48 protein-coding genes and 1 pseudogene (1 of these 49 only partly in view) are annotated in these 51235 nt (G+C 69.9%); 38 read left to right on the plus strand and 11 right to left on the minus strand.

Features of this window, described 5'->3' with window-relative positions; translation table 11 throughout:
• On the plus strand, positions 1-141 hold the 3' end of the coding sequence (locus tag P2L57_RS30110; RefSeq protein WP_275819812.1) for a menaquinone biosynthesis decarboxylase. The gene continues 1317 nt to the left of window position 1, outside the view; 141 of the gene's 1458 nt are visible here — the last part of the coding sequence; the start codon falls outside the window, past its left edge; its stop codon occupies positions 139-141.
• A gap of 76 nt (positions 142-217) precedes the next feature.
• Positions 218-1141 (plus strand): menaquinone biosynthesis prenyltransferase MqnP, encoded by a 924-nt coding sequence (mqnP, locus tag P2L57_RS30115; RefSeq protein ID WP_275819814.1) that lies wholly within the window; start codon positions 218-220, stop codon positions 1139-1141.
• A 39-nt stretch (positions 1142-1180) separates the two neighbouring features.
• Here mqnP and P2L57_RS30120 read toward each other — a convergent pair whose 3' ends face one another.
• Positions 1181-1789, minus strand: a complete 609-nt coding sequence (locus P2L57_RS30120) for a rhomboid family intramembrane serine protease (protein ID WP_275819816.1) — start codon at positions 1787-1789, stop codon at positions 1181-1183.
• Positions 1790-1980: 191 nt separating this feature from the next.
• Here P2L57_RS30120 and P2L57_RS30125 point away from each other — a divergent pair, with 191 nt between their 5' ends.
• The 5 genes from P2L57_RS30125 to P2L57_RS30145 all read left to right on the plus strand — a co-directional run bounded on the left by P2L57_RS30125 (position 1981) and on the right by P2L57_RS30145 (position 5679).
• Positions 1981-2679, plus strand: coding sequence for a UbiX family flavin prenyltransferase (locus tag P2L57_RS30125; RefSeq protein WP_504987673.1), 699 nt, complete (start codon positions 1981-1983; stop codon positions 2677-2679).
• Positions 2680-2758: 79 nt separating this feature from the next.
• Positions 2759-3214, plus strand: coding sequence for an Lrp/AsnC family transcriptional regulator (locus P2L57_RS30130; protein ID WP_275819902.1), 456 nt, complete (start codon positions 2759-2761; stop codon positions 3212-3214).
• A gap of 69 nt (positions 3215-3283) precedes the next feature.
• Positions 3284-4447, plus strand: coding sequence for an aminofutalosine synthase MqnE (mqnE, locus tag P2L57_RS30135; protein ID WP_275819820.1), 1164 nt, complete (start codon positions 3284-3286; stop codon positions 4445-4447).
• Positions 4448-4540: 93 nt separating this feature from the next.
• Positions 4541-4855 carry a DUF4229 domain-containing protein gene (locus P2L57_RS30140; protein ID WP_372515988.1) on the plus strand — a complete coding sequence of 105 codons (315 nt, stop codon included), beginning with the start codon at positions 4541-4543 and terminating at the stop codon, positions 4853-4855.
• A 224-nt stretch (positions 4856-5079) separates the two neighbouring features.
• On the plus strand, positions 5080-5679 hold the full coding sequence (locus P2L57_RS30145) for a class I SAM-dependent methyltransferase (protein WP_275819822.1): 600 nt from the start codon (positions 5080-5082) through the stop codon (positions 5677-5679).
• 60 nt (positions 5680-5739) lie between these two features.
• Here the strand turns inward: P2L57_RS30145 and P2L57_RS30150 are convergent, their stop codons facing one another.
• Positions 5740-6357, minus strand: coding sequence for an SH3 domain-containing protein (locus P2L57_RS30150; protein ID WP_275819824.1), 618 nt, complete (start codon positions 6355-6357; stop codon positions 5740-5742).
• A 247-nt stretch (positions 6358-6604) separates the two neighbouring features.
• Between P2L57_RS30150 and P2L57_RS30155 the strand changes: the two genes are divergently transcribed.
• The gene (locus P2L57_RS30155) at positions 6605-8521 is read left to right on the plus strand and encodes an AMP-dependent synthetase/ligase (RefSeq protein ID WP_275819826.1); all 1917 of its coding nucleotides are present in this window, start codon (positions 6605-6607) and stop codon (positions 8519-8521) included.
• On the opposite strand, the gene P2L57_RS30160 is transcribed toward P2L57_RS30155, so the two are convergent.
• The gene (locus P2L57_RS30160; protein WP_275819828.1) at positions 8494-9387 is read right to left on the minus strand and encodes a LysR family transcriptional regulator; all 894 of its coding nucleotides are present in this window, start codon (positions 9385-9387) and stop codon (positions 8494-8496) included. The two genes, P2L57_RS30155 and P2L57_RS30160, sit on opposite strands and share 28 nt — an antisense overlap.
• Before the next feature lie 95 nt (positions 9388-9482).
• Between P2L57_RS30160 and P2L57_RS30165 the strand changes: the two genes are divergently transcribed.
• Positions 9483-9869, plus strand: coding sequence for a nuclear transport factor 2 family protein (locus P2L57_RS30165; protein ID WP_275819830.1), 387 nt, complete (start codon positions 9483-9485; stop codon positions 9867-9869).
• Positions 9870-9879: 10 nt separating this feature from the next.
• Here the strand turns inward: P2L57_RS30165 and P2L57_RS41190 are convergent.
• A pseudogene (locus P2L57_RS41190) lies at positions 9880-10582 on the minus strand (lipase family protein); the annotation flags it as partial.
• A 117-nt stretch (positions 10583-10699) separates the two neighbouring features.
• Positions 10700-10903: a cold-shock protein gene (locus P2L57_RS30175; RefSeq protein WP_030620150.1), complete on the minus strand. Its 204-nt coding sequence runs from the start codon at positions 10901-10903 to the stop codon at positions 10700-10702.
• 283 nt (positions 10904-11186) lie between these two features.
• On the opposite strand from P2L57_RS30175, the gene P2L57_RS30180 reads away from it, so the two are divergent.
• The 8 genes from P2L57_RS30180 (at position 11187) to P2L57_RS30215 (ending at position 19896) form a co-directional block, all read left to right on the plus strand.
• On the plus strand, positions 11187-12113 hold the full coding sequence (locus P2L57_RS30180) for a menaquinone biosynthetic enzyme MqnA/MqnD family protein (protein ID WP_372515989.1): 927 nt from the start codon (positions 11187-11189) through the stop codon (positions 12111-12113).
• 126 nt (positions 12114-12239) lie between these two features.
• Complete coding sequence (locus P2L57_RS30185) at positions 12240-13073, plus strand: hypothetical protein (protein WP_275819833.1); 834 nt, start codon at positions 12240-12242, stop codon at positions 13071-13073.
• An 86-nt stretch (positions 13074-13159) separates the two neighbouring features.
• Complete coding sequence (gene mqnC, locus P2L57_RS30190; RefSeq protein WP_275819835.1) at positions 13160-14338, plus strand: cyclic dehypoxanthinyl futalosine synthase; 1179 nt, start codon at positions 13160-13162, stop codon at positions 14336-14338.
• Between the two features lie 8 nt (positions 14339-14346).
• A complete protein-coding gene (locus tag P2L57_RS30195; RefSeq protein WP_275819837.1) occupies positions 14347-14793 on the plus strand; it encodes an imidazolonepropionase-like domain-containing protein in 447 nt (148 codons plus the stop codon).
• A gap of 322 nt (positions 14794-15115) precedes the next feature.
• Positions 15116-16666 carry a GlnX family signal transduction membrane protein gene (locus P2L57_RS30200; protein WP_275819839.1) on the plus strand — a complete coding sequence of 517 codons (1551 nt, stop codon included), beginning with the start codon at positions 15116-15118 and terminating at the stop codon, positions 16664-16666.
• 51 nt (positions 16667-16717) lie between these two features.
• A complete protein-coding gene (locus P2L57_RS30205; protein WP_275819841.1) occupies positions 16718-17410 on the plus strand; it encodes a demethylmenaquinone methyltransferase in 693 nt (230 codons plus the stop codon).
• Positions 17411-17548: 138 nt separating this feature from the next.
• Positions 17549-18847 carry a geranylgeranyl reductase family protein gene (locus tag P2L57_RS30210; RefSeq protein ID WP_372515993.1) on the plus strand — a complete coding sequence of 433 codons (1299 nt, stop codon included), beginning with the start codon at positions 17549-17551 and terminating at the stop codon, positions 18845-18847.
• 383 nt (positions 18848-19230) lie between these two features.
• On the plus strand, positions 19231-19896 hold the full coding sequence (locus tag P2L57_RS30215; RefSeq protein ID WP_275819845.1) for a DUF4232 domain-containing protein: 666 nt from the start codon (positions 19231-19233) through the stop codon (positions 19894-19896).
• A 72-nt stretch (positions 19897-19968) separates the two neighbouring features.
• On the opposite strand, the gene P2L57_RS30220 is transcribed toward P2L57_RS30215, so the two are convergent.
• The gene (locus P2L57_RS30220; protein ID WP_275819847.1) at positions 19969-20787 is read right to left on the minus strand and encodes a C40 family peptidase; all 819 of its coding nucleotides are present in this window, start codon (positions 20785-20787) and stop codon (positions 19969-19971) included.
• Positions 20788-21334: 547 nt separating this feature from the next.
• Here P2L57_RS30220 and P2L57_RS30225 point away from each other — a divergent pair.
• The 14 genes from P2L57_RS30225 to nuoN are packed head-to-tail and all read left to right on the plus strand — an operon-like array spanning position 21335 to position 37462.
• A complete protein-coding gene (locus tag P2L57_RS30225) occupies positions 21335-21694 on the plus strand; it encodes an NADH-quinone oxidoreductase subunit A (RefSeq protein ID WP_269853804.1) in 360 nt (119 codons plus the stop codon).
• 54 nt (positions 21695-21748) lie between these two features.
• The gene (locus P2L57_RS30230) at positions 21749-22303 is read left to right on the plus strand and encodes a NuoB/complex I 20 kDa subunit family protein (protein WP_275819850.1); all 555 of its coding nucleotides are present in this window, start codon (positions 21749-21751) and stop codon (positions 22301-22303) included.
• Entirely contained in the window at positions 22300-23073 is a 774-nt protein-coding gene (locus P2L57_RS30235; RefSeq protein ID WP_275819852.1) for an NADH-quinone oxidoreductase subunit C, read from the plus strand. The genes P2L57_RS30230 and P2L57_RS30235 overlap by 4 nt, the downstream gene beginning before the upstream one ends.
• Positions 23070-24416 carry an NADH-quinone oxidoreductase subunit D gene (locus P2L57_RS30240; RefSeq protein WP_275819854.1) on the plus strand — a complete coding sequence of 449 codons (1347 nt, stop codon included), beginning with the start codon at positions 23070-23072 and terminating at the stop codon, positions 24414-24416. The genes P2L57_RS30235 and P2L57_RS30240 overlap by 4 nt, the downstream gene beginning before the upstream one ends.
• A 35-nt stretch (positions 24417-24451) precedes the next feature.
• Complete coding sequence (gene nuoE, locus P2L57_RS30245) at positions 24452-25174, plus strand: NADH-quinone oxidoreductase subunit NuoE (RefSeq protein WP_275819908.1); 723 nt, start codon at positions 24452-24454, stop codon at positions 25172-25174.
• Positions 25171-26523, plus strand: a complete 1353-nt coding sequence (gene nuoF / locus P2L57_RS30250) for an NADH-quinone oxidoreductase subunit NuoF (protein ID WP_275819856.1) — start codon at positions 25171-25173, stop codon at positions 26521-26523. Before nuoE ends, nuoF begins: the two co-directional genes overlap by 4 nt.
• Positions 26520-29027, plus strand: coding sequence for an NADH-quinone oxidoreductase subunit G (locus P2L57_RS30255; protein WP_275819858.1), 2508 nt, complete (start codon positions 26520-26522; stop codon positions 29025-29027). Before nuoF ends, P2L57_RS30255 begins: the two co-directional genes overlap by 4 nt.
• Positions 29027-30412: an NADH-quinone oxidoreductase subunit NuoH gene (gene nuoH / locus P2L57_RS30260; protein ID WP_275819910.1), complete on the plus strand. Its 1386-nt coding sequence runs from the start codon at positions 29027-29029 to the stop codon at positions 30410-30412. The genes P2L57_RS30255 and nuoH overlap by 1 nt, the downstream gene beginning before the upstream one ends.
• A complete protein-coding gene (gene nuoI / locus P2L57_RS30265; protein ID WP_275819860.1) occupies positions 30405-31046 on the plus strand; it encodes an NADH-quinone oxidoreductase subunit NuoI in 642 nt (213 codons plus the stop codon). The genes nuoH and nuoI overlap by 8 nt, the downstream gene beginning before the upstream one ends.
• Positions 31043-31930 carry an NADH-quinone oxidoreductase subunit J gene (locus P2L57_RS30270; RefSeq protein ID WP_275819861.1) on the plus strand — a complete coding sequence of 296 codons (888 nt, stop codon included), beginning with the start codon at positions 31043-31045 and terminating at the stop codon, positions 31928-31930. The genes nuoI and P2L57_RS30270 overlap by 4 nt, the downstream gene beginning before the upstream one ends.
• The gene (gene nuoK / locus P2L57_RS30275; protein WP_275819862.1) at positions 31927-32226 is read left to right on the plus strand and encodes an NADH-quinone oxidoreductase subunit NuoK; all 300 of its coding nucleotides are present in this window, start codon (positions 31927-31929) and stop codon (positions 32224-32226) included. Before P2L57_RS30270 ends, nuoK begins: the two co-directional genes overlap by 4 nt.
• Before the next feature lie 15 nt (positions 32227-32241).
• Positions 32242-34182 (plus strand): NADH-quinone oxidoreductase subunit L, encoded by a 1941-nt coding sequence (gene nuoL / locus P2L57_RS30280; RefSeq protein ID WP_275819864.1) that lies wholly within the window; start codon positions 32242-32244, stop codon positions 34180-34182.
• Positions 34183-34187: 5 nt separating this feature from the next.
• Entirely contained in the window at positions 34188-35813 is a 1626-nt protein-coding gene (locus P2L57_RS30285) for an NADH-quinone oxidoreductase subunit M (protein ID WP_275819866.1), read from the plus strand.
• A complete protein-coding gene (gene nuoN, locus P2L57_RS30290) occupies positions 35810-37462 on the plus strand; it encodes an NADH-quinone oxidoreductase subunit NuoN (protein ID WP_275819868.1) in 1653 nt (550 codons plus the stop codon). Before P2L57_RS30285 ends, nuoN begins: the two co-directional genes overlap by 4 nt.
• Before the next feature lie 265 nt (positions 37463-37727).
• Here nuoN and P2L57_RS30295 read toward each other — a convergent pair whose 3' ends face one another.
• The 3 genes from P2L57_RS30295 to P2L57_RS30305 all read right to left on the minus strand — a co-directional run bounded on the left by P2L57_RS30295 (position 37728) and on the right by P2L57_RS30305 (position 40272).
• Positions 37728-38180 (minus strand): hypothetical protein, encoded by a 453-nt coding sequence (locus tag P2L57_RS30295; RefSeq protein WP_275819870.1) that lies wholly within the window; start codon positions 38178-38180, stop codon positions 37728-37730.
• Positions 38181-38242: 62 nt separating this feature from the next.
• Positions 38243-40033 (minus strand): ABC transporter ATP-binding protein, encoded by a 1791-nt coding sequence (locus tag P2L57_RS30300; protein ID WP_275819872.1) that lies wholly within the window; start codon positions 40031-40033, stop codon positions 38243-38245.
• A gap of 95 nt (positions 40034-40128) precedes the next feature.
• A complete protein-coding gene (locus P2L57_RS30305) occupies positions 40129-40272 on the minus strand; it encodes a hypothetical protein (RefSeq protein ID WP_275819874.1) in 144 nt (47 codons plus the stop codon).
• Positions 40273-40652: 380 nt separating this feature from the next.
• Between P2L57_RS30305 and P2L57_RS30310 the strand changes: the two genes are divergently transcribed.
• The 3 genes from P2L57_RS30310 (at position 40653) to P2L57_RS30320 (ending at position 44687) form a co-directional block, all read left to right on the plus strand.
• Positions 40653-41903, plus strand: coding sequence for a carboxylate--amine ligase (locus P2L57_RS30310; RefSeq protein ID WP_275819912.1), 1251 nt, complete (start codon positions 40653-40655; stop codon positions 41901-41903).
• Positions 41900-43102 (plus strand): FAD-dependent oxidoreductase, encoded by a 1203-nt coding sequence (locus P2L57_RS30315; protein WP_275819876.1) that lies wholly within the window; start codon positions 41900-41902, stop codon positions 43100-43102. The genes P2L57_RS30310 and P2L57_RS30315 overlap by 4 nt, the downstream gene beginning before the upstream one ends.
• Positions 43103-43667: 565 nt before the next feature.
• Positions 43668-44687, plus strand: a complete 1020-nt coding sequence (locus tag P2L57_RS30320; RefSeq protein ID WP_275819878.1) for a polyprenyl synthetase family protein — start codon at positions 43668-43670, stop codon at positions 44685-44687.
• Between the two features lie 336 nt (positions 44688-45023).
• Here the strand turns inward: P2L57_RS30320 and P2L57_RS30325 are convergent, their stop codons facing one another.
• Positions 45024-45722, minus strand: a complete 699-nt coding sequence (locus P2L57_RS30325; RefSeq protein WP_275819880.1) for a zf-HC2 domain-containing protein — start codon at positions 45720-45722, stop codon at positions 45024-45026.
• Complete coding sequence (locus P2L57_RS30330; RefSeq protein WP_372515992.1) at positions 45719-46300, minus strand: sigma-70 family RNA polymerase sigma factor; 582 nt, start codon at positions 46298-46300, stop codon at positions 45719-45721. The genes P2L57_RS30325 and P2L57_RS30330 overlap by 4 nt, the downstream gene beginning before the upstream one ends.
• A gap of 422 nt (positions 46301-46722) precedes the next feature.
• Here P2L57_RS30330 and P2L57_RS30335 point away from each other — a divergent pair, with 422 nt between their 5' ends.
• The 4 genes from P2L57_RS30335 to P2L57_RS30350 all read left to right on the plus strand — a co-directional run bounded on the left by P2L57_RS30335 (position 46723) and on the right by P2L57_RS30350 (position 51073).
• On the plus strand, positions 46723-47682 hold the full coding sequence (locus tag P2L57_RS30335) for a CHRD domain-containing protein (RefSeq protein ID WP_275819884.1): 960 nt from the start codon (positions 46723-46725) through the stop codon (positions 47680-47682).
• 263 nt (positions 47683-47945) lie between these two features.
• Positions 47946-49220, plus strand: coding sequence for a LolA family protein (locus tag P2L57_RS30340; protein ID WP_275819886.1), 1275 nt, complete (start codon positions 47946-47948; stop codon positions 49218-49220).
• A 34-nt stretch (positions 49221-49254) separates the two neighbouring features.
• Positions 49255-50229 carry an ABC transporter ATP-binding protein gene (locus tag P2L57_RS30345; protein ID WP_275819888.1) on the plus strand — a complete coding sequence of 325 codons (975 nt, stop codon included), beginning with the start codon at positions 49255-49257 and terminating at the stop codon, positions 50227-50229.
• The gene (locus P2L57_RS30350) at positions 50216-51073 is read left to right on the plus strand and encodes an ABC transporter permease (RefSeq protein WP_275819890.1); all 858 of its coding nucleotides are present in this window, start codon (positions 50216-50218) and stop codon (positions 51071-51073) included. The genes P2L57_RS30345 and P2L57_RS30350 overlap by 14 nt, the downstream gene beginning before the upstream one ends.
• Positions 51074-51235 lie beyond the last annotated feature (162 nt).

A 51235-nucleotide genomic window follows, 5' to 3' on the forward strand; every position in this document is an offset into this window, starting at 1 on the left:
GGTGGCAAGGCGGGGATCGACGCGACCCGGAAGCTGCCCGAGGAGGGCTACACCCGCGACGGTGGCTGGCCCGAGATGGTCGTCTCCGACCCGGAGACATCCGATCGGGTGACGAGGCGATGGAAGGAGTACGGGCTGTGAGCCAGAAGTCCACGATGGAGCCGCGGAAGGCGGGGACTCGGCCCCGCACCCGCGGGGATGACCCGGAGTACGGGCTGTGAGCGTTGAGTCGGCAACCTCGGATCTGCTCGGACCTGAGCCCGCGCCCCCCGGCAAGGTCAAGGCCTTCCTACGGCTGGTGATGATCGAGCACTCGGTCTTCGCCCTCCCCTTCGCCTACATCGCCGCGCTCACCGCCATGCAGGCGCAGTCGGCTTCCATCCACTGGTGGCAGCTGTTCCTGGTCACCGTCGCGATGGTGGGCATGCGCACCTTCGCGATGGCCTGCAACCGGATCATCGACCGCGAGATCGACGCCCGTAACCCGCGCACGGCCAGCCGTGAACTGGTCACCGGCGCGGTCTCGGTGCGCTCCGCGTGGACCGGTGCGCTGGTCGCCCTGGTGGTCTTCCTGGGCGCCGCGGCGTCGCTCAACAGGCTGTGCCTGTACCTCGCACCGCTCGCCGTCGTGCCGATGGTCGTCTATCCCTACGGGAAGCGGTTCACCAACTTCCCGCACGCGATCCTCGGCCTCGCGCAGGCGATCGGTCCGGTCGGCGCATGGCTGGCGGTCACCGGCAGCTGGTCCTGGGACGCGGTGATCCTCGGCCTGGCCGTGGGCGTGTGGATCGGCGGCTTCGACCTGATCTTCGGCTGCCAGGACGTGGCGGCGGACCGCGCCCATGGCGTGAAGTCCGTCCCGGCCCGGTTCGGCATCGCCGGTGCGCTGTACGGCGCCCGCGCCTGCCATGTGGTGACCACCGCGCTGCTCGCCTGGTACGGGATCGCCTCCGGCGCCGGTGCCTTCTGGTGGATCGGCCTGCTGATCGTCGCGGTCGCGTTCCTCTACGAGCACTCGATCGTCAGGCCGGACGACCTGTCCAGGCTGAACCGGGCGTTCTTCACGGTCAACGGCTTCATCGGCATCGCGCTGTTCTTCTGCGCGCTGCTCGACCTGCTGACCCGCGGGCTGGGCGTCTGACGCCACGTCACCGGGGCGGGCGCGGACGGTGCGGCGGGCTCAGGGTATGAGCTCGCCGGCCCGGCGCTCGCGGAACAGGAACGCCGCGAGCACACCGCCCACCAGGCCGAACAGATGGCCCTGCCAGGACACGCCGGCCGCGTTCGGCAGCACGCCCCACAGGATCGAGCCGTAGAGCACGGCGACCACCACGCCGAGCGCTATGTCCAGCGGACGGCGGTCGACGAAACCGCGGACCACCAGATAGGCGAACAGCCCGAAGATCAGGCCGGAGGCCCCCGCCGTATTGGTGCCGGACGGCGCCACGAACCACACGCCCAGGCCGCTGACGACGATGATCAGCAGGGAGATGGCGAGGAAGCGGCCTATCCCGCGCAGCGCGGCGAGGAAGCCGAGGACCAGCAGCGGCAGGCTGTTCGCCGCGACATGGCCGAAGCCGAAGTGGACGAAGGCCGCCGGGATGATGTCGATCAGGCCCCGGGCCTGCCGCGGCACGATCCCGAAGTGGTCCAGCGAGCCGTGCGACACCGCGTCCACGGCCTCCAGCACCCACAGCAGCGCCACCCAGCCCGCCATGAGCGCGCCCGCCGCGACCACGTTCGTCAGGCCACCGCCGCGTCCGCGCAGAGTCTTCGCATACGCCACCATTCGCTGCCCCCTCGATCCCCACCGGTCCCAGGCCGGTCCTCGTGCTCCCGGGCTGTTCCCGGATCAGTCCCCGGTCGGGAGATGTGCTTCCACGGTAGACAACGGGTCTGACATCCGCCCCGGTTCCGTACTCCCCGGGTTCTGCGGGCATCCGGGCCGATCGGGCCCGTCAGGCCGGATAGGCTCCCGGTGTGGAGCCGCGACAGACGCCATCAACACCGGACGACCGGCGACGTCCCTGGATGGTCGGAGTCTCCGGGGCGTCCGGCACCCCGTTCGCGGCCGCGGTCGTCCGGGCGCTGCTGTACGCCGGGGAGGCCGTCGACCTGGTGGTCAGCCGGGCCGCCCGGCTGACAGTGCTGGACGAGACCGGTCACCCCTTCCGGGACGCCCACTGGCAGGAGGACCTGACGCGCCTGCTGGCGCGCGGCGCCGACGGCACGCCGGACGCGTACGACGTCGATCTCAGCGGGGTCCGCTGCTGGCCGGCCGGGGACCTGGCGGCCGGGCCGTCCTCCGGTTCGTACCCGGCGAAGGGGATGCTGATCGTTCCGGCGAGCACGGCGTGTGTGGCCGGAGTGGCGCTGGGGCTGTCGAAGGACCTGCTGCAGCGTGCGGCGAGCGTGACGCTCAAGGAGCGGCGACCGTTGGTGGTCGTGGTGCGCGAGACCCCGCTCAGCGGCCCGACGCTCAGGCAACTCGTCGCCCTCGACGAGGCGGGCGCCGTGGTGCTGCCCGCCGCGCCCGCCTTCTACGCGGGCGCCGTCAGCGCCCAGGACCTGGTCGACTTCGTGGCGGGGCGGACGCTGGACGCGGTCGGCGTCCAGCACAAGCTGTACCGCAGGTGGGCGGGTGACCTCGGCGGCGGTCGGGCGGAAGCCGGGTCCTGACGGCGGGTTCTCGACGCCGCGTGCCTTAGATTCAATCCGTAAGCGCGGGATCAAAGTAGGAATGGAAGGCTCCAGGTACATGGACGCGGTGGACAGGCAGCTCATCCAGGCCCTGCGTGAGAACGGCAGGGCGTCCTATGCCGAGCTGGGCAGGCTTGTCGGCCTCTCCGGCCCCAGCGTCACCGACCGCATCAACCGCCTTGAGCAGGCCGGGGTCATCACCGGTTACCGAGCTACCGTGGCCCCCGCCGCACTGGGGCTCGGCGCCACCGCGCTGGTCGGCATCCAGCTCAGCGACGCCGCCGACCACGAGGACGTGGCGCGCCGGATGCAGGACCTGGACGAGATCGAGGACTGCTGGTTCATCGCGGGTGACGACTCGTTCATGCTCAAGGTCCGGGTGCCCGACGTCGACGGTCTGGAGCACACCATCCGGCGGCTGTCCGGCATCAGGGGCGTGGCCCGTACCCGTACCACCGTCGTGCTGTCCACGAAGTGGGAGAACCGGGTCGGCGAGCTGCCCGACGACGTCTGATCCAGGCCCTGTCAGCGCTGTCAGGGGCAGGGCGTAGTCTCGATCGGGTCTAGGTGAGAAGGAGGCGGCATGGACGCTGGGCTCAAGCGTGAGCTGGAGGAGAAGGTCTACGCGGGAGAGCGGCTGACCCGCGAGGACGGGATCGCCCTCTACGAGTCCGACGACCTCGCCTGGCTCGGCGGTCTCGCACACCACGTGCGGACGCAGAAGAACGGCGACGTCGTCCACTTCAACGTCAACCGCCACCTGAACATGACGAACGTGTGCACCGCGTCCTGTGCGTACTGCTCGTTCCAGCGCAAGCCGGGCGAGAAGGACGCGTACACGATGCGCATCGAGGAGGCGGTCCGGCTCGCCAAGTCGATGGAGGGCGAGAACCTCACGGAGCTGCACATCGTCAACGGCCTGCACCCGACGCTCCCTTGGCGCTACTACCCGCGCTCGCTGCGCGCGCTGAAGGAGGCGCTGCCGGAGGTCGGGCTGAAGGCCTTCACCGCCACCGAGATCCACCACTTCGAGACGATCTCCGGGCTCGACGCCTCCGAGATCCTCGACGAGTTGATCGACGCCGGACTCGAGTCGCTGACCGGCGGCGGCGCCGAGATCTTCGACTGGGAGGTCCGCCAGCACATCGTGGACCACCGCACGCACTGGGAGGACTGGTCCCGGATCCACCGCCTGGCGCACTCCAAGGGCCTGAAGACGCCGAGCACCATGCTCTACGGGCACATCGAGGAGCCGCGCCACCGCGTCGACCATGTGCTGCGGCTGCGTGAACTCCAGGACGAGACCGGCGGTTTCCAGGTCTTCATCCCGCTGCGCTACCAGCACGACTTCGTGGACATGAAGGACGGCAAGGTCCGCAACCGCCTTCAGGCGCGCACCACGATGGCCTCCGGCGCCGAGGCGCTGAAGACCTTCGCGGTCTCCCGGCTGCTGTTCGACAACGTGCCGCACGTCAAGGTGTTCTGGGTGATGCACGGTCTGGCCACCGCCCAACTCGCCCTGAACCACGGCGCGGACGACATGGACGGCTCGGTGGTCGAGTACAAGATCACGCATGACGCGGACGACTTCGGCACCCCGAACAAGCTGACCCGCGAGGACCTGCTGGACCTGATCCGCGACGCGGGCTTCCGCCCGGTCGAGCGCAACACCCGGTACGAGATCATCCGCGAGTACCCGGGCCCGGACGCCGACCGCCGGGAGTCGCCGCAGCCCATGCGGGTGTGACGCCGGCTACCTGAGCCCCCGGCTTGATCGTCTGGGAAGCGTGCTTCACTGGTGAGGTATGTACCTAACGGACGAGGAAAGAGTGGAAACGCCGTGAGCTGGAAGCCGAGCCCCATGCTCCGCTACACCGCGATGCGAGCTGGCCTGTTCGTGGCGAGCTTCGTCGTCATCTGGGCCCTCGTCTATGTGCGTATCCTCCCGGCCGGTCTCGGCAGCTCCAACCTGCTGTGGGTGCTGCTGCTGGCGCTGGTGATCTCCGGCGTGCTCAGCTACGTGCTGCTGCGCAACGCCCGTGAGTCGGCGTCCGTGCAGATCTCGGAGCGGGTGGACCGGACCCGTCGGGCCTTCGACGCCAAGGCCGGGGACGAGGACGCCGCCGACGACGCCGTCCGCACCGCACAGAGCTGAGCCCGCGGCCGCACACCCCCGCGTGACAGCCGTCACGCACTTCGCAACGCCCCGCGGGGAATCGCCTTTCCCCTGCGGGGCGTTGGTGTTCTTCGTCAGCGCCAACCCAAAGGGTCACTTTGGGTTCATCACAGTGCGAGTGTCGGCATGACCGACATATCCTGGACGAGCCGCGGCAGGTGGCCGCCGCCGCGTGAACGCCGCTGGCGCCGTACCGTGTCGGGGTGACCGACTTCACTGCGGCGACCCGCGCGACGTACGACACCATCGCGGCGGAGTACGCCCGCCAGTGGAGTACGCCCCCGGCGTGGGTGGCCGCCGAACTCGACCGCCTGGCGGCGCTGCTTCCGGCCGGGTCCCGGATCGCGGACATCGGCTGCGGGCCCGGGCACCACACCCGGGCGCTGCGGGAACGCGGGTTCCGGGTCACCGGCTTCGACCTGTCCCGGCGGATGCTTGGCGCGGCCCGCGTGCCCGGTCTGGTCCAGGCCGATATGCGGGCGCTGCCGCTGGCGGCGCGGTCGCTCGGCGCGGTGTGGTGCGTGGCCGCGCTGCTGCACGTGCCCAGGCCCGAAGTGCCGCAGGTGCTGGGCGAGTTCGGGCGGGTACTGCGTCCGGGCGGTGAGTTGCTGCTGAGCGTCGCGGAGGGCGACGGCGAGGGCTGGGACGAGCGGGCCTACGGGGCGAGTCTGCGCCGCTGGTTCGTTCTGCACCGGTTCGAGGCGCTGGCCGCGCTGCTGGCCGAAGCGGGCTTCGGCATCGTCGGCCATGAGCGTGAGGCGACTCACCGGGACTGGCTGCGGATCCACGCCCGGCGCCGCTGAGGGCAGACGGGTGCCCCTGCCGCGGGTCACGGCAGGGGCACGCTGGTTACCGGAGACGCGTCAGTCGTGGTAGATGCGGGCGCGGTGGGTGACCGCGGAGCTCTGCGTGCTGGCGCTGGCCGCGGCGCTCGGCGACAGCTGCGGGGCGGGGGCGGTCACCTTGCCCGGCAGGACGGTCGGGCTCTGGCTCGGCATCGGCTGGGTCGGAAGCTGACCGGGCATGGTCTGGGTGGGGTGGTGGCCCGGCATGGTCTGGGTGGGGTGGTGGCCCGGCATGGTCTGGGTGGGGTGGTGGCCCGGCAGGCTCGGCGCAGGCTTGAGGTTGCGGCACCAGCGCGGGATCCGGCCCATGTTCTTGACGTAACTCGCGCTCACCCACTCCCGCGGGCGGGTGTCCAGCTTGTACCAGATCGAGTTGCCGCGGACCTGCTGGCCGCGGACCTTGCAGATGATGTGGACGATCCGGCCGCTGGCTAGACGGCCGACGACCCGGTACCGGGTGCTTGGTCCGCTTCTGACCACAACGCCGTGGCGGGCGACAACGCGGCCCTTGGCGGTGGGGGCGAGCGTCGTATGGGGGCCGGGCCGGCCGACCGGCATGCCGGTGTCGGCCTGGGCGGGAAGGGCGGGGACGCTCAGGAGTCCGGCGACTCCGATTGCTACGGCGAGACGGCGCATAGGAACCTCAGTTCTCGTGCGTGAGCGGTGCGCTCGTGGCGAAGGGGTGCGCTCAGCATGCGCGGACCGGTCCTCGGAAACCCTGATGTGGGATTGGAAGACACGGCCAATCCCTCGGACGGACGTACGAGTTCACGCTCTTGCGTCATATGCCGGTTGAGGGCCGGAACAGGCAACCCATTGGCCTGATCCCTACCGTGCAGTAAGTTTACCGCCGGTAACTCACTTGGCCGTACCGGAGACGCCCATGTCCCATGACGTGTCACCACAACTCAGCCCACCGGAACCCGAGTTGACCACAGAGGCGGCCCGTGTCGTCCAGGCCGTCGCGGCGCCCATCGCTCCGGTCGTCACCACCGGCAGCCTCGCCGACATCCCGTTCCACAACGCCACCGAGGCCCCCGCCGACCCGGTACTCAGCCGCAAGGACGAGACCGGCAACTGGCTGGACGTGACCGCAGCCGCCTTCCGTGACGAGGTGCTGGCCGTCGCCAAGGGACTGATCGCCTCCGGGCTGCGCCCCGGTGAACGGCTCGCGATCATGGCGCACACGTCGTACGAGTGGACGCTGCTGGACTTCGCCGCGTGGGCGGCGGGCGCGATCACCGTTCCGGTCTACCCTTCGTCCTCCGCGGCCCAGGTCGGCTGGATCCTGGCCGACTCCGCGGCGGTGGCCTGCGCGGTGCAGAACGTCCAGCAGGCGCGACTGGTCACCGGCGTACGCGGGCAACTGACCGCGCTGCGTGAGCTGTGGCAGTTGGACACCGCGGCGATCGCCCAACTGAAGGCCGCCGGACGCGGCGTACCCGATCGGGCGGTGCACGAGCGCCGGGCCGCCGTCACCCCGCGCCATATCGCCACCCTGGTCTACACCTCGGGCACCACCGGCAACCCCAAGGGCTGCGTGCTGACCCACGCCAACTTCTTCGCCGAGGTCGACAACGCCATCGAGCTGCTGCACCCGGTCTTCCGGGCGGTCAGCACCGAGCCCGCGTCGACCCTGCTGTTCCTGCCGCTCTCGCATGTCTTCGGCCGGATGGTCGCGGTCGGCTGCCTACGGGCCCGGGTGCGGCTCGGGCACGCGCCGAGCGTGGCCACCGACGAGTTGCTCGCCGACCTCGCCGGATTCCGCCCCACGTTCCTGCTGGCCGTCCCGTACGTTCTGGAGAAGATCTACAACACCGGCCGGGCCACCGCGGAGTCGACGGGCCGCGCCGCCTCCTTCGACCGCGCGGCGCGGATCGCACAGCGGTACGGGGAGGAACTGGCGGCGCAGCGGCGCGCGGAGGGCCGTGGTCCGTCGGTCGCGCTGCGGGCCGCGCACGCCCTGTACGAGCCGCTGGTCTACCGGCGCATCAGGGCCGCGCTCGGCGGCGCGGTGCGCTATGTGCTCTGCGGCGGCTCACCGCTGGGCCGCAGGCTCGCCGCCTTCTACACCGGCGCGGGCATCGAGGTCTTCGAGGGGTACGGCCTCACGGAGACCACCGCGGCCGCCACCGTCACCCCGCCGCTCAAACCCCGGCTCGGTACGGTCGGGCGCCCGCTGCCGGGCAGCGCAGTACGCATCGCCCCGGACGGAGAGGTGCTGCTCAGCGGCGGCCAGGTCTTCAGCGGGTACTGGAACGGGCAGACCGGTCAACCCGCCCCGCGCCGGGGCTGGTTCGCCACCGGGGACATCGGCGAGCTGGACGAGGCTGGGTATCTGACGATCACCGGCCGGAAGAAGGAGATCATCGTCACCGCGGGCGGCAAGAACGTGGCGCCCGCACCGCTGGAGGACCGGCTGCGCGCCCATCCGCTGGTCGGCCAGTGCATGGTCGTCGGCGACGACCGCCCGTATATCGCCGCACTGCTCACCCTGGAGCCGGACGGTCTCGCGCACTGGCGGCGCATGCGGAAGAAGCAGGACGTTCCGCTCACTCGGCTGGTCACCGACGAAGAGCTGCGCGGCGAACTGCAGCGCGCCGTCGATGACGCCAACACGCTGGTGTCGCGCGCCGAGTCGATCCGCGCCTTCGCCGTGCTGCCGGTGGAGTTCACCGAGGCCAGTGGGCACCTGACGCCCTCGATGAAGCTCAGGCGGGCGGCTGTCGCGGCGGATTTCGCCGAGGAGATCGAGGCGCTGTACGCCGGTCGTCAGGCAGGGTCGGCGCCGCGGGCGTAGCGCACGGCGAACTCGCGGAACCGGCGGCCCGCGGCGGTGGCCGGCCGGCCCTGGTGCCAGGCCAGGCCGATGGTCCGGTACGCGTCCTGGTCGGTGAGCGGAACCATCCGGACCCCGGCGGGCGGCGGGCCGCCATCGCCCGCCGGGACGACGGCAACGCCGAGACCGGAGGCGACCAGGCCCTTGATGGTGGAGATCTCGGTGCACTCCGACACCACGTCCGGGGTCATTCCGGCCCGGTGGAAGATCTGGCAGGTGATCTGCCGCAGCCCCAACTTCGGGCGCATGATGATGAACCGCTCGTCGGCGAGATCGCCGAGCCGGACATGGTCGCGGTCCGCGAGCGGATGGTCGGCGGGTACGGCCAGTTGCAGCCGCTCGTCGCGCAGCGGCAGCCAGCCCAGTTGGGGATCGGATGGCCGGGGGCTGGTGATGATGGCCTCGGCGGTGCCGTCCAGCAGCAGTGACAGCACGGTCGCGGCGGAGTCCTGGTGCAGCGCGAAGCGCGGGCCGGGTGCGTCATGGGAGTACGCGCCGAGCAGCCGCGGCACCAGCCAGCCGCCCACGGAGTGCACAAAGGCCAGGCTGAGCGTGTCCTGCGGGGGGTCGAGCAGGGTGGCGATACGGTCCTGCGCCGCGTCGAGCTCGTCCAGTGCGCGCTGTGCGTGGCGCCGGAAGATCCGGCCGTAGTCGTTGAGCCGCAGCCGGTGCCGGTCGCGGTCGAACAACTGGGTGCCGATCCGGCGCTCCATCCTCAGCAGCGCCCGCGACAGCGTCGGCTGGGCTATGCGCAGCCGGGCCGCCGCCTCCGTGACGTGCTCGGTCTCCGCGAGGGTGAGGAACCAGCGCAGTTCGTCGATGGTCACCCGTAGATTGTCACCCGGGGATTATGCGCGGGGTGCATGAACCGGCAGTAGTTCCGGTATTTCCCTTTTGGCGGGCGGATGTTGATGCTGGAATCATGTTCGCCTCTGACGAGAAACACGCACTGGCCACGGCCTTCCACACCGGCCTTGTCACCGCCGACTGGGAATTGATCCGCTCGCTGCTCACCGATGACGTCATCTGGACACTGCCCGGCGACAACCGCATTTCCGGGCGGGTGGCCGGTGCGGACGCGGTGGTGGAACATGTCCGCCTGATCGCGGGCTACGGCGTGAATTTCGAGTTCCAGCGGGTGCTGGTGAGTCGTGACAACCTCGCGTTGTCACTGCACAACACCGCGGAACGGGACGGTGTCGTACTGGACGAATACCTGGCTACCGTGTGCTTTCTACGGGACGGGAAAATCTCGGCGATCGAGACGTATCTGTCGGATGTCGACGGGATGAACGCCTTCTTCGTCTGACGGTCACGGCCGTCGCCTGGTAGAGGTGGACCGGGGCGTCGGGGGCGCGGGTGCCCGGATCGTCCTCGCGCAGCCGCCGCTGCCAACCGGGTTGCCGCAGCGGGTTGTTGACCGTCACGTCATCGATGCTCTTGAACGCCCCCGGCGATGGTGTCCTCGGCCACGCACCGCGTCCTGTCGAGGTTGACGTGGAAACGTCCCTTGTCGTTGAGGTACTTGGCGAGGTCGAGCCAACGGCAACATCGGCGCGGGCGTGATCCCCATGACCGGGGTGGGTCATCACACCGCGTACCCCGAGTTCGCGTCCAGACCGGTGCCGGGCAGGCGTTCGGCCGCGCGGGCGGCGTCGAGTACGGCCTGGCCCTCGGCGCGGCCCACCGTGTAGGTCCGCACGCCCGGGTCGCCGACCAGTTCGCAGTCGGTGACCGCGACCGCCCACCCGCGCAGCAGTGCCTGGTTGATCAGATTGGCCTCCACGGCGGTGCCGGTGGGGAATCCGGCCGAGGGCGCGCACCGCGGGGCCAGCCCCACCGTGCCGACGGCACAGGTGACCAGGGGCGTGCGCCGGTGTGGCCGTCGGCGGGCAGCAGAACGGTGCCGGAGACGACGTTGGGCGTACCGGTCGCGGTGGTGGAGCGGTGGCGGATCTTCCAGGCCTTGGCGTTCTACGGTGTGAGCGGGTTCGGCGGGAATCTCGACGGTTCGGCGCTGACTCCCGCCCGCCACCTGTCCCCGCCACCCTTGTGCACGGGGAACACCCTTGCGCACGGGAAAGGGCAGGAGCCCCGCGCACGGCGCGGGGCTCCTTGGGTACTGCGTATCGAGCGCGATTACGCCGGGGTGACGTTCTCGGCCTGCGGGCCCTTCGGGCCCTGCGTGACGTCGAAGGTCACGGTCTGGTTCTCCTCGAGGGAGCGGAAGCCAGAGGCGTTGATCGCGGAGTAGTGAACGAAGACGTCGGGGCCCCCGCCGTCCTGGGCGATGAAGCCGAAGCCCTTTTCAGCGTTGAACCACTTTACGGTTCCGGTAGCCATAAAGCCCTCCTTGGGCCAAGGGTCGCCCTGCTCCAGAACCTGCAAAGAAGTCTGAAAACTACAAAAGCCTGCGGCGTCACATGCTCCGCAGGCTCTGTACTGCAAGGGAAACCAAACTGCAACTTGCGTTGAGCGTAGCACGCGGCAAGTGAACCGGGGAAGAGGTCGAAGATCTTTGTCCGGGGCGTGTCCCGCCCCTTGACGTCCGCCGGAAACCGCCCGAGCGGCCGCTTCCGCGCCGCCCCCTGACAAGAGCCGGATCGGCCAGGGCTAGCCTCCTGATGTGGACAATTCTGCGTTTACGCCTACGCCGGCCGCATCCGCCACCGAGCCCCGGGACGGCCGCCCCAACCGCCCCCGGGTCGGCCACATTCAGTTTCTGAACTGCCTCCCGTTGTACTGGGGACTCGCTCGAACGGGGTCGTTGCTCGACCTGGAGTTGACCAAGGACACACCGGACGAGCTCAACGACATGCTGGTCCGCGGCGACCTCGACATCGGGCCGATCTCACTGCTCGAATTCCTGCGACACGCGGACGAGCTGGTCGTGCTCCCCGACATCGCGGTGGGCTGCGACGGTCCGGTGATGTCCTGCGTGATCGTCAGCCAGGTTCCGCTCGACCAGCTGGACGGGGCGCGGGTTGCGCTCGGCTCCACCTCCCGTACGTCCGTACGCCTCGCGCAGCTGCTGCTCGCGGAGCGGTTCGGGGTCGCGCCGGACTACTACACCTGCCCGCCCGACCTCGGGCTGATGATGCAGGAGGCGCAGGCCGCCGTGCTGATCGGGGACGCCGCGCTGCGCGCCACGCTGCATGAGGCCCCGCGGCTCGGCCTTGAGGTCCACGATCTGGGACTGATGTGGAAGGAGTGGACCGGGCTGCCGTTCGTCTTCGCGGTCTGGGCGGCTCGCCGCGACTATCTGGCCGTCCGCCCGCGTGCCGTGTTCGAGGTGCACAAGGCGTTCCTCGCCTCCCGCGACCTGTCGCTGGAGGAGGTGGAGAAGGCCGCCGAGCAGGCCGCGCGCTGGGAGGTCTTCGACGCGGAGGTGCTGCGGCGCTACTTCACCACGCTCGACTTCTCGCTGGGCCGGGACCAGCTCACCGGCATCGCCGAGTTCGCCCGCCGGGTCGGCGACACCACCGGCTTCCCGCCGGACGTCGCCGTACAGCTGTACGAGCCGGAGTCCTACGTCGGCCCCAGAACGGCGTAGCGCCGCGTCCCGGCCCGTCGCCCATGCGCGGCGCGCCGGGACCGATCCGCACCCCCATGGCGTCGCCGGGCGGCATCCGTGGAACATACGCAGTGAGCGCGATGGGGCGAGGCGGGAGCGTGGCCGGTGAGCGAGCAGAAGCGTCCGTCCGCTGACGAACTGCTGGAGGCGCTGAACGTCAAGGCGATCCGGGCGCTGCGGCGCGCCGGGTTCGGCCTGCCCCGGCTGCGCGAGATGGCCAGGGGCAAGGACGGCGACGACCGGGTGCACGCCATCGTCTCGGAGTTCACCACCGACGACGCGGAGCGGATGGTGGAGACCACCTGGCCGCCCGACCGGGTGCCGCGCCGCGCCGACCGTACGCCGCTGACCCGTAGGGTCGTGCGGCGCTGGAGCCTGGTGCTGCTCTTCGACATCGCGGCCGCGGCGCTCTGCTGGTTATTGACGCTGGCGGGCAGTCGGCAGTCGACACTGGCCGCGCTGGTCGCCCTGCTGATGTTGCACGGCGTGTGGGTCATGCGCGCGATGCCGGACTCGCCCGGCCGGAAGGTGGCCGGATTCCTCGCCTGGATCGGACTTCCGGTTCTGCTGCTGGGCGTTGTGCACGGCAGTCCCCGCGCCTACCTGGACATCTGGGGCCGGGAGGGGACGGCCAGCGCCTACAGCCTGACCTGGACGCGCTCCAACGGGGTTGCGTCGCCCACCTGTTACGTCCGGCTCCCCGACGGCCAGGTCAAGGAGCTGCGCACCGACAGCCGTACCTGCAAGAGCCTCGACACCGCTGCCGCGGAGCCGATCCAGGTGGTCTACGACCCGTCGGAAGGGGTCCTTCCGGTGTCTGGCACCAAGGCGAACCTGGGCATCGGCCAGGATGTGGGCTTCGCCATGGGCGGACTGCTGCTGGTGGTGCTGGCGGCGGGTACCGCCGTGCTGCGCACGGCACTCGCCGCGCGGGGGTGAGCGCGTGCGCAATGGGGGGAGGCTGGGCGAAAAGCCCCGGGCGATACCCTGACCTGAGGCCACACCGCATCGCCTCCGGAGGAAAAATGCAATCCGTACTGGACCGCGCCGCCGCCGGGGGACGGATCACCCCGGACGAGGCCCTGGAGCTCTACCGGCGCGCCCCGCTGCACGCCCTGGGCCAGGCCGCCGATGCCGCTCGCCGTCGCCGCTACGCAGACACGTCGCACATCGCCACGTACATCATCGAGCGCAACATCAACTACACGAACGTGTGCGTCACCGCGTGCAAGTTCTGCGCCTTCTACGCCCCGCCCAAGAGCGACAAGGGGTGGTCCCGCGACCTCGACGACATCCTGCGCCGGTGCGCGGAGACCGTTGAGCTCGGTGGCACGCAGATCATGTTCCAGGGCGGCCACCACCCGGACTACGGCGTGGAGTACTACGAGAAGCACTTCTCCGCGATCAAGAAGGAATTCCCGCAGCTGGTCATCCACTCCCTCGGTGCCTCCGAGGTCGAGCACATGGCCCGGATCTCCGGCGTCAGTGTCGAAGAAGCGATTCGCCGCATTCACGCCGCGGGCCTCGACTCCTTCGCGGGCGCGGGCGCCGAGCTGCTGCCCGAGCGGCCGCGCAAGGCGATCGCGCCGCTCAAGGAGTCGGGCGAGCGGTGGCTGGAAATCATGGAGACCGCGCACAACCTCGGTGTGGAGTCGACGTCCACCATGCTGATGGGCACCGGCGAGACCAACGCCGAGCGCATCGAGCACCTGCGCATGATCCGCGACGTACAGGATCGTACGGGCGGTTTCCGCGCGTTCATCCCGTACACCTACCAGCCGGAGAACAACCACCTCAAGGGCCAGACGCAGGCGACGATCTTCGAGTACCTGCGCATGATCGCCATCGCGCGGCTGTTCCTCGACAACGTCGCGCACATCCAGGGCTCCTGGCTCACCACCGGCAAGGAGGCGGGCCAACTCTCCCTGCACTACGGGGCGGATGACCTCGGCTCCGTGATGCTGGAGGAGAACGTGGTCTCCTCGGCTGGTGCCAAGCACCGTTCCAACCTGACCGAGTTGATCCATCTGATCCGCACCGCCGGGCGCGTTCCGGCGCAGCGCGCCACCACGTACGAGCACCTGGTGGTGCACGACGACCCGGCGAACGACCCGGTCAGCGACCATGTGGTCTCGCACCTGTCGTCGACCGCCATCGACGGCGCTGCGGCGCACCCCGAGCTGAAGCTGATCGACGCCTCGTAGGTGAAGCGGTGCTGACGATTCACGCCGCGACGGCGCTGCGGCGCACGCTCGACGAGGAGCCGGTGGTGGACGAGGCGGTCGCGGTGTCCGATGACCGGATCGCCGCGATCGGGCCGCTGGCCGAGTTGGTCGAGCGGTATCCCCAGGCACGGGTGCGGCGCTGGCCGGGCACGCTCGGCCCGGCCCTGGTGCACGAGGACCGGGTACCGGCCGCCCCCACGCCCAGGGAGCGGATCCACGCGCTGCTGCGGCTGGGGGCGACCGCGGTGCGGGCCGACCGCGTCCCGGACCCGGAACTGCGGGTGGCAGCGCGCCGCAGCGGGGTCGCGGTGCTGGAGGCGCCCCGGCCTCCCACCCTCGTTCCGTCCGCCCGAGCGGACCTGGCGGTCTTCGACGACGAGGGCACATGCGTGGCGACGGTCCTGGCGGGCCGCGTGATGCACCGGCGGGCGTAGGCACTTTCCACCCACCGACCCGCAGCGCAGCAGCCAACGCGGGCGAACACATCCCCACCCACCCGTTCACATGCGTGTCCCCACCGACCCGCAAGCGCAGCACCCCCGACCCCGAACCAGCCGTGCGCGACGGCCAGATGCGGACCGGGGCAACGGGGGGAGGGCGGGCAAAAAATCCCCCGTCAACACCCCGTAAAAGCACGCCCATTCGATATCAGGATCGCGTCAAGAACGCGATCCGCCCCGTACCCCACTTGTCAGGGTGATCACCGGTGACGGCCGCACGGCCGTCACCAGCTGGTGACGGGGGAGGCGCAGCGCGATGGCAGGGACCATCACGGCTGGGGGGAAACGTGCTGCCGGAGCACCGGGGCCGCGGGTGCGGGGGGCGGCGAGCGGTGCGGGGGACCCGGCGGGCGCCGCGCCGCCACCGGCATCGACCTCGGCACCGGACGGGCCGCGCCGCCGGCGACCGCGGCGCGAACGGCACTGGACCGTCCCGGCCGTGCTGCGCGCCGCGTTGACCGGCTGCCTCGCGCTCACCCTGGCGCTCGGCGCGCTCTGCGCCGCCATCCCGCTGCACACCAGCGGGAGTTGGTCGAGCATCCAGCAGCGGCTCGCCCCGCAGGTCCGGCACGCCTCCGGGCTGTATCTGGCGCTCACCGACATGGATGCCGAGACCGCGAACATCCTGGTCTTCGGCGACGCCAAGGACCTCTCCGCGAACCGGGCGCAGGCCGTCAAGCTCTACGCAAAGGACCGTGACGCGGTCAGCACCGAGCTGCAGGGCGCCACCCGTTCCGCCGGAAACGACGCCTCCGCGCAGGCCGCGCTGGTACAGATCCTGGACGGGCTCGGCCAGTACGAGGAACTCGCCTCCCGTGCCACCTCCCTCAACGACCAGGCGAACGCGCTCGCGGGACATCCGGCCCCGGCCGCCCTCACCGCGTACCGCCAGGCCACCGATCTGATGCGGGAGTCGCTGCTTCCGTCGGCCAACAAGCTGATCGACGCCAACAACACGACCTTCACCGCCACCTACGACGACGAGCGCGGGCTGCTGTCCGATCTGCGGTGGGCCGCGCTCGGCCTCGGCGTCCTCACGCTCGCCGCGCTCGTCGCCCTGCAACTGTTCATCACCCGGCGGTTCCGCCGGGTGATCAATCCGGCGCTGGCCGCCGCGACCCTGCTGTGCGTGACCGTCATCGGCACGGTCGTCACCATGGCGGGGGACGAGCAGCAGCAGCTGGGTGTCGCCCGGCATGACGCCTTCGACTCGGTCGTGGCGCTGTCCGCGGCCCGCGCGGTGGGCTATGACGCGAACGCCGACGAGAGCCGCAACCTGCTGGACCCGCAGCGGTCCGGCGACTACTCGGACGCCTTCTTCGAGAAGTCCCAGAAGATCGCGGACATCGACGGTTCCAGCCTGCAGACGTACTCCTCCGACATCGCCTCGGCGCAGCGGGCCTATCTCGCCGACCACAACGACGTGCGCTTCACCGGCTACCTGGGCACCGAGTTCCGCAACATCACGTTCCCCGGTGAGCGCTCCGCCGCCGAGCGCGCGCTGTCCGCGTGGGTGGGCTACGAGCGCGCCGACCACACCACCCGCGGCTATGCCACCGACGGACGGCTGGACCAGGCCATCCGGTTCAACACCAGCTGGGACAAGGGCGGTTCCAACTACACGTTCCAGCAGTGGGACGACGCCATGAAGGACGACATCGCGATCAACGACCGCGCCTTCGGCGCCGCGGTGTCGAACGGCCGGTCGGAGCTCGACTCGGCGCTGGTCCTCGTCGTCGCGGGGACGGCGCTGGCCCTGGGGCTGGCGGTCCTGGGCGTACGGCTGCGGCTGCGCGAGTTCAGCTGACCCGCCCGACCCGGACATCGGGCACCGCCCCGGTCCGTGGACAATGGCACGGTGACCCGAGCCTCCCTGGACAAGCAGCCGTCGGAAGTCGCGTCGATGTTCGACGACGTGGCGGCCAAGTACGACCTGACCAACGACGTGCTGTCCCTCGGGCAGGCCCGGCTGTGGCGCAAGGCCGTCGCCCGCGCCGTCGACGCCCGTCCGGGCGACCGGGTCCTCGACCTCGCGGCCGGCACCGGCACCTCCTCGCTGCCGTTCGCCGAGGCGGGCGCCCAGGTCGTGCCCTGCGACTTCTCGCTCGGCATGCTGCGCGAGGGCAAGAAGCGCCATCCGCGGCTGCCGCTGACCGCGGGCGACGCCACTCGACTGCCGTTCAGGGACGACACCTTCGACGCGGTCACCATCTCCTTCGGCCTGCGCAACGTCCAGGACAACGCCACGGCCCTCGCCGAGATGCTGCGGGTGACGCGGCCCGGCGGCCGGGTGGTGATCTGCGAGTTCAGCCACCCGACGTGGGCGCCGTTCCGTACGGTCTACACCGAGTACCTGATGCGCGCCCTGCCGCCGGTCGCCACCGCGATCAGCAGCAACCCGGACGCGTACGTCTATCTCGCCGAGTCCATCCGCGCCTGGCCCGACCAGCCGGGCCTCGCCGCCCGGCTGCGCACGGCGGGCTGGTCACGGGTCGCCTGGCGCAATCTGACCGGCGGCGTGGTGGCACTGCACCGGGCCTTCAAGCCGTAGCGATCGGGCCCGCGAACCGCGGCGGTTCGGCGGATTCCGGCGCCGAGGGCCCTGAAGGGCCGCGCGCCGGGCCCTGAATAGACTGACCGGTGTCCAGTGACCGGCCAGCCCGGCACGCAGCAACCGAGTCTTCGGGAGATACCGACCGTGACCGAGACGCCCGTGGCCTCCGAGCACCGTGCTGATGTGATCGTGGTCGGCGCCGGTCCGGCCGGTTCGACCACCGCGTACCACCTCGCCAAGTCCGGTCTGGACGTACTGCTGTTGGAGAAGACCGCCTTCCCGCGCGAGAAGGTGTGCGGCGACGGGCTCACCCCCAGGGCCGTCAAGCAGCTCGTCGGCATGGGCATCGACATCTCCGAGGAAGCGGGCTGGCTGCGCAACAAGGGCCTGCGGATCATCGGCGGCGGGGTGCGCATGCAGCTCGACTGGCCGGACCTGGCGTCGTTCCCGAACTACGGTCTGGTCCGCAAGCGCGATGACTTCGACGAGCAACTCGCCCGGCAGGCGGAGAAGGCCGGTGCGCGGCTGTACGAGCGCTGCAACGTCGGAGCGCCGGTCATCGACGGCCGTACCGGCCGGATCGCCGGGGTCGAGGCCAAGCTCGGCGAGGAGAAGACGCCGGTCACCTTCCACGCCCCGCTGGTCGTCGCCGCCGACGGCAACTCCACCCGGCTCTCCCTCGCCATGGGCCTGCACCGCCGCGAGGACCGCCCGATGGGCGTCGCGGTCCGTACCTACTTCACCAGCCCCCGGCACGACGACGACTACCTGGAGTCCTGGCTTGAGCTGTGGGACCGGCGCGGCCCGCAGGACCGCCTGCTGCCCGGTTACGGCTGGATCTTCGGCATGGGCGACGGTACGAGCAACGTCGGCCTCGGTGTCCTGAACACCTCGGCCGCGTTCAAGGAGTTGGACTGGCGCGAGGTGCTGAAGGCGTGGTGCGCCTCGATGCCGGAGGACTGGGGATACACCCCGGAGAACATGACCGGCCCGATCCGCGGTGCGGCGCTGCCCATGGCCTTCAACCGCCAGCCGCACTACACGCGCGGACTGCTGCTGGTCGGCGACGCGGGCGGTCTGGTCAACCCGTTCAACGGCGAGGGCATCGCCTACGCGATGGAGTCCGGCCAGATCGCGGCCGACGTCATTGTCCAGGCGTCAGCGCGGGCCACAACGACCCAGCGTGAGCTGGCCCTTCAGCGCTACCCGCGGGTCCTGAAGGACACCTACGGCGGCTACTACTCGCTGGGCCGCGCGTTCGTGAAGCTCATCGGCAACCCGAAGGTCATGAAGCTGGCGGCCCAGCGCGGTCTCACCCACCCGATGCTGATGCGTTTCACGCTGAAGCTGCTGGCGAACCTGACCGATCCGACCGGCGGCGACGCGATGGACCGGATCATCAACGGGCTGAGCAAGGTCGCTCCGAGGGCGTGACGGTCGCCCTCGGGCGGCGCATCCGGCAGCAGCCGGGTCAACGCGGCGAGCGCGCCGCGTACCGGGCGTCAGCGGGACGTCCGGCCGCGACCGCCCCCGGCTGATCCACACCGCGCGGCAGCGTCGCGTACCGGGCGTCGACGGGGGCGTTCGAAGGCGCCGGGAGCGTTCGAACTCATCCACCCTGCGGTGAAGTGTCCCGGTGCCAACCGGCTTCCGCTACAGGCCCGTAACAGCTACTGACTTTCCCTCCTTCGCGGTGAGAGTGTCGAGTTGTCGAGGTTCCCCACACGCTGCCGCTTTTCGGCCGGGATGCGGGACTCGGCACGGCATTGGGTAGGTGCCGTACGGATATGGCTGCCAGACCGTCTGAAGGAGAAACGATGCGTTCCACGACCGCCCGTCGGCGGATACCCGCCGTCGCGACTCAGGCCGCCGTCCTCGCAGCCGTCGGCGCGCTCGCGCTGACGGCGTGCTCGTCGGGGAACGGTTCGTCCAACGCCTCCATCGGCACCGGTTCCGGAACCTCTTCCACCGCCAGCTCCGGCGCCGGCGGTTCCGCCGCGACCGGATCCGGTTCGTCGTCGGCGCAGGGCTCCCAGACGTCCGCCCAGAACTCCGGTGGCGTCCACGCCTGCACCACCGGCCAGCTGAAGGCCGCCCAGACCAACCAGAGCGTCGGCGCGGGCCAGTACTACTCCACGTTGGTCTTCACCAACGTCTCCGGCACGACCTGCACGCTGACCGGCTTCCCCGGCGTCTCCTACGTCAAGGAAGGCGGCGTCCAGTCCGGCAACCCCGCGGCCCGCACCGGCGACCACGTCGGCACGGTCACCCTGCGCGCCCACGGCGGCAGGGCGAGCGCCGTGCTGCACGACAGCAACGGCGTGGGCGGCTACGACCCCGACCAGTGCCAGCTCTCACCCGCGCAGGGCCTGCGGGTCTACCCCCCGAACCAGAAGGCGGCCCTGTTCATCCCGTGGCAGCACGACCACTGCGCGGGTCTGAGCATCCACCCGCTGACCATCGGCCCGGTCACGGCGGGCTAGCCACCATCCGACGGCCAAGGGCCGCTGACCCACCGGGGTCAGCGGCCCTCACGCGTTGTGGACGCCTCGCCGTCAGGCGACGCGGACCGCGCCGGTCGGCTGGTCGTACGACATCGAGTGCTCGACGACACCGGTGCTCGGGTTCTGGGCGCCGATGAAGTTTCCATTGCCGACGTAGACGGCAACGTGGTAGGCGCTGCCCGCGCTGCCCCAGTAGAGGATGTCGCCGGGCTGGAGGTTGCTGAGGGAGACCTGGGTGCCCGCGGTCGACTGGTCCTGGGAGACGCGGGGGAGGTCGACACCGATGGTGCGGAACGCGGCCTGGACGAGGCCGGAGCAGTCATAGGCGTTGGGGCCGGTGGAGCCCATCACGTACGCCTTGCCGAGCTGTGCCTGAAGGAAGCTCAGGACGCTGGAGACGCTGCCGCTGGCCGACGAGGCCACGGAGGAACCGGACGAGCTGGCCGAGACGGAGAGCGACGCGCGCTGGGCGCTGCGGGAGGCGGCCTGCTGGGCGGCCTGGCGCTCGGCAGCGGCCTTGGCCTCGGCGGCCTTCTTGTCGTCGGCGGCCTTGTGCTGCTTGGCGGCCTGGGCGGCGTCCGAGACGGCCTGGTCCTGGGCGGCCTGGAGCTGGTACGTCACGACGGCCTGAGCGGTGGCGTCGGCGGCACGCAGCTGGGAGAGGTCGAGGGTCTGGGTGACCTCGTTGGGCGTCTGGTCGCTCGGGCTGCTGGCCTGCGCGGGGGAAGCGGCGCCGGTGAGGGCGACGGCTCCGATCACGCCACCGGCAACTCCGGCGCGTTTGACCCAGTTTGGCGGCGTATGTCGGGCATGCCGACGGCTGCGTATCTGGGTATCGGACTGCGGGGCGCGGGTCTGCGTTGAGGACATGGCCAATATGGCTATCAGGAATTCTTGGTTGCGTACAAAAAACGTAAGGTACGCCACAGTTTCCCGTTGGGCGGCGGCTATGTCGGATTTTTGATCTTGCGTTGGGCTTTCCGGAGGCTTCGACTCCGTTCGCTCGTGCTCGCGTTCACAACCGCACGAACCCGAAGTTCGGGCTCGTCAGCACGGCGTGTCCCGGTTCACCCGTCGGCGCACCCGGGTCAACGCCCCTTTTGCGCTATACCACGTACGATCCGCACCGCCAACTTTGCCTCGAACTCGGTGGCTTGATAATGCGACAGGCGTGGGTGACCTGCGGTTACCCCTGCGGGCGTCACCCCTGGTGATCACCTGGACGCTTCACGTATGAAGATCGCCACCCGTTCCACCCCATGATCCTTCATCAGGTGGTGGAGATCACAAAGCTGTTGGCGTACCCCGTGTCGCAGATCACAGACCGACGGGCATAGGATGCAGGCGGTTCGGGCTTGTGAACTGCCTCACATAGGAACGATCTGTCAGTCAACGTCGACTGGAAGGAGCGAGGGCGGTGAACACCTACGTCCCCATCCTCGTGCTCGGAGCCCTTGCGGCGGGGTTCGCGATCTTCTCCGTGGATATGGCCAGGCGCACCGGGCCGAAGAGGTACAACCGGGCGAAACTGGATGCCTATGAGTGCGGCATCGAGCCGACACCGCAGCCGGCCGGAGGCGGACGCTTCCCGATCAAGTACTACCTGACGGCGATGCTGTTCATCGTCTTCGACATCGAGATCGTCTTCCTCTACCCCTGGGCGGTCAGCTTCGACGCCCTCGGGCTGTTCGGACTCGTCGAAATGCTGCTGTTCGTCCTCACCGTCTTCGTTGCCTACGCCTATGTATGGCGGCGCGGAGGCCTGGAATGGGACTGAGCGGCCGAGTCACAATGGATGCGAACCCGGGCATTTAGGACAGGGGCAAACGCTATGGGTATCGAGGAGAAGCTGCCGAGCGGCTTTCTGCTCACGACCGTCGAGCAAGCCGCGGGCTGGGTGCGCAAGGCGTCGGTCTTTCCGGCGACGTTCGGTCTGGCCTGCTGCGCGATCGAGATGATGACCACCGGAGCGGGCCGCTACGACATGGCCAGGTTCGGGATGGAGGTCTTCCGCGGCTCGCCTCGGCAGGCGGACCTCATGATCGTGGCCGGGCGGGTCAGCCAGAAGATGGCCCCGGTGCTGCGCCAGGTCTACGACCAGATGCCGAACCCCAAGTGGGTCATCTCCATGGGTGTCTGCGCCTCCAGCGGCGGGATGTTCAACAACTACGCGATCGTCCAGGGCGTCGACCACATCGTCCCCGTCGACATCTACCTCCCCGGCTGCCCGCCGCGGCCCGAGATGCTGCTCGACGCGATCATCAAGCTGCACCGGAAGATCCAGAACGAGAAGCTCGGCGTGAACCGCGAGCAGGAGGAGCGGCTGGCGGAGGAAGCGGCGCTCAAGGCGGTCCCGACGATCGAGATGAAGGGGCTGCTGCGGTGAGCGACTCCCACGCCAACGACGCCGGCGACGGCGTCCAGCCCGGTGCGAACGGCGTCAACCCCGACAAGGACGTGAACGCCGCCAACCTCCCCGGCCAGCGAGGCGACCACGGCGAGCCGGTCCGGGTCCAGCGGGGCATGTTCGGCGCCAACAACGGTGGGGATACGTCCGGTTACGCTGGGCTCGTACGGCCGGTGCGGATGCCCGCGGCGTCGTCCCGGCCCTACGGAGGCGACTTCGACGAGATCGCCGACGAACTGGAAGGCGCCCTGGAGGAGCAGGGGCTGGTCCCGGAGAACGCGATCGAGAAGACGGTCGTCGACCGGGGCGAGATCACCTTCCATATCGCCCGTGAGCAGCTGCCCCGGGTGGCCAGGACGCTGCGCGACGACCCCGCGCTGCGCTTCGAGCTGTGTACGGGGGTGAGCGGTGTCCACTTCCCCGGCGACAAGGGCCGCGAACTGCACGCCGTCTACCATCTGCGATCGATCACTCACAACCGGTTGATCCGGCTTGAGGTCAGCGTGCCCGACAGCGATCCGCGTCTGCCGTCGATCGTCTCGGTCTATCCGACCAACGACTGGCACGAGCGCGAGGCCTACGACTTCTTCGGCATCGTCTTCGACGGCCACCCGGCGCTCACCCGGATCATGATGCCCGACGACTGGCAGGGCCATCCGCAGCGCAAGGACTACCCGCTCGGCGGCATCCCCGTCGAGTACAAGGGCGCCCAGATCCCGGCTCCCGACCAGCGGAGGTCGTACTCGTGACCGCTTCTTATGAGCAACCGCACGCACCCCAGCAGGCAGAGGAACGTGTCACCACCGAGGGCCGGGTCTTCACCGTCACTGGTGGTGACTGGGACGAACTCGCCGAAACCGTGGGCAAGGCGGACGACGAGCACATCGTCGTCAACATGGGCCCACAGCATCCGTCCACCCACGGGGTGCTCCGGCTGATCCTGGAGATCGAGGGCGAGACGGTCACCGAGGCGCGCTGCGGCATCGGCTACCTGCACACCGGTATCGAGAAGAACATGGAGTACCGGACGTGGACCCAGGGGTCCACCTTCGTTACCCGCATGGACTACCTCACGCCGCTGTTCAACGAGGCGGCCTACGCGATGGCGGTCGAGAAGCTGCTGGGCATCACCGACCAGATCCCGCAGCGGGCCGATGTCATCCGCGTGATGTTGATGGAGCTCAACCGGATCTCCTCGCACCTGGTCGCCATCGCCACCGGCGGTATGGAACTCGGCGCCACCACGATCATGATCTACGGCTTCCGGGACCGCGAACTCATCCTGGACGCCTTCGAGCTGATCACCGGCCTGCGGATGAACCACGCGTACATCCGCCCCGGCGGCCTCGCCCAGGACCTGCCGCCGGGCGCGGTCGACCATGTGCGCGAGCTGGTCAAGAAGTTCCGCAAGAACCTCCCCGAGTACGACAAGCTCGCCACCGGAAACCCGGTGTTCAAGGGCCGGATGCAGGACGTCGGCTACCTCGACCTCGCCGGATGCATGGCCCTCGGCGCCACCGGCCCCATCCTGCGGGCCGCCGGGCTTCCGCATGATCTGCGCAAGGCCCAGCCGTACTGCGGCTACGAGACCTACGAGTTCGACATCCCGACCGCCGACAGCTGCGACTCCTACGGCCGGTTCCTGGTCCGGCTCGCCGAGATGCGGGAGTCGCTGCGGATCGTCGAACAGTGCCTGGACCGGCTGGAGCCGGGCCCGGTGATGGTCGCCGACAAGAAGATCGCCTGGCCCGCGCAGCTCGCCCTCGGCCCGGACGGCCTCGGCAACTCGCTCGACCACATCAAGAAGATCATGGGCACCTCCATGGAGGCCCTGATCCACCACTTCAAGCTCGTCACCGAGGGCTTCCGGGTCCCACCGGGCCAGGCCTACACCGCCGTTGAATCGGCCAAGGGCGAACTCGGCGTCCATGTCGTCAGCGATGGCGGCACCCGACCGCACCGGGTGCACTTCCGTGACCCGTCCTTCACCAACCTGCAGACCATGGCGGCGATGTGCGAGGGCGGCATGGTCGCCGATGTCATCGTCGCGGTGGCGTCCATCGACCCTGTCATGGGAGGCGTCGACCGGTGACAACCGAACCCCCGGTATCGCTCGGCATCCCCGAGATGCCCCCACCCGACTATCCGGCCGAGGTGCGCGCCCGGCTGGAAGCGGACGCGAGGGAGGTGATCGCCCGCTACCCGGATTCGCGATCCGCGCTGCTGCCGCTGCTCCACCTCGTACAGGCCGAGGAGGGGTACGTCAGCCGCACCGGTATCCGCTTCTGCGCGCAGCTGCTGGAGCTCACCACCGCCGAGGTCACCGCCGTCTCCACCTTCTACACCATGTACCGCCGCAAGCCGTCCGGTGAGTACCAGGTCGGGGTGTGCACCAACACGCTGTGCGCGGTCATGGGCGGTGACGCCATCTTCGAGGCGCTGCAGGAGCACCTCGGGATCGGCAACGACGAGACCACCGAGGACGGCCGGGTCACCCTGCAGCACATCGAGTGCAACGCGGCCTGCGACTACGCCCCGGTGGTGATGGTCAACTGGGAGTTCTTCGACAACCAGACCCCCGAGTCCGCGAAGCGCCTGGTGGACGACCTGCGTGCCGGGCGCGCCGCCCAACCGACCCGGGGCGCACCGCTGTGCACGTACCAGGAGACCGCGCGCATGCTCGCCGGTTTCCCCGACACCCGCACGGGCGCGGTGGAGGCCACCGGCGGCGCCGGTCACGCGTCCCTGGTGGGGCTGCGGCTGGCCAAGGGCGAGACAGCCCCCGGGCGAATCGTCTCGCCGCGTGAAGGCGGGATCGCGCCGGGCGCCGGCGGGGAGGGGGAGGAATGACCGTGGCAGCCGCTATCAACGAGACCAGCCCGGAGAAGGTGCTCGCACCCGTACTGTCGGCGTTCTGGGACGAGCCGAACTCCTGGACCCTGGAGACCTATCGTCGCCACGGCGGCTACGAGGGCCTGCGCAAGGCACTCGCCATGGCCCCGGACGATGTGATCGCGCTGGTCAAGGACTCAGGGCTACGCGGCCGAGGCGGCGCGGGCTTCCCCACCGGAATGAAGTGGCAGTTCATCCCGCAGGGCGACGGCAAACCGCACTACCTGGTGGTCAACGCGGACGAGTCCGAACCCGGTACGTGCAAGGACATCCCGCTGCTCTTCGCCAATCCGCACTCCCTCCTGGAGGGCATCGTCATCGCCTGCCACGCGATCCGCTCGAACCAGGCCTTCATCTATCTGCGCGGCGAAGTCGTCCCCGTACTGCGACGGCTGCACCACGCGGTCGCCGAGGCGTACGAGGCCGGATACCTCGGCCGCAACGTCCAGGGCTCCGGATTCGACCTGGAGTTGACGGTCCACGCGGGCGCGGGCGCGTACATCTGCGGCGAGGAGACGGCGCTGCTCGACTCCCTCGAAGGACGCCGCGGCCAGCCCAGGCTGCGTCCCCCCTTCCCCGCGGTAGCCGGTCTGTACGCGTGCCCCACTGTGGTGAACAACGTCGAATCCATCGCCTCGGTTCCCGCGATCCTCACCCGGGGCAAGGACTGGTTCCGATCGATGGGCAGTGAGAAGTCTCCGGGCTTCACGCTGTACTCCCTGTCCGGGCACGTCGCCAACCCCGGCCAGTACGAGGGCCCGTTGGGCATCACACTGCGCCAGCTGCTGGACATCAGCGGCGGTATGCGGCCCGGCCACCGGCTCAAGTTCTGGACGCCGGGCGGCTCCTCGACACCGCTGCTCACCGACGAGCACCTTGACGTCCCCCTGGACTACGAGGGCGTGGGCGCCGCCGGATCGATGCTCGGCACCAAGGCGCTGCAGTGCTTCGACGAGACCACCTGCGTGGTGCGGGCGGTCGCCCGGTGGACCGAGTTCTACGCCCATGAGTCCTGCGGCAAGTGCACACCGTGCCGCGAAGGGACGTACTGGATGGTGCAGTTGCTCCGGGACATCGAGGCGGGCAAGGGCCGCTCGGAAGACCTCGACAAGCTGCTCGACATCGCCGACAACGTCAACGGCAAGTCCTTCTGCGCCCTCGGGGACGGCGCCGCCAGCCCCATCTTCTCCTCGCTCAAGTACTTCCGCGAGGAGTACGAGCGCCACATCACCGGCCAGGGCTGCCCCTTCGACCCGGCTCTGTCCACCGCGTGGGCGCACCAGCCGCACCTGGAGGTGAACGCATGACTGTCACCGCTGACGTTTCCTCCGGAGGCGGAGAGGCGGCGGTGCCGCCAGAAGATCTCGTGGCCGTCACCATCGACGGCATCGAGCTCTCGGTGCCCAAGGGCACCCTGGTGATCCGAGCCGCCGAAATGGTGGGCATCGAGATCCCGCGCTTCTGCGACCATCCGCTGCTCGACCCGGTAGGCGCCTGCCGCCAGTGCATCGTCGAAGTCGAGGGCCAGCGCAAGCCGATGGCGTCCTGCACCATCACCTGCACCGACGGGATGGTGGTCAGGACCCAGCTGACCTCGCCGGTCGCCGAGAAGGCGCAGCGCGGTGTGATGGAACTGCTGCTGATCAACCACCCGTTGGACTGCCCGGTCTGCGACAAGGGCGGCGAGTGCCCGCTGCAGAACCAGGCGATGTCCACCGGACAGGCGGACACCCGCTTCGAGGGCAGGAAGCGCACCTACACCAAGCCCATCCCGATCTCCCCGCAGATCCTGCTGGACCGGGAGCGCTGTGTGCTGTGCGCGCGGTGCACGCGCTTCTCGGAGCAGATCGCCGGGGATCCGATGATCGAGCTGCTGGAGCGGGGCGCACTGGAGCAGGTGGGCATCGGCGAGGGCGAGCCGTTCGAGTCCTACTTCTCCGGCAACACCATCCAGATCTGCCCGGTGGGCGCCCTGACCTCGGCCGCGTACCGCTTCCGGTCCCGCCCGTTCGACCTGGTCTCCTCGCCGAGCGTGTGCGAGCACTGCGCGGGCGGCTGCGCCAGCCGTACCGACCACCGGCGCGGCAAGGTCATGCGGCGGCTGGCCGCCAACGACCCCGAGGTCAACGAGGAGTGGCTGTGCGACAAGGGCCGCTTCGCGTTCCGCTACGCCCAGCGCCCGGACCGGCTGACCCATCCGCTGGTCCGGGACAACGGCGAGTTGCGCCCGGCGAGTTGGCCCGAGGCGCTGGAGACCGCTGCCCGCGGGCTGCTGGCGGCGCGCGGGCGCACCGGAGTGCTGACCGGCGGCCGGCTGACCGTCGAGGACGCCTACGCGTACGCGAAGTTCGCCCGGGTCGTCCTGGGCACCAACGACGTGGACTTCCGCGCCCGGGTGCACAGCGCGGAGGAGGCCGACTTCCTGGCCGCGCGGGTGGCCGGACGCGGCCGGGACCTGGACGGTACGGGCGTCACCTACACGTCGCTGGAGAAGGCACCTGCCGTACTGCTGGCCGGACTTGAGGCCGAGGAGGAGGCGCCGGGCGTCTTCCTGCGGCTGCGCAAGGCGCACCGCAGGCGCGGCCAGCGGACCTTCGGGCTCGCCCCCTACGCCACCCGTGGGCTGACCAAGACGGGCGGAACGCTCCTGCTCGCCGCCCCCGGTACCGAGCCCGAATGGCTGGACGCGCTGGCCAGCGGTGTCGGGCTGGACGAGGTGGGCGCGGCGGCGTCCGAGGCGCTACGGCAGGACGGCGCGGTGATCCTGGTCGGCGAGCGGCTGGCCGGGGTGCCGGGTGCGCTGACCGCCGCCGCGCGGCTGGCCACCGCGACCGGTGCGCGGCTCGCCTGGATCCCGCGCCGCGCCGGTGAGCGGGGTGCGGTGGAGGCCGGTGCGCTGCCCGGGCTGCTGCCCGGCGGGCGGCCGCTGACCGATCCGCGGGCCCGTGAGGAGGTCGCGGCCCTGTGGGGGGTGGCCGAACTCCCGCACCGCTTCGGCCGCGACACCGACCAGATCGTGGGCGCGGCGGCGGGCGGTGAACTCTCCGCGCTGCTGGTCGCCGGGGTCGAGGTGGTGGATCTGCCCGATCCCGCACGTGCCCGGGAGGCGCTGGACCAGGTCGGGTTCCTGGTCAGCCTGGAGCAGCGGCCGAGCGAGGTCACCCGGCGCGCCGATGTCGTCTTCCCGGTGGCGGCGGTGGAGGAGAAGCCCGGGACCTTCCTGAACTGGGAGGGCCGGGCCCGCCCGTTCGAGACCGCGATCAGGCCGGATCAGGCGACCACCCGGCACAAGCTCTCGGACGTCCGGGTACTGCACATGATCGCCGATGCCATGAGCGGTGCCGCGGACACCGGTGAGCCCGGCCGCCTCGACCTGCCCGACGTCCAGGCCGCCCGGCGCGAACTGCGCAGGCTCGCCCCCTGGGACGGCCCGCATCCCAGCGATCCGCTGGAGTCGTCGCGTCCGCTGCCCCGGCCGGGGGCGGGCGAGGCGGTGCTCGCCGGGCATCGGCTGCTGCTTGACCTGGGCCGGTTGCAGGAGGGCGATGACGCGCTGGCGGGGACCCGGCATGCGGCGGTCGCCCGGCTGTCCGCGGCCACCGCCGCGGAGTTCGGCCTGGCGGACGGGGCGGCGCTCACGGTGACCAGCCCGGCCGGGAGCGTGACGCTGCCGCTGGAGATCACCGCGATGCCGGACCGGGTGGTGTGGCTGCCGCTCAACTCGAAGGGCTCCGGGGTCCCGGACGGACTCGGGGTGCTCCCGGGCCGGTTGGTCAAGGTCGGCCCAGCCGCGCAGGAGGTGGCCAAGTGATCACTCCAGCCGTATCGAGCCTTCCGGCCGTACAGGGTCTCGCGGCGGAGAACCTGGGTGTCTTCGGCCGCGATCCATGGTGGCTGATCATCGTCAAGGCGATCTTCTGCTTCGCCTTCGCGATGCTGACGGTGCTGTTCTCCATCGTCTGGGAGCGCAAGGTCGTCGCCTGGATGCAGCTGCGGATCGGGCCCAACCGGCACGGCCCCTGGGGCATGCTGCAGTCCCTCGCGGACGGCGTGAAGCTGATGCTGAAGGAGGACCTGGTCGTCAAGGGCGCCGACAAGGTGGTCTACATCCTGGCGCCCATCGTCGCGACGATCCCGGCCTTCATGGCCTTCGCGGTGATCCCGTTCGGCCCCGCGAACAACGAGATCTCGATCTTCGGCACCCGTACCCCGATGCAGCTCACCGATCTGCCGGTGGGCGTCCTCTACATCCTCGCCGTGGCCTCCGTGGGCATCTACGGTGTGGTGCTCGCGGGCTGGTCGTCCGGGTCGACGTATCCGCTGCTCGGCGGGCTGCGCTCGACCGCGCAGATGATCTCCTACGAGATCGCCATGGGCATCTCGTTCGCCGCGGTCTTCCTCTACTCGCACTCGATGTCGACCTCGCAGATCGTCGCCACCCAACACGACAAGTGGTACGTGGTGTTGCTGCCGGTCTCGTTCATCGTCTACATCGTGTCGATGGTCGGTGAGACCAACCGGGCCCCCTTCGACCTTCCCGAGGCGGAGGGCGAGCTGGTCGGCGGATTCAACACCGAGTACTCGTCGATCAAGTTCGCGCTGTTCATGCTGGCCGAATACGTCAACATGGTCACCGTCTCGGCCATCGCGACCACCCTCTTCCTCGGCGGCTGGCGGGCGCCCTGGCCGATCACCGCGTTCTGGGCGGGCGCCAACCACGGCTGGTGGCCGCTGCTGTGGATCACCATCAAGATCCAGCTGCTGCTGTTCTTCTTCATCTGGCTGCGCGGCACGCTGCCGCGCATGCGCTACGACCAGTTCATGAAGCTGGGCTGGAAGGTCCTGATTCCGGTCTCGATGGTCTGGCTGATGCTGGTCGCCACGGTGCGCGCGCTACGGAACGAGAACTACGACTTCCAGCGGATCGTGCTGTACGTGGGCGGCGGGGTGCTCGCGCTGCTGCTGCTCTCGCTGGTGGTCGACGTCTTCCGCGACCGCGGCCGACGCGAGCCCGCCGAGTCCGGTGCGCCCGGCGACCGGTTCGACCCGATGGCGGGCGGCTTCCCCGTACCGCCGCGGCCCGGACAGACCCTGCCGCCGGTACCGCGCCGAAGGCCGCGCGGTGAACGGCAGTTGGTCAACGCCACGGATACCGCCGAAACGGCGGACAAGGAGCAGGAGGGCGACAATGCCTGACCGCGAACCCCGGGACGAGGAGTCCCGCACCCGCTGGCAGAATCCCGTGGCCGGGTTCGGCGTGACCTTCACGGCCATGTTCAAGAAGCGGCTGACCGAGCAGTACCCGGAGTACAAGAAGCCGGTCGCCCCCCGCTTCCACGGCCGCCACCAGCTCAACCGGCATCCGGACGGGCTGGAGAAGTGCATCGGCTGCGAGCTGTGCGCCTGGGCCTGCCCGGCCGACGCGATCTACGTCGAGGGCGCGGACAACACCGACGAGGAGCGCTACTCGCCCGGCGAGCGGTACGGCCGCGTCTACCAGATCAACTACGCCCGCTGCATCCTGTGCGGCCTGTGCATCGAGGCCTGTCCCACCCGGGCGTTGACCATGACCAACGAGTACGAACTCGCCGACCGCACCCGTGAGTCGCTGATCTACACCAAGGAGGAGCTGCTCGCGGGTCTGGAGGAGGGGATGGTGGACACTCCGCACGCCATCTTTCCGGGCATGACCGAGCAGGACTACTACCGCGGTCAGGTCACCGAGGCCGCGCCCGGCACGGTCCGGCAGGTCGCGGTCTCCAAGGGCGAACGTTCCGAAGACGGCGAGGAGGCCGAACCGGCCGAGAAGGCCGAGGGGGCCGACGCATGACGACATCCACCGGCGAGGCCGTCCAGTTCTGGCTGCTCGGAATCGTCGCGGTGCTCGGCGCGCTGGGCACCGTGGCGATGAAGAAGGCCGTGCACAGTGCGTTGTCGCTGGCCGGCACCATGATCATACTGGCCGTCTTCTATCTGGCGAACGGTGCCTACTTCCTGGGCGTCGTGCAGATCGTCGTCTACACCGGCGCGATCATGATGCTGTTCCTGTTCGTCGTCATGCTGGTCGGCATCACCGCCGCGGACTCCCTCAAGGAGACGATCAGGGGGCAGCGCTGGCTCGCCGTGCTGTGCGGACTCGGCTTCGGCATCCTGCTGATCGCCGGGCTCGGCAACGCCTCCGTGCACAGCTTCACCGGCCTGGGACAGGCCAACTCCGGTGGCAACGTCGAGGGGTTGGCGCGACTCATCTTCACCACCTACGTATGGGCCTTCGAAATCACCGGCGCACTGCTGATCACCGCGGCCGTCGGCGCGATGGTGCTCACCCACCGCGAGCGCACCGAGCGCGCCGCCACCCAGCGCGAGCTGGCCGAGCGGCGGGTGCGCGAAGGCGCCCAGGTGCCACCGCTGCCCGCACCGGGCGTATATGCCCGGCACAACGCGGTGGACATCCCCGGGCTGCTGCCCGATGGCACCCCCGCCGAGTTGTCCGTCAGCGAGACGCTGCGGGCTCGCGGTCAGGTCCGGGATGTCAGCGGTGAGGCGCTGGAGCACCTCAAGGAGCTGGAGCAGCGCTCCGAGGAGTACGCGGAGGGCGAAGGGGAGTCGGGCGCCAGGCCCGAGAACTCGGCGAACGGGGCGGCGAACTCGGCGAACGGGCCGGCGAACTCGGCGAACGGGCCGGCGAACTCGGCGAACGGGGCGGCGAAGTGAACCCGATCAACTACCTGTACCTCTCCGCGTTGTTGTTCACCATCGGCGGGGCCGGGGTCCTGGTCCGGCGCAACGCGATCATCGTCTTCATGTGCGTCGAGCTGATGCTCAACGCCTGCAATCTGGCCTTCGTCACCTTCGCCCGGCTGCACGGCAATCTCGACGGCCAGATCATCGCGTTCTTCACGATGGTCGTCGCGGCGGCGGAGGTCGTGGTCGGCCTGGCGATCATCGTGACGTTCTTCCGCTCCCGCCACTCGGCCTCGGTCGACGACGCCAGCCTGATGAAGCTGTAGATAGGGGCAGTTGACGTGGATCACCTCATCGGAGCCCTCATCGGGGCTCCACTTCTCGGCGCGGGCATCCTGCTCGTCGGGGGGCGCCGGCTCGATCGGGTAGGTCACTGGATCGGCTGCCTGCTGGCCGCGGTCTCCTTCGGGATCGGGGCGGCGCTGTTCGCCGACATGCTCGGCAAGCCCACTGACCAGCGCACCCTTACCTCGCATCTGTACAGCTGGGTGCCGGTCGGCGGCTTCCGGGCCGATGTCGCCTTCCAACTGGACCAGTTGTCGATGACGTTCGTGCTGCTGATCACCGGTGTGGGCACGCTGATCCACATCTACTCGATCGGCTACATGGCGCACGACGAGAACCGCCGCCGCTTCTTCGGCTATCTCAACCTCTTCCTCGCGGCGATGCTGCTGCTGGTGCTCGCCGACAACTACCTGTTGCTGTACGTCGGCTGGGAGGGCGTGGGCCTCGCCTCCTACCTGCTGATCGGCTTCTGGCAGCACAAGCCGAGCGCGGCGACGGCGGCGAAGAAGGCGTTCATCGTCAACCGGGTCGGCGACATGGGGCTGTCGATCGCCATCATGGTCCTGTTCACCACCTACGGGACCTTCTCCTTCGGACCGGTGTTCGCGCACGCCACCGGTGCCAGCCAGGCCAAGCTGACCGTCATCGGCCTCCTGCTGCTGCTCGGCGCGTGCGGCAAGTCCGCCCAGGTGCCGCTGCAGTCCTGGCTCGGGGACGCGATGGAGGGCCCAACTCCGGTCTCCGCCCTGATCCATGCGGCGACCATGGTGACGGCGGGCGTGTATCTGGTGACCCGGTCCGGGGCCATCTTCAACGCGGCGCCCACGGCACAGCTCGCGGTCTGTGTGGTCGGTGCGGTCACGCTGATGTTCGGTGCGATCGTCGGTTGCGCGAAGGACGACATCAAGAAGGCGCTGGCCGGATCCACGATGTCGCAGATCGGCTACATGATGCTGGCCGCCGGGCTCGGCCCGATCGGCTATGTCTTCGCCATCATGCACCTGGTCACCCACGGCTTCTTCAAGGCGGGTCTGTTCCTCGGCGCCGGTTCCGTGATGCACGGGATGAACGACGAGGTCGACATGCGCAAGTACGGCGGACTGCGCAGGTACATGCCGATCACCTACGTCACCTTCGGCCTCGGCTACCTGGCGATCATCGGTTTCCCGGGACTGTCCGGCTACTGGTCCAAGGACAAGATCATCGAGGCCGCCTTCGCCAAGGGCGGTACGGAGGGCTGGATCCTCGGCGGGGTGGCACTGCTGGGCGCGGGCATCACCGCGTACTACATGACCCGCGTCATGGTGCTGACGTTCTTCGGCGAGGAGCGCTGGGAACCCGCGCCGGACCCCGACAAGACACCCGGCGTCGAGCCGGGGATCGAGGTGCACCCGGGAGAGCTGCCGCACCCGCACGAGTCGCCGAGGTCCATGACCATCCCGATGGTCATCCTGGCCTTCGGCTCGGTCTTCGCGGGCGGGCTGTTCAGCATCAACTCGGCCTTCCTGAAGTGGCTCGAACCGGTGACCGGGCACAGCGAGGGCCACTCCCCGGTCAGCACCTGGGAGGTCACCGCGGCCACCCTGGTCGTCCTGGTCGTCGGCGGCGCGCTCGCCTGGGCGCAGTACGGGCGCAGGCCGGTACCGGTCACCGCGCCCCGCGGTTCGCTGGTCACCAGGGCCGCCCGCCGGGATCTGCTCCAGGACGACTTCAACCACATCGTGCTGGTACGCGGCGGCGAACACCTCACCCGCAGCCTGGTCTACCTCGACCACTCGCTGGTGGACGGCGCGGTGAACGGCACGGCCGCGTCGGTGGGCGGTCTGTCCGCCCGGCTGCGCCAGGTGCAGAACGGCTATGTCCGGTCGTACGCGGTCTCGATGCTCGGCGGTACGGCGGTGCTGGTCGCCGCGACCCTGCTGATGAGGGCGGTCTGATAGCCATGGCGTTTCCCCTTCTCACCGTGACCGCCGCAGTGCCCGCGGTCGGCGCGATCGCCACCGCCGCGGTCCCGGCCGGGCGGCGCACCGCCGCCAAATGGCTGGCGCTCGGCTTCTCGCTGGCCACGCTGGTCCTCGCGGCGGTGGACGTGGCCCGGTTCACCCCGGGCGGCGCGCGCTACCAGCTCACCGAATCGCACGCCTGGATCCGGGACTTCGGGGTCCGCTACGAACTCGGTGTGGACGGCATCGCCGTGGTGCTCGTACTGCTCGCGGCCGTGCTGGTGCCGTTCGTGATGCTGGCGGGCTGGCATGACGCGGACGTACTGGACGGACACACCCCGAACCGCAACTGGCGGCCCACACAGGGCTTCTTCGCGCTGATCCTGCTGGTCGAGGCGATGGTGGTGATCTCGTTCGAGTCCACCGACGTCTTCCTGTTCTACATCTTCTTCGAAGCCATGCTCATCCCGATGTACTTCCTCATCGGTGGCTTCGGGGACCGTGCGGGACCGAAGAGCGAGGACGAGCAGGCCAGGCAACGCTCCTACGCGGCCGTCAAGTTCCTGCTCTACAACCTGGTCGGCGGACTGATCATGCTGGCCGCGGTGATCGGCCTGTACGTGGTCACCGCGCATCAGCTCGGCGGGCACGGCACCTTCTCGCTGCCGCAGATCCTGCAGGCGCGGGCGAGCGGGCAACTCCACCTGTCCACAGCCGCCGAGCGGTGGATCTTCCTCGGCTTCTTCTTCGCCTTCGCCGTCAAGGCGCCGCTGTGGCCGCTGCACACCTGGCTGCCCAACGCGATGGGCGAGTCGACCGCGCCGGTCGCCGTACTGCTGACCGCGGTGGTCGACAAGGTCGGCACCTTCGCGATGCTGCGCTACTGCCTGCAGTTGTTCCCCGAGGCGTCGAAGTGGGCGACACCGGTGATCCTGGTGCTGTCCGTGGTCGGGATCATCTACGGTGCGCTGCTCGCCGTCGGTCAGCGGGACATCAAGCGCCTGATCGCCTACGCGTCGATCTCCCACTTCGGCTTCATCATCCTGGGCATCTTCGCGATGACCTCGCAGGGACAGAGCGGCGCCACCCTCTACATGGTCAACCACGGGATCTCCACCGCCGCGCTGCTGCTGGTCGCGGGCTTCCTGATCACGCGGCGCGGTTCCCGGCTGATCGCCGACTTCGGCGGTGTGCAGAAGGTCGCTCCGCTGCTGGCGGGCACGTTCATGGTCGGCGGCCTGGCCACGCTCTCGCTGCCCGGCCTGGCGCCGTTCGTCAGCGAGTTCCTGGTCCTGGTCGGCACGTTCAGCCGCTATCCGGTGGCCGGTGTCATCGCGACGCTCGGCATCGTGCTCGCGGCGCTGTACGTGCTGGTGCTCTACCAGCGCACCATGACCGGCCCGGTGAAGGCGGGCATCGAGGGGATGAAGGACCTCAAGGTCCGTGAACTGGTGGTGGCGGCGCCGCTGATCGCCCTGCTGCTCTTCCTCGGGTTCTATCCGAAGCCGGTCACCGACCTGATCAACCCGGCGGTCAAGGACACCCTCTCCGATGTCCACCGGACCGATCCCGCGCCGCAGATCAACGCTTCGTTCAACGCCGCAGCGAAGGAGACCGCGAAGTGACGGGCACCATCCACAGCCTGTGGACAACGGCGGCGGACTCCGCGACACCGTTGGACAAGATCCCGACCCCGAAGATCGAGTACGCCCAGCTCTCGCCGGTGCTGATCGTCTTCGGCGCGGCCGTGCTCGGCATCCTCGTCGAGGCCCTGCTGCCCCGGCGCAGCCGCTACATCGCGCAGTTGGGCGTCTCGGTGACCGGTCTCGCCGCGGCCTTCGCGGCGATCGTCGCCCTCGCCGCCGACGGCTACGCGAGCGCCAAGTCGCACATCGCGGCGATGGGCGCGGTCGCGGTGGACGGCCCCGCGCTGTTCCTGCAGGGCACGATCGTGCTGGTCGCGCTGGTCGCCGCGTTCACCTTCGCGGAGCGCCGGCTCGACCCGTTGGCCCACGGGCGGCGGGTCGACTCGTTCGCCGCACAGGGCTCCACGGTGCCCGGCAGCGAGCAGGAGAAGCGGGCGGTGCGCGCCGGGTTCACCACCACCGAGGTCTTCCCGCTGCTGCTGTTCGCGGTGGGCGGCATGATGATCTTCCCGGCCGCCAACGACCTGTTGACGCTGTTCGTCTCGCTGGAGGTCTTCTCCCTCCCGCTGTACCTGCTGTGCGCACTGGCCCGTCGGCACCGCCTGCTGTCCCAGGAGGCGGCAGTCAAGTACTTCCTGCTGGGCGCGTTCTCCTCGGCTATCCTGCTGTTCGGGGTGGCTCTGCTCTACGGGTACGCGGGCACCATCTCGTACGGCGGGATCGCCGATGTCATCAGCGGTACGGCCAAGATGACCCCGGCGCTGGCCAACACCACCGCCAACGACTCGCTGTTGCTGATCGGTGGCGCGATGGTGGTCGTGGGCCTGCTGTTCAAGGTCGCGGCGGTGCCGTTCCACATGTGGACCCCGGACGTCTACCAGGGCGCGCCGACCCCGGTGACCGGCTTCATGGCCGCCGCCACGAAGGTCGCCGCGTTCGGCGCGCTGCTGCGGCTGCTGTACGTGGTGCTGCCGGGCATCCGGTGGGACTGGCGTCCGGTGATGTGGGGGGTGGCCATCGCGACGATGGTCATCGGCGCGATCATCGCGGTCACCCAGACCGATGTGAAGCGGTTGCTGGCGTACTCGTCCATCGCGCACGCGGGGTTCATCCTCGCGGGCGTGATCGCTCTCTCGCCGGACGGCGTCTCGTCGGTGCTGTTCTACCTGGCGGCGTACTCGTTCGTGACGCTGGGCGCGTTCGCGGTGGTGACGCTGGTACGGGACGCGGGCGGCGAGGCGACGCATCTGTCCCGGTGGGCCGGTCTGGGCCGGCGCTCGCCGCTGGTGGCGGCGGTCTTCGCGGTCTTCCTGCTGGCCTTCGCGGGGATCCCGCTGACGTCCGGCTTCGCCGGGAAGTTCGCGGTGTTCAAGGCGGCGGCGCAGGGGGGTGCGGTGCCGCTGGTCATCATCGGTGTGATCTCGTCGGCGATCGCGGCGTTCTTCTACATCCGGGTCATCGTGCTGATGTTCTTCAGCGAACCGCAGCCGGGTGGGCCCTCGGTCGCCGTGCCCAGCGCCCTGACCTCGACCGCGATCGCGGCAGGCGTGGCGGTGACGCTCGCGCTGGGCGTTGCCCCGCAGTACTTCCTGGACTTGGCGGGCAAGGCGAGCGTGTTCGTACGGTGAGCCCTTCCGGCGGATCCTTCACGACCGGGTCGCGGCCCGGTTCGCACACCGCCGGTCCCCGCCGCGGGCGTTGCTCGCCGCCGCGGCGGGGACTTGTTCGGGGGTAGGCCCGCAAGCCCCCCGCCGGGCAATGTCCGTACCCCCGGGGGGTTGGGGGCTTGCCCCCAGGAAGAGAATCCACCGTGACGGTGAGCAACCCCCGCGGCGGGGGCGGCGGTCTTCGCACCGGGCGGCAACCCGGTGGTCAGGGATCCGCCGGGAGGGCCTACTGCTTGAGCTTGTCGATGCCCGGGATGATCGGCTTGGCCGCCGTGCGGGCGAACGTGTCCGTGGCGGAGCCCCAGTTGACGGAGAGCGACTTGCCGTCCGCGCCGGGCGTGACCACTGCGTCGATCGTGCTGTGGTCGGCGCACTTGAGGTGCAGCAGCGTCTTGCCCGCGGTGACCACCGCGCCCACGCACACCTTCTTGCCCGCGATGGCCGCCTTGTCCCCGACGATGGTGAGCGTCTTCACGCCGTCGGCGTTCTGCCCGGCCCAGCTACCGTCGATCTTCCCGGCCGGGGCGTCCGCGGACGGCGCGCTGCTCGGCGCGGCCTGCGACGCGGTGGCCGACGGCGTGGCGACCGTCTTGTTGCCGTCGTTCTTGCTGCTGCTGCACCCGCTCACCAGCACCGCGGCAACGAGCGCCGCCCCCGTGATCTGCGCTGCCTTGCGCACGTCCGTCTCCTCCGCTTGTCGATATGAACACGACAAGGTACTGGGAGCGGTATCGGCCGATGTCATGGCCCCCGGGAAACGGGGCAACCGGTCGACCGGCGCTGGCGGTTGCCCGCTACGGGCGCCCCGTCGGCGCCCAGCACGTACACCGCGTCGGCCTGGCCGGCCAACCCCGCATCGTGGGTGATCAGCACGGTGGTGCGGCCGGACATCAGACGCCGCAGCGGTGCGACCACACGGAGCGCGGCCGCCCGGTCCAGACCAGCGGTGGGCTCGTCGAGGATGAGCACCGGCGTGCCGCGCAGGAAGGCGCGGGCGATGGTGAGGCGGCGGGTCTGGCCGCCGGAGAGCTGCAGTCCGTTCTCGCCCAGTACGGACTGGTAGCCGTGCGGGAGGGCGCTGATGAAGTCGTGGGCGTCGGCGTCCCTGGCAGCCTGGACGATCTCGTCGTCGGTGGCGTCCGGGCGGCCGTAGGCGATGTTGTCCCGGATGGACGCGGAGAACAGCTGCGACGCCTGCGGCAGCAGGGTCACCGCCTGCCGGATGGAGGCGAGGGTGGTGTCCCGCAGATCGACGCCGTCCAGGCACACCGTGCCCGCGTCCGGATCCATGAACCGCACCAGCAGCTTGGCGAGCGTGGACTTCCCCGCTCCGCTCGGCCCCGTCACGGCGAGCACCTCACCCGGCGCCACCCGCAGCGTCACATCCCGCAGCACGGGCCTGCCGTCGCCCGTGGCGTACGACGCCCGCACCCCCGTACAACTCAGCTCGCCCCGTACCGCGCGCAGATCCGGCGCTCCCGGCCGCTCGTGGACCGGCGAGCGCAGCTGGGTCAGGTCGATCACCCGCTCCGCACCGGCGCTCGCGGCACCGAACACCGTTGCCAGCCCGGACAGTTGCTGGATGGGGCCGAACAACTGGGTGAGAAAGGCTGCGAAGGCGAGCAGTCCGCCCACGGTGAGCGCGCCCCGGCTGAGTTCGAAGGCGCCGAGGCCCACCACGACCAGGCCGCCCAGGACCTCCGCGACATCCAGCAGCGCCGGGTACAGGTTGGCGACCCGGGCGGTGGCGAGCTCGGCCCGCAGCAGCGCCTCGCCTTCGCCGCGGACCCGGTCCACCTCGCGTCGCTGCTGGTTGTACGCGTGCGCCACGGACGCGTTGGCGAGGCTCTCCTCCAGTACCGCGGTGACCCGGCCGTCCCGGCGCCGGGCCTCGCGGGACAGCCGCTGGACGCGGCCGCCGAAGTGGCGCGCGGAGAGCCAGAACACCGGGCTCATGGCGAACACCGCGAGCGCGAGCTGCCAGCTCAGGAAGAACGCCGCCCCGGCGAAGAACACCAGGCTGATCAGTGCCGTGGCCACGTCGATCACCCCGGAGGCGACGAACGCCTCGATGCGCGCGATGTCGGAGGTCAGCCGGGCCAGCACATCGCCGTGCCAGCGGGTGCGCAGCGTGTCGGGCGGCAGGGTGTGCAGATGGGCCACGCACGCGGTGCGCAGCCGCAGCATGAAGCGTTCGGCGATCCAGGTGGCGGTGTAGTTGCCCAGGAAGGTCAGCAGCCCGGTCAGGGCGGCCACGGCGGCCATCCCCCCGGCGATCTCCCAGAACGCGGCGAACCGTCTGGGCACCAGGACCTGGTCGATCAGGTCCTTGAACAGCCAGACGGTGACCACCTCACTGGCCGCCCCCAGGGCCAGCAGGGCCGTGCCCAACAGCAGCCAGCGGCGGTCCTGTCGTACCCACGGCCAGAAGCGGTGGAAGACCTCGCGCGGCGCGACGGCGGGCGCCAGTGCCACCAGCTCGTCGTCGGACGGGTCCGGCGCGGCGGTGGACCGCTTGCGTGCGGTATCCAAACGGGTCGCCTCCTCGGCCACACCCGCTCACCGGTGACGCGGGGGCGGTGGTGCACCGCCACCCCCGCGCTGAGGAACCCCCTTGACGGTGCTGGTCAGTAGTACCAGTCGTCGCCTCCGCAGCCGCGTCCACGGCCGAAGCCGCGGAATCCACGGTCACGGCCGTATCCGCGGAAGAAGCGGCCGCCACGGCGGCCGAAGCCACCGCGCCGCCGACCGAACGGTCCGAAGATGTTCATGATGACCTCCCTCCTACGCTCGGCGGGTCAGTTGCGCACCATGCCCCGGCAGGTCCGAGCGCGGCTGCGCCCGTTGCCGGGCGTGCACTTGGGCATACGAAAACCGGTCAAAGCGTGTTCAATACGCCCAAACTTCATTCTCGATCGTTTGCCCGTCGGCAGCCAACCGCAGGGTGGGATCGGGCAGTTCTACGCGCGTATGACTCGATGTTCGACTTATGGACGGTCCTGCTCGAACTCTGCTGAATGATCTCTAAAGGCATCGCAATATCACGAAACAGGTTGCCGGAAGGGTGAATTCGCCAGTAGCGTCCTGACGGGTCACGACGGTGAGGGAGCACGCCCTTACCCTGCGTGGCCAGGGGGGATAAGTGGCGAGCATGCCGTTGTTCGCGCTGGACAGGTCCGTCCCGGGCCTCATCGTCAAAATCGGCAACTATCCACTACACCACGGGGGCGTCGGCGCCATACGGAGCCTCGGCAGACTTGGCGTACCGATGTACGCCATCACCGAGGACCGCTTCACTCCGGCCGCGTCGTCGCGCTATCTCGACAAGGGGTTCGTCTGGCCCACCACCGGCCTTGAACACCCGGACCGCCTGGTCGAGGGGCTGCGCGACATCGGCCGGAAGATCGGCAGACCGGCCGTACTGCTGCCGACCGACGAGGAGGCGGCCGTGCTGATCGCCGAGCACGCCGACGCGCTCGGCGAGAGCTTCCTGTTCCCGCGGCTGGACCCGCGGCTGCCGCGCCAACTCGCCAGCAAGCGGGGGCTGCACGAGCTGTGCGTCACGCACGGTGTGGCGACACCGAGGGCGGCGTTCCCCGATTCGTACGCCGAGATCGAGGAGTTCGCCGCCACCGCGCGGTTTCCGGTGGTGGCCAAGAACCGGGAGGCCTTCGAGCGGCGGCGGTCACCCGCGGTGTCCGGCACCACCCGGATCTGCGGACCGGGCGAACTGCTGGCGCTGGCCAGGGGCTGGGGTGAGCGGCCCGGGGTCATCCTGCAGGAGTACCTGCCACGCGAGGAGGCCGAGGACTGGATCGTCCACGCCTACATCGACGCGGACCACGCACCGCGCACCCTGTTCACCGGGGTCAAGGTGCGCTCCTGGCCGCCGCACGCGGGCATGACCGCGTGCGCGTACATCGTCCCCAACCCCGAACTGGCCACGATGGCCACCGAGTTCATCAAGCACATCGGCTTCTCGGGCATCGTGGATCTGGACTGGCGGTATGACCGCCGGGACGGCCGGTACAAGCTGCTCGACTTCAATCCCCGGGTGGGCGCGCAGTTCCGGCTGTTCGAGAACGCGGCAGGAATCGACGTGGTCCGTGCCCAGCACCTGGACCTGACGGGGCAGCGGGTGCCGGAGGGCGAGCAGCTCAACGGGCGGCGCTTCGTGGTCGAGAACATCGATCTGCCCGCGATGCTCGCGTATCGGCGCAGCGGCTACACGACACCGCACGCACCGCGCCGGGCGAGCGGCACGGAGCTGGCCTGGCTGGCGCCTGACGACATCAAACCCTTCTTCACCATGCTCGCCCGCTTTGTGCGACCGGGCGTGAAACACCTGCTCCAGATGTGGCATGGCCGCAGAACGGCCGTTTCCGGGAGGGATCAGATATGAAGCCTGTGGTGGTGATCGGTGCCGGGCCCTATGGTCTGTCAACCGCCGCGCACCTGAAGGGGCGCGGAGTCACGGTACGGGTCTTCGGCACACCGCTGTCGAACTGGACGGACACCATGCCGGCCCGCATGGTGCTCAAATCAACCCCGAACGCGTCGACGATCTCCGCGCCACACCCCGGCCACACCATCCAGGACTTCTGCGACGCGGTGGGCGAACCGCGCCTGGTCACCGACCGCGACCTGGTCACGCTGGACTTCTTCGTGCGCTACGGCCGGTGGTTCCAGGACCGGCTGGTGCCCGAGGTGGAGCGGGTGCAGGTGGTCTCCGTCGACCGGCGCGCCGGAGAGTTCCATCTGAAGCTGGACTCCGGCGAGGAGCTGGCCGCCCGCGCGGTGGTGGTGGCGAGCGGGCTCAACGGGTTCGCGCATGTGCCGTCGATGCTGCGCGGTGTCGCACCGGACGGACCGTCGGCGACCGGTCCGGTCTCGCACAGCTCGCAGCACACCGACTTCGCACGGTTCGCCGACCGAGAGGTGCTGGTGATCGGTGCCGGGCAGTCCGCGTTGGAGAGCGCGGCGCTGCTGCACGAGGCGGGAGCGTCGGTACGGGTGGTGGCGCGGCGCGCCGGTGCGGTGGGGTTCGGTGCGCCGCCGCACGACGGCCCGCAGTGGAAGCCGGACTCTCCGGTCGGCCGGGCCTGGTCGCTGTACGCGTTCAGCAATGTGCCCGGTCCCGCGGCGTTCCGGTACCTGCCGGAGCAGACACGGCTGTGGCTGGTGCGCAAGGTGCTTGGGCCGCGTGGCGCGTGGTGGCTGAAGGAACGGTTTGCCGGACGGGTACCCGTGCTGCAGGGGAGGGTGCTGACCGGAGTGCGGGTGGATGACGCGAACCGTGTGGTGCTGTCCACCATCGGTCCCAACGGCCGCGCGGGACAGCTCGCCGCGGACCATGTGCTGGCGGCCACCGGCTACCGGGTCGATCTGGGCGCGCTGGGCTTCCTCAGCCCTGAACTGCGGGCCCGGCTGACCCGCACCGGCGGTTCCCCGTGGCTGGACAAGGGCTTCCAGGCATCCGTACCCGGCCTGTACTTCACCGGGTTGCCGGCGGCGGCGGCCTTCGGTCCGTTGATGCGGTTCGTGTGCGGTACGGGGTTCGCGTCGCCGCGGATCGGGGAGGCGGTGCGGAGGCCGGGGTAGGGCGGGGGCGCGGGGCGCGGTGTTGTCCGGTTGGGCCTTTGGTTGCGTTTCCGGCTGGGGCCGGGGGTTCCTTTCGGGGTGTTGTCCGGGTGGGGCCGTTGGCCTGGGTTTCTGGCCGGGGGTCCGGGGGTTGGCCCCCGGGAGGTGCGGCACCGGGTTGCCGGCGGCGGCGGCCTTCGGTCCGTTGATGCGGTTCGTGTGCGGTACGGGGTTCGCGTCGCCGCGGATCGGGGAGGCGGTGCGGAGGCCGGGGTAGGGCGGGGCGCGGGGGCCCGCGGATCGGGGAGGCGGTGCGCGGGTTGGCGAGTGCCGGGAAGCGCTTCGCGGGGCGCGCGGGAGGCCTGGGGTTGCCCGGGAATGGCGTGAAGTGATCGGTTTCTCGATGAGTTCCGCGTAGGGAGGGGAGGGCCCGGCAGGAGGCGTGCGGGGGTCGCAGACCCAGGTCATCGGCCACGGCCAAGTGACGGCGAACCGGACCAGCCCATGGTGATCCACAGGGGACCGGATACGCTGCAACCAATGGCACTGAGGCCACGTGACCGAATCAGCGACAGGAGTTCCCCTCGTGACCGTCGTCGGGCCCTTCGGGCTGAGCGTGCGCGACCAGGTCCTCGACACCGACATCCGCGCGGGTCTGGCGGATGTCGAGGAGGGCCTGCTGGAAGCCACCAAGAGCGACGTGCCGTTCATCACCGAGGCGGCCCAGCATCTGGTGAGGGCGGGCGGCAAGCGGTTCCGGCCGCTGCTGGTGCTGCTGGCGGCGCAGTTCGGGGATCCGCACGCGCCGGGGGTGGTCCCGTCGGCGGTGGTCGTTGAGCTCACCCATCTCGCCACGCTGTACCACGACGACGTCATGGACGAGGCGGACGTCCGCCGTGGCGTGTCCAGTGCCAATGCCCGGTGGGGGAACTCGGTCGCAGTGCTGACCGGTGACTTCCTGTTCGCCCGGGCCTCGCACATCCTGGCGGACCTCGGTCCTGAGGCGGTACGCATCCAGGCGGAGGCGTTCGAGCGTCTGGTCACCGGTCAGATCCTGGAGACGGCGGGTCCGCGCGACGGGCGGGATCCGATCGAGCACTACCTCGACGTCATCGCCGGGAAAACCGGTTCGCTTGTCGCCGTCTCCTGCCGCTTCGGCACGATGATGTCCGGCGCCGATGAGTCGGTGGTGGACACCCTCACCCAGTACGGGGAGCGGATCGGCGTCGCCTTCCAGCTCGCCGACGACGTCCTGGACATCGCCAGCGACACCCATGAATCCGGCAAGACACCGGGTACGGATCTGCGCGAGGGCATCCCGACGCTGCCGGTGCTGCACGTACGGGACCAGGTGGCGCGGGCGGGCGCTTCGGTGTCGGCGGACGACCGCCGGCTGGTGGAGCTGCTGGACAGCGACCTCAGCGACGACGAGCGTCACGCGGAGGCGCTGCGGCTGCTGCGCGTGCATCCCGCGCTTGAGCAGGCGCGACGGGACACGGTCCGGTACGCCGACGCGGCCCGTGCGGCACTGATTCCGCTGCCGGAGTGCGCAGCGAAGCAGGCGCTGGTCGCGCTGTGCGATGCGGTGGTCCACCGGGCGGGCTAGCGGTTCGGCCTCCGGCCCGGTTCGGGGATGGGTTCGCCTGGGGGCCGGTTCCCGGTGCGGCGCGGTGGGTTCGGCGCCGCCGGGCTGCGTGAGTGTGGTTGTTCGCCGTTGCGGCGGGAGAGAGATCGCTGCTCGGCGGGCTTGGCGTTGCGGCGGGGGATGGATCGCTGCTCGGTGGGCTTCGTGTCGCGGGGGAGGGGGTTCGCCGCCGCGGTGGCGAGCAACCACGATGATGGAGATCGGCGGTCCGAACCGGTCGCAGCCCGACGGGCGTAGGCCGGCGGTGCCGAACCCGCCGCACCCTCCAGAAGCCGGACGGCCAAGGCTGTCAGGGGGTCACATTTTCACCGTCACCAGTTTGTGGCCGTCCAGTGTCCACACCTCGAAGCGTGCGATGTCCCGACGCGGAATCCCCGTACCGCCGCGGATGGTGAGCGGATCCGGGTGGCTTGGCACTCCGTAGCCCCAGCCGGGCACTGACCAGGTGGTGACCGTCTGCCGCTGGCCCTGGGCGGAGACCGCGACCAGGTCGCACTGCAGCGGTCCGCTGACCCCGCCCAGCTTGAGGCCCACATGGGTGCCCCAGGGCTTGTCCTCCAGCGCGACTTCGGCGTTGACCTTGGTGCCCGGATCGGTTGCGTCGGCCATCGCCTGATGGTGTGTGAAGGGTTCCTGGGCGGGGCTGGACGAGCCGCCCGAGGTGACCGCGGCCGTCACCGCCGGGCCCGCCACGATCAGCGCGGCCGCCGCCGCGACCAGGTAGAGGCGGCGCCGCCGGGCCGTCCGCTTCGTCGCGCCGACCTGCTCCACCAGCCTGTCCAGCAGGGCGTCGCTCGGCTCGGCGGCCAGGCTGTCGAGATCGGGCGCCGAAGCCGCGTACTCGGCGAGCAGCGGCTCCACGCCCATCAGCGAGTCGAACTCCGCCGTGCAGACCGCGCAGTCGGCCATGTGCTGCTCGAACCGGGTGGACTCCGCGTCGTCCAGGGCGCCGAGCACATAGGCCCCGACGTCGAGGTGCTGCTCCTGGGACGTCACGATGTCACTCCTCGTTCTTCGAGCGCGATCTTCAGGGAGCGCAGCGCGTAGAAGGCGCGGGACCGTACGGTCCCGGCCGGTATGCCCAGTGCCTCGGCGGCCTCGGTGACCGTACGACCGGCGAAGTAGGTGGCGATCAGCACTTCGCGGTGTGCCTCGGTGAGATCGGCCATCGCGTCGGAGATGGTCATCAGCCGCAGTGAGCGGTCGAGTTCGTCCTCCGCGGGCAGCAGTTCCAGCGGCGCGGCGTCGGTCTCCTGCGGTCTGGCCTGGCGGCTGCGGTGCCCGTCGATCACGATCCGCCGGGCCACCGTCACCAGCCAGGGCCGGAGCGAACCGGTGGCCCGGTTCAACTGCTCGGTGTTCCGCCAGGCGCGCAGCAGGGTTTCCTGGACCACGTCCTCCGCCCGATGCCGGTCACCGGCCACCAGACGCAGCACATAGGCGAGGAGCGGACCCGCGTGCTCCTTGTAGAGCGTCCGCATGAGCTCCTCGTCGGGCTCCGGGCCGTCGGTACTTCGGCGCGGATCGTGGCTCGGAAGGGTCCGGTCGTCGGTCACGGCCGCATCTTCGCGCACCCGAACCTCCAGGGCGAGACCGGTAGTTGGACATTCATCGGATCCACCCGGGAGAACCGGCCGGTAACCGGCTGCCCAGCCGCGACTGCCGAGGCGGTGGGCAGGCCGACTCGGCTGAACCTGCGCAAGGCCATTTCCTCACATGCGTCGAGGGATTTACCGGCGTTCCGGCCGGTCACACCCATCCTTACGCGCCGGACGCGGTGGTCGTCTCACCGTGCGGCGAGGAATCCTGAATGGAATATCCGCGGATCCGTGCGCTGGATCCCCGTGCGCGGTACGGCGGGGTGAGGCGTTCCGTTCAACCGAACCGCTGTGATTCTCCCCCCAGTTCAGCGGTGAAACGGATCGCCGGGCAGCCGCGTACTGCATTCCGAAGGACGGCGTCGACCGCGCCGCAACCGACACGGAGGGGAAACATCGTGAACCGCAACAAGAGCCGTCGCACCACTGTCGGAATTTCCGCCGCCGCATTCGCGGCCGCCCTGGCGGGGACCGGCGTGATTTTCTCCAGCTATTCGGCGTCGGCGGACGCCAATACCGCCGCCACCGCCACCACCGGTAACACCGCCACGTACTACGCCGCGAGCCTGGTCGGCGCCAACGAGGTGCCCAAGCCGGGCGGCCCCAAGGTGGGCGACCCGCACGGCCGCGCCCTTGAGTTCCTGCGTATCCAGGGGGACCGGGTGCAGTTCGCCATCAAGTGGTCCGGGATCGGCGCGCCGACCATGGCGCACATCCACGCCGGTGCGCGGGGCGTCAACGGCCCGGTGAAGGTCGCCTTCTTCGAGCAGACGCTGCCCGGCAGCCTGAACGCGGTCACCGGCTCGGTCACCGTGAAGGACGCCAAGCTGCTGAAGGACATCACCGCCCACCCGGGTGACTTCTACGTCAACGTGCACACCGCGCAGTTCCCCGGTGGCGCGGTGCGCGGTCAGCTGCACAAGGTCAGCCCCTTCGCCTTTGGCAAGGCGCTGAGCAGCACCGAGGCCTCGGTCGTCAACGGCCGCCAGATCTACGCCTGCACCAAGCAGCCGGGCGGCTGGGCCTTCACCCAGAACGATGTCGACGCCCGGCTCGGCGATGACATCCACCACTCCTTCGTACGGCCCAACGCCGGACCGGCGCAGTGGAGGGCCGCCGACGGCAGCGCCGTCACCGGCAAGGTGCTCGGCAAGACCGAGAACGGCACCGGCAACGTTCCCGAGCTGGACCTGAAGGCGACCCAGAAGGGCGAGCACGGCGGCCTGCTCTCCGGCACCCGGGAGGTCCTGCGGCTGAACACGGTCGGCGGAGTGGCCCCGGCCGGAAGCTGCGACCCGCACACCCAGCCGAAGGCCGCGGTGCCGTACCACGCGGACTACGTCTTCATCAACGGCTAGTGGTCCGTCCGGGGGGTCCGCGGCGGCGCCGAGCGCCCTCCGGCGGGCGGGCCCGACCGTTCGTGGGCCTCAGGGTTCTGTCATCCCCGGGGTGTACGCGTGGTTGATCCCGTGGGCGGATGTGGTGGGACGTCGCGTTTGGTGGGATTGACAACACCATCCACGGGGGGCTCGGGTGACAATGGGCCCGAAGGGTGGACGAGTGCGAACGCGGTCCGGCACGTCACGAGACGGACCGCCGCCAACGACGGAGGTAGTAGGCAATGGCACCGATCCAACCGCCGCAGCCCGGACGGGACTTCGGAGGGTACGCAGGGTTCGAGGGGGACAGCGACGGCTTCCCGCGCTCCCGCAAGGTGGTCCGGTACGGCGTGCCGGTCGCCATCGCGGGGGTGGCGGCCGCCACGATCGGCCTGGGAACCGCCCTGGCCAGCACCGGTGGTAGCCCCTCGCTGCCGCACATCACGGCCGAGCAGCTGCTGGACAAGATAGCCACATCCAAGGTCCAGACGGTCTCCGGCTCGGTCCAGGTCACCACCAACCTCGGCCTGCCGGACGGTCTGCTCGGCGGTGCGATGGGCGGCGCGACCGGCGGCGGCGCCGGTCCGTTCGGCCAGCACGGCGGCAGCAAGGGCGGCAACGGCGGCTCGGCCGCCGATCCGCAGGCCAAGCTCACCGAGCTGCTCTCCGGCACCCACACGCTGCGGGTGGCCGCCGACGGCCCGGACCGCCAGCGCGTCTCGATCGTCGACAACACCTCCGAGTACACGGTGGTGCACAACGGCGACCAGATGTGGGCGTACGACAGCGCCAGCAACGCGGTCTACCACCAGACCGGGCAGCGGGACACCAAGGGCGAGCACCACGCCCAGGACAAGAACGTCCCGGCCACCCCGCAGGAGGCGGTCAAGCAGGCCCTCAAGGCCATCGGCCCGACCACCTCGGTCAGCGTCGACGGCACCGCCGCGGTCGCCGGACAGCACGCCTACCAGCTGCTGATCAAGCCCAAGCAGGCGGACAGCACGGTCGACTCGATCCGGGTCGCGGTCGACGCCGACAACGGCGTCCCGCTGAAGTTCACCCTCACCCCGAAGGGCGGCGGCGCCGCGGCCGTCGACATCGGCTACACCAAGGTCGACTTCGGCAAGCCCGCTGCCAGCACCTTCGACTTCTCGGTGCCCAAGGGCGCCAAGGTCACCGAGGGCAAGGACAACGGCCAGGACCGGGGTACCCAGGACCGGGGTGCCCAGGACCACGGCGGTATGTCCGGTCTGAACGTGATCGGCAAGGACTGGGACTCGGTCGCCGAACTGAAGTCCGCGGACGCCCAGCTGCCGAGTGGCAAGGGCGGCGACAGCAAGACCAGCGCCCAGGGCCTGCTGGGCTCCTTCGGCCACCAGGTCAAGGGTGGCTTCGGCACCGGCACGGTCATCAACACCCGCCTGGTCAACGTGCTGATCACCGACAAGGGCGCCGTCTACGCGGGCGCGGTCAACCAGGCCGCGCTGGTCAAGGCGGCCGATTCGGCAGCGAAGTAGTGAACTGCGGCGCGGAGCGACTCCGTTGAGGGCGGTGGCGGGCGACGGACGGGCGGATGGGCTGCCCGCTCGGGAGGCCGCGATCGCCACTCGCGGTCTGACCAAGCGGTTCCGTGGCGGGCAGCTCGCCGTCGACGGACTGGAGTTGACCGTTCCGCGCGGCAGCGTCTTCGGCTTCCTCGGGCCCAACGGCTCGGGGAAGACGACGACGATCCGCATGCTCATGGGGCTGATCGAGCCCACCGCGGGCGGCGGCTATCTGCTCGGCGAGCCGATGCCACGGGCCGCCCGCCGGGTACTGCCCAAGGTCGGTGCGCTGATCGAGGGACCGGCGCTGTACCCGTTCCTGACCGGCCGGGTCAATCTCGTACGCTACGACGCCGCCGATCCGGTGGCCGATCCGCGCACCCGCGGGGCCCGGGTGGACGCGGCGCTGGAGCGGGTCGGGCTGGCCGCCGCGGCGGGTAAGAAGGCGCGGGCGTACTCGCTCGGCATGAAGCAGCGCCTCGGCCTTGCCTCCGCCCTGCTGCAGCCGCGCGAACTGCTGGTACTGGACGAGCCGACCAACGGCCTGGACCCGCAGGGCATGCGGGAGATCCGCGGCCTGGTACGGGAGTTGGCGGCCGACGGCACCACGGTGTTCCTGTCCTCGCATCTGCTGGACGAGATCGAGCAGGTGTGCACCCACGCCGCCGTGATGTCACGCGGCTGCCTCATCGCCCAAGGCACCGTCGCCGAGCTCTCGGCGGGGGCACGCGGGCGGCTGACCGTCACCACTCCCGACCCGGCCGAGGCGGTACGGGTGCTGAAGGAGCACGGTGTGACCGAGCTGACCGCCGACGGTGACGAGGTCGGCGGTGAACTGCCGGAGGACCCACCGGACTTGGCGGAGCTGAACGCGGCACTGGTGGCCGCCGGGGTCCGGGTGCGGGGCTTCGGCAGGCAGCGGGTCTCGCTGGAGGACGCCTTCGTCGCACTGACCGGGGAGGGCTTCGATGTCGCGGGCTGAAACAACGCTCCGCACCCCGAGCCCGCTGTGGTCGTTCGGGCTGTTGCGCAGCGAACTGGGCACGGTCTTCCGCCGCTGGCGGACGCTGGCGCTGCTGGGGGTACTGGCGGCGGTGCCGGTCCTGGTCGGTATCGCGGTCAAGCTGCAGACGCACGGCGACCACGGCGGAGGCGGCCCGGCGTTCATCGCCGAGGTGACCAACAACGGGCTGTTCCTGGTGTTCACCGCGCTCGCCGTGACGCTGCCGTTCTTCCTGCCTATGGCGATCGGCGTGATCGCGGGCGACGCGATCGCGGGTGAGGCGAGCGCCGGGACCCTGCGCTACCTGCTGGTCGCGCCCGCGGGCCGGACCCGGCTGCTGTTGGTCAAGTACGCGTCGGTGATGGTCTTCTGCCTGGTCGCCACGCTGGTGGTGGCGGCGTCCGCGCTGCTGGTGGGCGCGGTGCTGTTTCCGCTCGGCGATGTCACGTTGATCTCCGGCATCACCGTCCCGTTCACCGACGGGCTGTTGCGGGCCGTGGCGATCGCGGGCGTGGTTGCGGTGTCGCTGATCGGCATCGCGGCGCTGGGCCTGTTCATCTCCACGCTGACCGACAGCGGCATCGCCGCGATGGCCACCACTGTCGGCGTGCTGATCACCGTGCAGATCATGGACACCATTCCGCAACTGCACACCATCCAGCCCTATTTGTTCCCGCACTACTGGCTGAGCTTCGCGGATCTGCTGCGGTCGCCGGTCGTCTTCGACGGCCTGGCGAAGAATCTGGAAGTGCAGGCGCTCTACGCGGCCGTATTCGGCTCCGCCGCATGGGCGCGGTTCACTACACGGGACATCACCGCGTAGCTCTTCGGCGGGGCGCGGTCGGTTCGGTGCCGCCGGTCCCCGCCGTGGGGGTTGCTCGCCGTCGCGGCGGAGTTTCTTGAGGGCTTCGCCCCCAAACCCCCAAGAATGTCAGGTACTTGCACCGCCGGGCTGGGGTCTCGGGGGGCAAGCCCCCCGAGACCC

The organism is Streptantibioticus ferralitis (genome assembly GCF_029223525.1).
Taxonomy (GTDB): Bacteria; Actinomycetota; Actinomycetes; order Streptomycetales; family Streptomycetaceae; genus Streptantibioticus_A; species Streptantibioticus_A ferralitis.

Coding starts and splice junctions, on each gene's coding strand:
- mqnE (WP_275819820.1), top strand. CDS start 3,284: ATGGACGCTGGGCTCAAGCGTGAGCTGGAGGAGAAGGTCTACGCGGGA.
- P2L57_RS30270 (WP_275819861.1), top strand. CDS start 31,043: ATGACGACATCCACCGGCGAGGCCGTCCAGTTCTGGCTGCTCGGAATC.
- P2L57_RS30165 (WP_275819830.1), top strand. CDS start 9,483: ATGTTCGCCTCTGACGAGAAACACGCACTGGCCACGGCCTTCCACACC.
- P2L57_RS30220 (WP_275819847.1), bottom strand. CDS start 20,787: ATGTCCTCAACGCAGACCCGCGCCCCGCAGTCCGATACCCAGATACGC.
- mqnC (WP_275819835.1), top strand. CDS start 13,160: ATGCAATCCGTACTGGACCGCGCCGCCGCCGGGGGACGGATCACCCCG.
- P2L57_RS30200 (WP_275819839.1), top strand. CDS start 15,116: ATGGCAGGGACCATCACGGCTGGGGGGAAACGTGCTGCCGGAGCACCG.
- P2L57_RS30350 (WP_275819890.1), top strand. CDS start 50,216: ATGTCGCGGGCTGAAACAACGCTCCGCACCCCGAGCCCGCTGTGGTCG.
- P2L57_RS30175 (WP_030620150.1), bottom strand. CDS start 10,903: ATGGCTACCGGAACCGTAAAGTGGTTCAACGCTGAAAAGGGCTTCGGC.
- P2L57_RS30315 (WP_275819876.1), top strand. CDS start 41,900: ATGAAGCCTGTGGTGGTGATCGGTGCCGGGCCCTATGGTCTGTCAACC.
- P2L57_RS30310 (WP_275819912.1), top strand. CDS start 40,653: ATGCCGTTGTTCGCGCTGGACAGGTCCGTCCCGGGCCTCATCGTCAAA.
- nuoI (WP_275819860.1), top strand. CDS start 30,405: ATGCCTGACCGCGAACCCCGGGACGAGGAGTCCCGCACCCGCTGGCAG.
- nuoF (WP_275819856.1), top strand. CDS start 25,171: ATGACCGTGGCAGCCGCTATCAACGAGACCAGCCCGGAGAAGGTGCTC.
- P2L57_RS30155 (WP_275819826.1), top strand. CDS start 6,605: ATGTCCCATGACGTGTCACCACAACTCAGCCCACCGGAACCCGAGTTG.
- P2L57_RS30215 (WP_275819845.1), top strand. CDS start 19,231: ATGCGTTCCACGACCGCCCGTCGGCGGATACCCGCCGTCGCGACTCAG.
- P2L57_RS30230 (WP_275819850.1), top strand. CDS start 21,749: ATGGGTATCGAGGAGAAGCTGCCGAGCGGCTTTCTGCTCACGACCGTC.
- P2L57_RS30130 (WP_275819902.1), top strand. CDS start 2,759: ATGGACGCGGTGGACAGGCAGCTCATCCAGGCCCTGCGTGAGAACGGC.
- nuoE (WP_275819908.1), top strand. CDS start 24,452: ATGCCCCCACCCGACTATCCGGCCGAGGTGCGCGCCCGGCTGGAAGCG.
- P2L57_RS30150 (WP_275819824.1), bottom strand. CDS start 6,357: ATGCGCCGTCTCGCCGTAGCAATCGGAGTCGCCGGACTCCTGAGCGTC.
- P2L57_RS30285 (WP_275819866.1), top strand. CDS start 34,188: ATGGCGTTTCCCCTTCTCACCGTGACCGCCGCAGTGCCCGCGGTCGGC.
- P2L57_RS30120 (WP_275819816.1), bottom strand. CDS start 1,789: ATGGTGGCGTATGCGAAGACTCTGCGCGGACGCGGCGGTGGCCTGACG.
- P2L57_RS30255 (WP_275819858.1), top strand. CDS start 26,520: ATGACTGTCACCGCTGACGTTTCCTCCGGAGGCGGAGAGGCGGCGGTG.
- P2L57_RS30340 (WP_275819886.1), top strand. CDS start 47,946: ATGGCACCGATCCAACCGCCGCAGCCCGGACGGGACTTCGGAGGGTAC.
- P2L57_RS30305 (WP_275819874.1), bottom strand. CDS start 40,272: ATGAACATCTTCGGACCGTTCGGTCGGCGGCGCGGTGGCTTCGGCCGC.